56 protein-coding genes (1 of these 56 running past the window's edge) are annotated in these 57671 nt (G+C 56.2%); 39 read left to right on the top strand and 17 right to left on the bottom strand.

The annotated features are described in order from the left end of the window. Together ACR0J7_RS07195 and ACR0J7_RS07200 are read right to left on the bottom strand one after the other, a co-directional pair. On the bottom strand, positions 1-224 hold a 224-nt coding region (locus ACR0J7_RS07195), incomplete at its 3' end, for a hypothetical protein (RefSeq protein WP_480913684.1). A 54-nt stretch (positions 225-278) separates the two neighbouring features. Then, positions 279-992, bottom strand: coding sequence for a uroporphyrinogen-III synthase (locus tag ACR0J7_RS07200; protein ID WP_480773009.1), 714 nt, complete (start codon positions 990-992; stop codon positions 279-281). Between the two features lie 98 nt (positions 993-1090). On the opposite strand from ACR0J7_RS07200, the gene tsaD reads away from it, so the two are divergent. From tsaD to ACR0J7_RS07225, 5 genes are all read left to right on the top strand, one after another. Beyond that, positions 1091-2188: a tRNA (adenosine(37)-N6)-threonylcarbamoyltransferase complex transferase subunit TsaD gene (tsaD, locus tag ACR0J7_RS07205; protein ID WP_480913840.1), complete on the top strand. Its 1098-nt coding sequence runs from the start codon at positions 1091-1093 to the stop codon at positions 2186-2188. After that, a complete protein-coding gene (locus ACR0J7_RS07210) occupies positions 2185-3147 on the top strand; it encodes an NAD(P)H-dependent glycerol-3-phosphate dehydrogenase (RefSeq protein ID WP_480773010.1) in 963 nt (320 codons plus the stop codon). The genes tsaD and ACR0J7_RS07210 overlap by 4 nt, the downstream gene beginning before the upstream one ends. 1 nt (position 3148) lies before the next feature. Next, a complete protein-coding gene (locus ACR0J7_RS07215; protein WP_480773011.1) occupies positions 3149-3418 on the top strand; it encodes a YciI family protein in 270 nt (89 codons plus the stop codon). Further along, a complete protein-coding gene (locus ACR0J7_RS07220; RefSeq protein WP_480773012.1) occupies positions 3418-3840 on the top strand; it encodes an EVE domain-containing protein in 423 nt (140 codons plus the stop codon). The genes ACR0J7_RS07215 and ACR0J7_RS07220 overlap by 1 nt, the downstream gene beginning before the upstream one ends. 160 nt (positions 3841-4000) lie before the next feature. Then, positions 4001-5284: a hypothetical protein gene (locus ACR0J7_RS07225; RefSeq protein ID WP_480898737.1), complete on the top strand. Its 1284-nt coding sequence runs from the start codon at positions 4001-4003 to the stop codon at positions 5282-5284. 219 nt (positions 5285-5503) lie between these two features. On the opposite strand, the gene ACR0J7_RS07230 is transcribed toward ACR0J7_RS07225, so the two are convergent. The 4 genes from ACR0J7_RS07230 to ACR0J7_RS07245 all read right to left on the bottom strand — a co-directional run bounded on the left by ACR0J7_RS07230 (position 5504) and on the right by ACR0J7_RS07245 (position 8551). Continuing rightward, entirely contained in the window at positions 5504-5845 is a 342-nt protein-coding gene (locus ACR0J7_RS07230) for a DUF2853 family protein (RefSeq protein ID WP_480482609.1), read from the bottom strand. Between the two features lie 137 nt (positions 5846-5982). Further along, positions 5983-6732 (bottom strand): extensin-like domain-containing protein, encoded by a 750-nt coding sequence (locus tag ACR0J7_RS07235; RefSeq protein WP_480913686.1) that lies wholly within the window; start codon positions 6730-6732, stop codon positions 5983-5985. Between the two features lie 13 nt (positions 6733-6745). Beyond that, positions 6746-8134, bottom strand: coding sequence for an adenosylhomocysteinase (gene ahcY, locus ACR0J7_RS07240; RefSeq protein WP_480773112.1), 1389 nt, complete (start codon positions 8132-8134; stop codon positions 6746-6748). A 102-nt stretch (positions 8135-8236) separates the two neighbouring features. Then, on the bottom strand, positions 8237-8551 hold the full coding sequence (locus ACR0J7_RS07245; protein WP_480482605.1) for a hypothetical protein: 315 nt from the start codon (positions 8549-8551) through the stop codon (positions 8237-8239). A gap of 206 nt (positions 8552-8757) precedes the next feature. Here ACR0J7_RS07245 and ACR0J7_RS07250 point away from each other — a divergent pair, with 206 nt between their 5' ends. Then, positions 8758-9351 carry an HD domain-containing protein gene (locus ACR0J7_RS07250; protein WP_480482603.1) on the top strand — a complete coding sequence of 198 codons (594 nt, stop codon included), beginning with the start codon at positions 8758-8760 and terminating at the stop codon, positions 9349-9351. Between the two features lie 36 nt (positions 9352-9387). Beyond that, entirely contained in the window at positions 9388-10110 is a 723-nt protein-coding gene (locus ACR0J7_RS07255; RefSeq protein ID WP_480546093.1) for an SGNH/GDSL hydrolase family protein, read from the top strand. A 38-nt stretch (positions 10111-10148) separates the two neighbouring features. Here ACR0J7_RS07255 and ACR0J7_RS07260 read toward each other — a convergent pair whose 3' ends face one another. Together ACR0J7_RS07260 and ACR0J7_RS07265 are read right to left on the bottom strand one after the other, a co-directional pair. After that, entirely contained in the window at positions 10149-10703 is a 555-nt protein-coding gene (locus tag ACR0J7_RS07260; protein WP_050604676.1) for an ActR/PrrA/RegA family redox response regulator transcription factor, read from the bottom strand. An 81-nt stretch (positions 10704-10784) separates the two neighbouring features. Next, on the bottom strand, positions 10785-11411 hold the full coding sequence (locus tag ACR0J7_RS07265) for an SCO family protein (protein WP_267366429.1): 627 nt from the start codon (positions 11409-11411) through the stop codon (positions 10785-10787). A gap of 90 nt (positions 11412-11501) precedes the next feature. Between ACR0J7_RS07265 and regB the strand changes: the two genes are divergently transcribed. The 10 genes from regB (at position 11502) to ACR0J7_RS07315 (ending at position 24107) form a co-directional block, all read left to right on the top strand. Beyond that, positions 11502-12899 (top strand): sensor histidine kinase RegB, encoded by a 1398-nt coding sequence (gene regB, locus ACR0J7_RS07270; RefSeq protein ID WP_480496378.1) that lies wholly within the window; start codon positions 11502-11504, stop codon positions 12897-12899. A 65-nt stretch (positions 12900-12964) separates the two neighbouring features. Further along, positions 12965-14470 (top strand): PAS-domain containing protein, encoded by a 1506-nt coding sequence (locus ACR0J7_RS07275; RefSeq protein ID WP_480559138.1) that lies wholly within the window; start codon positions 12965-12967, stop codon positions 14468-14470. Positions 14471-14512: 42 nt separating this feature from the next. Next, the gene (tsaE, locus tag ACR0J7_RS07280) at positions 14513-14986 is read left to right on the top strand and encodes a tRNA (adenosine(37)-N6)-threonylcarbamoyltransferase complex ATPase subunit type 1 TsaE (protein WP_480546089.1); all 474 of its coding nucleotides are present in this window, start codon (positions 14513-14515) and stop codon (positions 14984-14986) included. Continuing rightward, complete coding sequence (locus ACR0J7_RS07285) at positions 14983-15987, top strand: aminoglycoside phosphotransferase family protein (RefSeq protein ID WP_480913688.1); 1005 nt, start codon at positions 14983-14985, stop codon at positions 15985-15987. The genes tsaE and ACR0J7_RS07285 overlap by 4 nt, the downstream gene beginning before the upstream one ends. Continuing rightward, the gene (locus ACR0J7_RS07290) at positions 15984-16670 is read left to right on the top strand and encodes a nucleotidyltransferase family protein (protein ID WP_480913690.1); all 687 of its coding nucleotides are present in this window, start codon (positions 15984-15986) and stop codon (positions 16668-16670) included. The genes ACR0J7_RS07285 and ACR0J7_RS07290 overlap by 4 nt, the downstream gene beginning before the upstream one ends. Beyond that, a complete protein-coding gene (gene addB / locus ACR0J7_RS07295) occupies positions 16663-19587 on the top strand; it encodes a double-strand break repair protein AddB (protein WP_480913692.1) in 2925 nt (974 codons plus the stop codon). Before ACR0J7_RS07290 ends, addB begins: the two co-directional genes overlap by 8 nt. After that, positions 19584-22943, top strand: coding sequence for a double-strand break repair helicase AddA (gene addA / locus ACR0J7_RS07300; protein WP_480898725.1), 3360 nt, complete (start codon positions 19584-19586; stop codon positions 22941-22943). The genes addB and addA overlap by 4 nt, the downstream gene beginning before the upstream one ends. Before the next feature lie 60 nt (positions 22944-23003). Next, the gene (gene trxA, locus ACR0J7_RS07305) at positions 23004-23324 is read left to right on the top strand and encodes a thioredoxin (protein ID WP_209505247.1); all 321 of its coding nucleotides are present in this window, start codon (positions 23004-23006) and stop codon (positions 23322-23324) included. Positions 23325-23397: 73 nt separating this feature from the next. Further along, positions 23398-23748 carry a Lin0512 family protein gene (locus ACR0J7_RS07310; protein ID WP_267366143.1) on the top strand — a complete coding sequence of 117 codons (351 nt, stop codon included), beginning with the start codon at positions 23398-23400 and terminating at the stop codon, positions 23746-23748. Further along, on the top strand, positions 23745-24107 hold the full coding sequence (locus tag ACR0J7_RS07315; RefSeq protein WP_480913694.1) for a Lin0512 family protein: 363 nt from the start codon (positions 23745-23747) through the stop codon (positions 24105-24107). Before ACR0J7_RS07310 ends, ACR0J7_RS07315 begins: the two co-directional genes overlap by 4 nt. 62 nt (positions 24108-24169) lie before the next feature. Here the strand turns inward: ACR0J7_RS07315 and ACR0J7_RS07320 are convergent, their stop codons facing one another. After that, positions 24170-24364: a DUF1127 domain-containing protein gene (locus ACR0J7_RS07320; protein WP_209505251.1), complete on the bottom strand. Its 195-nt coding sequence runs from the start codon at positions 24362-24364 to the stop codon at positions 24170-24172. Between the two features lie 197 nt (positions 24365-24561). Between ACR0J7_RS07320 and hslV the strand changes: the two genes are divergently transcribed. Next, entirely contained in the window at positions 24562-25119 is a 558-nt protein-coding gene (gene hslV / locus ACR0J7_RS07325) for an ATP-dependent protease subunit HslV (RefSeq protein ID WP_480474424.1), read from the top strand. Here hslV and ACR0J7_RS07330 read toward each other — a convergent pair. Beyond that, a complete protein-coding gene (locus tag ACR0J7_RS07330) occupies positions 25111-26352 on the bottom strand; it encodes an MFS transporter (RefSeq protein ID WP_480871276.1) in 1242 nt (413 codons plus the stop codon). The two genes, hslV and ACR0J7_RS07330, sit on opposite strands and share 9 nt — an antisense overlap. A 191-nt stretch (positions 26353-26543) precedes the next feature. Between ACR0J7_RS07330 and hslU the strand changes: the two genes are divergently transcribed. From hslU to ACR0J7_RS07390, 12 genes are all read left to right on the top strand, one after another. After that, a complete protein-coding gene (hslU, locus tag ACR0J7_RS07335) occupies positions 26544-27851 on the top strand; it encodes an ATP-dependent protease ATPase subunit HslU (protein ID WP_480913696.1) in 1308 nt (435 codons plus the stop codon). Positions 27852-28113: 262 nt separating this feature from the next. Then, positions 28114-29532, top strand: coding sequence for a mannose-1-phosphate guanylyltransferase/mannose-6-phosphate isomerase (locus ACR0J7_RS07340; RefSeq protein ID WP_480773023.1), 1419 nt, complete (start codon positions 28114-28116; stop codon positions 29530-29532). A gap of 53 nt (positions 29533-29585) precedes the next feature. Next, positions 29586-30866 (top strand): glycosyltransferase family 4 protein, encoded by a 1281-nt coding sequence (locus ACR0J7_RS07345; RefSeq protein ID WP_480913698.1) that lies wholly within the window; start codon positions 29586-29588, stop codon positions 30864-30866. 342 nt (positions 30867-31208) lie between these two features. After that, positions 31209-32696, top strand: a complete 1488-nt coding sequence (locus ACR0J7_RS07350; RefSeq protein WP_480486888.1) for a glycosyltransferase family 4 protein — start codon at positions 31209-31211, stop codon at positions 32694-32696. A gap of 240 nt (positions 32697-32936) precedes the next feature. After that, complete coding sequence (gmd, locus tag ACR0J7_RS07355; RefSeq protein WP_480913700.1) at positions 32937-33974, top strand: GDP-mannose 4,6-dehydratase; 1038 nt, start codon at positions 32937-32939, stop codon at positions 33972-33974. Continuing rightward, positions 33974-34867: an NAD-dependent epimerase/dehydratase family protein gene (locus ACR0J7_RS07360; protein WP_480913702.1), complete on the top strand. Its 894-nt coding sequence runs from the start codon at positions 33974-33976 to the stop codon at positions 34865-34867. Before gmd ends, ACR0J7_RS07360 begins: the two co-directional genes overlap by 1 nt. Before the next feature lie 384 nt (positions 34868-35251). After that, the gene (locus tag ACR0J7_RS07365; protein ID WP_480913704.1) at positions 35252-37267 is read left to right on the top strand and encodes an FkbM family methyltransferase; all 2016 of its coding nucleotides are present in this window, start codon (positions 35252-35254) and stop codon (positions 37265-37267) included. 34 nt (positions 37268-37301) lie between these two features. Next, positions 37302-38300 (top strand): hypothetical protein, encoded by a 999-nt coding sequence (locus ACR0J7_RS07370; protein ID WP_480538402.1) that lies wholly within the window; start codon positions 37302-37304, stop codon positions 38298-38300. 539 nt (positions 38301-38839) lie between these two features. Next, positions 38840-39637 (top strand): inositol monophosphatase family protein, encoded by a 798-nt coding sequence (locus tag ACR0J7_RS07375; protein WP_480913706.1) that lies wholly within the window; start codon positions 38840-38842, stop codon positions 39635-39637. 4 nt (positions 39638-39641) lie between these two features. Continuing rightward, on the top strand, positions 39642-41336 hold the full coding sequence (locus ACR0J7_RS07380) for a Na/Pi cotransporter family protein (RefSeq protein ID WP_480898707.1): 1695 nt from the start codon (positions 39642-39644) through the stop codon (positions 41334-41336). A 154-nt stretch (positions 41337-41490) separates the two neighbouring features. Then, positions 41491-42591 carry an alpha/beta hydrolase gene (locus tag ACR0J7_RS07385; protein WP_480913708.1) on the top strand — a complete coding sequence of 367 codons (1101 nt, stop codon included), beginning with the start codon at positions 41491-41493 and terminating at the stop codon, positions 42589-42591. Further along, positions 42588-43808, top strand: a complete 1221-nt coding sequence (locus ACR0J7_RS07390; RefSeq protein ID WP_480913710.1) for an MFS transporter — start codon at positions 42588-42590, stop codon at positions 43806-43808. Before ACR0J7_RS07385 ends, ACR0J7_RS07390 begins: the two co-directional genes overlap by 4 nt. Here the strand turns inward: ACR0J7_RS07390 and ACR0J7_RS07395 are convergent. The 3 genes from ACR0J7_RS07395 to ACR0J7_RS07405 are packed head-to-tail and all read right to left on the bottom strand — an operon-like array spanning position 43805 to position 46091. Then, on the bottom strand, positions 43805-44392 hold the full coding sequence (locus ACR0J7_RS07395) for a Smr/MutS family protein (protein WP_480913711.1): 588 nt from the start codon (positions 44390-44392) through the stop codon (positions 43805-43807). The two genes, ACR0J7_RS07390 and ACR0J7_RS07395, sit on opposite strands and share 4 nt — an antisense overlap. Continuing rightward, positions 44392-45432, bottom strand: a complete 1041-nt coding sequence (gene mltA / locus ACR0J7_RS07400) for a murein transglycosylase A (protein ID WP_480913712.1) — start codon at positions 45430-45432, stop codon at positions 44392-44394. The genes ACR0J7_RS07395 and mltA overlap by 1 nt, the downstream gene beginning before the upstream one ends. Next, positions 45429-46091 (bottom strand): Tim44/TimA family putative adaptor protein, encoded by a 663-nt coding sequence (locus tag ACR0J7_RS07405; protein ID WP_480559165.1) that lies wholly within the window; start codon positions 46089-46091, stop codon positions 45429-45431. The genes mltA and ACR0J7_RS07405 overlap by 4 nt, the downstream gene beginning before the upstream one ends. Positions 46092-46199: 108 nt before the next feature. Between ACR0J7_RS07405 and ACR0J7_RS07410 the strand changes: the two genes are divergently transcribed. Beyond that, entirely contained in the window at positions 46200-46700 is a 501-nt protein-coding gene (locus ACR0J7_RS07410) for an FxsA family protein (RefSeq protein WP_480518241.1), read from the top strand. Between the two features lie 54 nt (positions 46701-46754). After that, entirely contained in the window at positions 46755-47255 is a 501-nt protein-coding gene (gene secB / locus ACR0J7_RS07415; protein ID WP_209506872.1) for a protein-export chaperone SecB, read from the top strand. 24 nt (positions 47256-47279) lie between these two features. Here the strand turns inward: secB and dnaQ are convergent, their stop codons facing one another. Genes dnaQ through ACR0J7_RS07435 form a run of 4 tightly spaced genes read right to left on the bottom strand, consistent with a single transcriptional unit; the run spans position 47280 to position 50014 of the window. Continuing rightward, positions 47280-48002, bottom strand: a complete 723-nt coding sequence (gene dnaQ / locus ACR0J7_RS07420) for a DNA polymerase III subunit epsilon (RefSeq protein WP_480622682.1) — start codon at positions 48000-48002, stop codon at positions 47280-47282. Then, positions 47995-48588, bottom strand: a complete 594-nt coding sequence (gene coaE / locus ACR0J7_RS07425; protein ID WP_480624792.1) for a dephospho-CoA kinase — start codon at positions 48586-48588, stop codon at positions 47995-47997. The genes dnaQ and coaE overlap by 8 nt, the downstream gene beginning before the upstream one ends. Then, positions 48585-49418, bottom strand: a complete 834-nt coding sequence (locus ACR0J7_RS07430; protein ID WP_480913715.1) for a shikimate dehydrogenase — start codon at positions 49416-49418, stop codon at positions 48585-48587. The genes coaE and ACR0J7_RS07430 overlap by 4 nt, the downstream gene beginning before the upstream one ends. Then, positions 49415-50014 (bottom strand): Maf family protein, encoded by a 600-nt coding sequence (locus tag ACR0J7_RS07435; RefSeq protein ID WP_480506858.1) that lies wholly within the window; start codon positions 50012-50014, stop codon positions 49415-49417. The genes ACR0J7_RS07430 and ACR0J7_RS07435 overlap by 4 nt, the downstream gene beginning before the upstream one ends. A 404-nt stretch (positions 50015-50418) precedes the next feature. On the opposite strand from ACR0J7_RS07435, the gene ACR0J7_RS07440 reads away from it, so the two are divergent. The 7 genes from ACR0J7_RS07440 to ACR0J7_RS07470 all read left to right on the top strand — a co-directional run. Beyond that, positions 50419-50868 (top strand): CopD family protein, encoded by a 450-nt coding sequence (locus tag ACR0J7_RS07440; RefSeq protein ID WP_209506877.1) that lies wholly within the window; start codon positions 50419-50421, stop codon positions 50866-50868. A 122-nt stretch (positions 50869-50990) separates the two neighbouring features. After that, the gene (gene rho / locus ACR0J7_RS07445) at positions 50991-52262 is read left to right on the top strand and encodes a transcription termination factor Rho (protein WP_267364726.1); all 1272 of its coding nucleotides are present in this window, start codon (positions 50991-50993) and stop codon (positions 52260-52262) included. Between the two features lie 31 nt (positions 52263-52293). After that, positions 52294-53580 (top strand): tRNA uridine-5-carboxymethylaminomethyl(34) synthesis GTPase MnmE, encoded by a 1287-nt coding sequence (mnmE, locus tag ACR0J7_RS07450; protein ID WP_480506859.1) that lies wholly within the window; start codon positions 52294-52296, stop codon positions 53578-53580. Positions 53581-53592: 12 nt separating this feature from the next. Further along, positions 53593-55461, top strand: a complete 1869-nt coding sequence (gene mnmG, locus ACR0J7_RS07455; RefSeq protein ID WP_480909909.1) for a tRNA uridine-5-carboxymethylaminomethyl(34) synthesis enzyme MnmG — start codon at positions 53593-53595, stop codon at positions 55459-55461. After that, complete coding sequence (gene rsmG / locus ACR0J7_RS07460) at positions 55458-56078, top strand: 16S rRNA (guanine(527)-N(7))-methyltransferase RsmG (RefSeq protein WP_480913716.1); 621 nt, start codon at positions 55458-55460, stop codon at positions 56076-56078. The genes mnmG and rsmG overlap by 4 nt, the downstream gene beginning before the upstream one ends. Then, positions 56071-56874, top strand: coding sequence for a ParA family protein (locus ACR0J7_RS07465; RefSeq protein WP_209506882.1), 804 nt, complete (start codon positions 56071-56073; stop codon positions 56872-56874). Before rsmG ends, ACR0J7_RS07465 begins: the two co-directional genes overlap by 8 nt. Before the next feature lie 20 nt (positions 56875-56894). After that, on the top strand, positions 56895-57671 hold the 5' portion of the coding sequence (locus ACR0J7_RS07470; RefSeq protein ID WP_480913718.1) for a ParB/RepB/Spo0J family partition protein. It continues 120 nt past the right edge of the window; only the first 777 of its 897 coding nucleotides appear in the window; the start codon lies at positions 56895-56897; the stop codon falls past the right edge of the window.

Genomic DNA, 57671 nt, shown 5'->3' on the forward strand with positions numbered 1-57671 from the left:
GCTTCGGCTTCGGCTTCGGCTTCGGCTTCGGCTTCGGCTTCGGCTTCGGCTTCGGCTTCGGCTTCGGCTTCGGCTTCGGCTTCGGCTTCGGCTTCGGACAGGTCTTCTTCTACAGGTTCAGTCGGGTCAACAGGCGTATCGTCCTGCCGCAGATCAGTTTCAACTGCATCATCCGCTAGGAGGGGTTCCACCGGCTTTTGATCGGATTTCTTCTTACCAGCCACCGCAATATTCCCCTTATCGAATCCAAATTCAGATGAATAACAGCCCAGGTTAAGTTAATCGGGGACCTCGCCTCCCTCAACCCGCAACACATGTTTCGCAAGCTTTTTAACAGCTTTACGCATTTTCTTCGGTGTCGGATGTTTTGCGATCTTCAGGTGCTCATAGCCCAAGGAATAAAGGGGATCAGCCGTAGCCTGGCTGATCGCAACCAGCCAAAGGGGGGCTGATCCGGCCCAGATATCGGCAAAATGTCGCGCCGTACGCGGCGAGAAAAGCGGAGCAATAATAGGCTGATCTCCTCTGGCGGCCTCGGTTGCCTCGGGTGTTAGCGGCAACAATCGCTGCTGATAGACCGGCTGTTCCCGAACGGTCAGACCAGATTCGGTCAGGCTGCCAGCGACATTGCCCCGTGTATGCTCACCCCGCAGGTGCAAAAGGGGGCTTTTGGGCCGATGCTTGAGCAGATGCCCGACCAATTCTTCTGCCGTGGTTCCAACCATCTTGGCCTGCCACCCATACCCTTTCGCGGTACCGGTTGTTGCGGGTCCCACGCAATAGGCCGGCAGAGTGCGGTCAACACCTTTCGAGACCGCCGCATTCACCGCATTGGCCGATGTAAAGATCAGTCCCTTTACACCTTTGGTATCCACCGCAACTGGCAGAGGCCGGATTTCCATGATCGGCGAATAGAGGACCTGAACCCGGGATCTGACGCCGGTTGGCAGCTGCTCGACAAACCTTTCCGAGGCGGAGCGAGGGCGGGTCATCAACAAAAACAACGTGTGGCGCCTTGACCCTTCAGGATTGTTTGCATCCGCGCAGGGTGATACCCCGCCGTATATACATGATGCAACGGATCAGGGTGATGGTGCAAACACTTACCGTATTGGGTTTGGAAAGCAGCTGTGACGACACAGCCGCAGCGGTCGTGCGCCAGACCGAAGGTGCCAAAGCCGAAATCCTGTCTTCTGTGGTGCACGGTCAAACCGATCTGCACAGCGCCTTTGGCGGTGTCGTGCCCGAGATTGCGGCCCGTGCGCATGCCGAAAAGCTGGATGTCTGCGTCGTGCAGGCGCTGGAGGCCGCTGGTCTGTCACTTCGCGACCTGGACGCCATTGCCGTCACCGCCGGGCCCGGTCTGATCGGAGGGGTCATGTCCGGTGTCATGTGTGCCAAAGGGCTGAGCGCCGCCACGGGCCTGCCGCTGATTGGCGTCAATCATCTTGCCGGTCACGCCCTGACACCCCGCCTGACGGACGGCATCGCCTTCCCTTACCTCATGCTTCTGGTGTCGGGCGGCCATTGCCAATACCTGATCGCCCATACCCCCGAGCAGTTTACCCGCCTGGGCGGCACCATCGACGATGCGCCAGGGGAAGCCTTTGACAAGACCGCTCGCCTGCTGGGCCTGCCGCAACCCGGCGGCCCGTCTGTCGAGGCTGAGTCCCGTGATGGTAATCCCCAGCGGTTCCGCTTTCCCAGGCCACTGCTCGACCGGCCCGGCTGTGACCTGTCTTTTTCGGGGCTGAAAACAGCGTTGATGCGGATGCGCGACCAGATCGTGGCCGATAAGGGTGGGCTGACCCGTCAGGACCGTGCTGATCTGTGCGCAGGGTTCCAGCAGGCCATTGTGGACACATTAGCCGAGAAAACCCGCCGCGCGATTGATCTGTACCTTGATCACAACCCTGTTGATCCCGTTGTCGCGGTCGCAGGTGGGGTGGCGGCGAATTCGGCCATTCAGACAGCGTTAGAGTCTGTTTGTGCCCAGAAAGGTGCCCGGTTTACGGCACCTCCGCTGGCTTTGTGCACGGACAATGCCGCGATGATTGCCTATGCGGGTCTTGAACGCTTTCGCACCGGCGCGCGCGACGGTCTGGACCTGATTGCCCGCCCCCGCTGGCCGCTGGATCAACGCAGCCCGGCCATGCTGGGCAGCGGTAAGAAAGGGGCCAAGGCATGAACATATCTGTCCTGGGATCCGGCGCGTTTGGTACCGCTTTGGCGATCTCGCTATCAGGCAACGGGCCGGTAACGCTGTGGTCCAGAAACGCCGATCAGGCGCGGCAGATGCACGAGACGCGCGAAAACTCCACCCGGCTGCCTGGGGTTTCCTTACCCACGAACATCGCCGTAACCGCAAATATCGCTGAGGCGTCGAAGGCTGACATTCTGCTTTTGGCTGTTCCTATGCAGCAATTGCGCAGCGCCTTGCAGGATCACGCCCCGGTGCTGCGCGGCAAGACATTGGTCGCTTGCTGTAAGGGGATAGAGTTGGATTCTGGCCTCGGGCCCGTTGCGGTCATCAGGGATGTTGTCCCCGACGCCCCGATCGCTTTGCTGACAGGACCCAGTTTTGCTGATGACATAGCGCGCGGTTTGCCCACTGCGTTAACGCTGGCTTGCGGTGATACGAATCTTGGCAAAGCATTGCAGACCAAACTGGCCACTGCGAATCTGCGCCTCTATCGGACCACTGACACCATAGGTGCTGAACTTGGCGGGGCGCTGAAGAACATCATGGCCATCGGTTGCGGCGCAGCAATCGGCGCGGGGTTGGGGGACAGCGCCCGGGCCGCGTTGATGACTCGCGGTTTTGCGGAAATGCAGCGCTTTGCCACCCTGCGTGGCGCGCGTCCTGACACCCTGATGGGCTTGTCCGGGCTTGGGGATCTGGTGTTGACCTGCTCCTCAGAACTGTCCCGAAACTACCGTTTTGGCCTTAGTTTGGGTCTGAACCAACCATTTGACCAACATACTACCGTCGAAGGCGTCGCCACTGCGCGCGCCATGTCAGAGATTGCCGTCAGGGAAAGGCTGGACATGCCCATCAGTACAACTGTGGCGGATCTCAGCCATGGTGCCTACAGTGTAACCGAGGCCATCCAAAATCTGCTCAATCGCCCACTCAAGGAGGAATAACATGCAGATCGCACTCATCGCCCGTGACAAAGCCGGGGCACTGCAAACCCGGCTGGACAATCGCGCGGCCCATCTGGCCTATATCGAAGAAACGGGTGTTGTATCGCAGGCAGGGCCGCTGCTGGATGGCGACGCCATGATCGGTTCGCTGGTTGTGCTCGACGTCGAAGATCTGGCTGCTGCGCAAAACTGGGCAGATAATGACCCCTATGCAAAGGCAGGATTGTTCCAGTCGGTTGAGCTGATTCCCTGGAAAAAGGTGATCGGCTGATGGCGTATTGGCTTTTCAAGTCCGAACCTTCGACCTGGAGCTGGGACCAGCAAATGGCCAAGGGGGACACGGGCGAGGAATGGGACGGTGTGCGCAACTATCAGGCGCGCAATTTCATGCGTCAGATGGCCATTGGGGATTGGGGGTTCTTCTACCACTCTCAAAAGGACAAATCGGTTGTGGGTATTGTCGAGGTATGCGCCGAGGCACATCCCGACAGTTCCACCGATGATGAGCGCTGGGAATGCGTGGATATCAAGGCCATCCGACCATTTTCCAAGCCCGTGACACTGGACCAGATCAAGGCCGACGAACGGCTTTCCGACATGGTGCTGGTGAAAAACTCTCGTTTGTCGGTTCAGCCGGTAACAGACGATCAATGGAAAGTGGTCTGCGCCTTGGGTGAAACGCAGCCGGATTGACCTGCCGTTCTGTATCAGGTGCAAAACTTCTCAAACGTCCGGCAAGGTGTTATGTTTCCAAGGGCTACACCGGGTAGGGATCTGAAGGTTATGATTGCTCTGGCCGTAACCGCTTGGTGTTGTTCGGATAAATTCGATATGTTTTGAAAGTTTGAACCCCGTGTCTGACACTGAAAACGGCAACGGGACACTCGATAACACCGTTGCTGCGAAAAGCACGAAAACCTGGGAAGCGCGCCTGAAAGAGGCGCGGGAGAAGCGCGCGTCGGTGCTTGCGAAGGCGCAGGAAGAACCTGTTTCGACATCTGTCCAGACAGACAATCCTCCCCCTCCGGATGATACAGATACTGAGCAGATCGTTTCCGAGCGGGTCCGTTCGCTATATCTGGACAAACCGCGCGTCAGAAAAAAACGGAAAACTTGGGTCGCGTTAGTACTGCTTGCCCTTTTGTGTGGGGCCGCCTTGCAATGGGTCGTTGCAAATCTTTTTGATGACTGGCCATCCGCAGACGCAGAAGATCAGGCTGTTCTGAATGCGCTTTCTGAAACCTTTCTGGTCCCCGAAGAACCGCCTGAGGCTGCAACCACCAGCCTGCCGGACCCGAAAGACGCCCCTTCGCCAGAGGATCTTTTGGTTTCAGGGGCCTCCGAGCCTGAGCCTTTCTCAATCCCCGCCGACGTCAGCGAACCCTTGGACAAGCCAAATAGCGAGTCCGTCGATCCGGTAATTTTGGATCAATCCGATGCAACGCCCGCCCAGGAACCGGAAAACACTGTCATGCCGGAAAGCGAGTTTGCAACCGGCCCGAATCCTGAAGCGGCAACGGAGAAGCCGGAAGTTTCCTTAACGCCGCCCAAGATTTTCATTCCTGCCCAGATGGAACCCATGTTGGCCGTCGCAACTGCTTCAGACATTCAAGCCGCGATTCCAGCCCGGTTTGATCCACGATTTCGCAATCTCAATCCGCTGAACAAGGGCGGATTATCGCAGACATCACAGATAGCCCATGATCCCATTCCGCAAGAGATCGACACACCCGCCAATCGACCCTACACCGAGGTGAAACCGCTTCTTTTGGCGCCAGCCATTGGTCTGGAGGTCTCGCTTTTTGTACCGTCGAGAGTTTCGCAAGAGACCAGCAACCGGGCATTGGAACTGCTTGCCCGAGGTCAGGCAACGGTGGTGGCAACAGCTCGGGTGGGATACCGGGTCAGAGAAACTCAGGTCCGGTTTTACCATCCCGATGACGCCGAAAACGCCGCGATGGCCGCCGATGCACTTGGGGGTATCGCACGGGACTTCACAAGCTCGGGCAGCAAGACGCGCCCGGGGCGGATCGAGGTTTATCTGGAAGGCAGCGGCGGAAATGCGGACGACAATTCAACCGTTCAGCCTGACAGCGCAGAAAACCTTATCGCGCGTATCCTAAAAGAGTTCAGATAAGTAATGAGGGAAGGCCCTGACGATGCAGAACCTTCCCTACCCCCGCGTGCTCCCTACTCACCACACGCGTATGGAAATGCCTGGTTCTGACCGTCCTGGTCACGGTTTGACCTTAGCCCACCCGCGCCCAGCATTTCAAACGCCAAGTCCTTAAAAAACAACTCAAATACAAAACGCCCGCCGGGAAGGCGACAGGCGTTTCAGGAATGCGCGGAAAGATCAGCCGTAAACGGCTTCTTTTCCGAAATGCCTGGTCAGCATGTAATAGACCACGGCGCGGTATTTGTTGCGCTCGGACATGCCATAGGTTTCCATGGCTTTGTTGATCGCTGCCATCAGCTCGGGACCATCGGACAAGCCCAGTTTCTTGATCAGGAAGTTGTTTTTGACGGTTTCCAACTCGGACTCCTGGCTGGCTGCAACAGTTGCCGCATCTGCGTCATAAATCGCCGGGCCGCAACCGATTGTGACCTTGGTCAGCAGGTCCATATCGGGGTTCATCCCACATTTGTTTTTCAGATCTTCAGCGTATTTGGCGATCAGCTCGTCGCGCTTGCCCATGTCCTAATCTCCTTAATCCGTTAATCCGGCACCAATCACCGATAGCCGAGATTAGACGTGTCACAGGTCTGCCAAAAAGGATAAAAAACTGCGTTTCCTCCCCCTTAACGGGGGCTGGAAGGCACAGAATGCAAGACCTATCTGCAGTACCCCCAGCCAGAACCTTGCAGGTGGAAATGATCCGCGTGCAAGCGATTGAAGTCCGGGCCCAGAACCACACGAAACCAGTCGCACGCGCCCCGCCAGATCTGTCGCAGGAACGCGGGTTCGGCGCCAGAGCCGTGCCAGTCCTTTAACAGGGTCAGCACGCGGCCATCGCTCGTCTCTACACCGATGATATCGATCGAGTCCGCACGGGCATGGCTGCTCCATCCGTTGTTTTCACCCTTCAGGGTGCGCATGCGCCTGCAATTGTAACTTCCGACATGGCGCAATCGGGCAATACCGGTTCCAAGCAGTTCGTGCGCGACCGGCTGCACGACATGGTGTTCCCACATCGCCAGCCGCAATGTCGTGGCGCAACTGGTTTCAACGGCTTCGATATGCGAGGTGGCCAGTCGGGTCAGAAGGCCGCGTGCGGCAATGCCACAGTTCTGGTCAATGACCAGATCCTCCATCGCCTCGAAATGAACCCCCGCTTCGGCCAACGTAGCCCGACACTGGGTTTCGTCCGCCACGGCGCGGTTCAGTTGATACCTGGTGACCGGCGTGACCGGCGCGCTGACTTTCAGGTCGCGCAACGGGTTCCAGTGCGATGGCACCGGTGTCATTGGATGCGCCAACAGCACCCAGCCGCCGCCGCCCAGCACGATCACCACAACCAGAACCCTGAAAACAAAGAACGCCGCCGAGTAAAGAAACCGGCGGCGACCGTTGTTCTGCGTCATCGTCAGACGACAATCAGTAGCGGTAGTGTTCCGGCTTGTATGGACCTTCCGGTTTGACACCGATGTACGCCGCCTGATCCGCATCCATCTTCGTCAGCTTCACGCCGATGCGATCCAGATGCAGGCGGGCCACTTTTTCGTCCAGATGCTTGGGCAGGATGTAGACCTTGTTCTCGTACTGGTCACCTTTGGTGAACAGTTCGATCTGTGCCAGAACCTGGTTGGTGAACGAAGCCGACATCACGAAAGACGGGTGACCTGTGGCATTGCCAAGGTTCAGCAGACGGCCTTCAGACAGCAGGATCAGACGGTTGCCCGAAGGCATCTCGATCATGTCCACCTGCTCCTTGATGTTGGTCCACTTGTGGTTCTTCAGGCTAGCCACCTGAATCTCGTTGTCGAAGTGACCGATATTGCCAACGATGGCCATGTCCTTCATCTCGCGCATATGCTCGATGCGGATCACGTCCTTGTTGCCGGTGGTGGTGATGAAGATATCCGCGCTGGCAACTTCGTCTTCCAGCAAGGTCACTTCGAACCCATCCATCGCAGCCTGCAGCGCGCAAATCGGGTCAACTTCGGTCACCTTCACGCGCGCACCTGCACCGCGCAAGCTGGCGGCCGAGCCCTTGCCCACGTCGCCATAGCCGCAAACCACGGCAACCTTACCGGCCATCATGGTGTCGGTGGCGCGGCGAATACCGTCAACAAGCGATTCCTTGCATCCGTATTTATTGTCGAATTTCGACTTTGTGACCGAGTCATTCACGTTGATCGCCGGGAACGGCAGGTGGCCGTCTTTCACCAGCTGATACAGACGGTTCACGCCGGTGGTGGTTTCCTCGGACACACCCTGAATCTGGTCGCGCATCTTGGTGAACCAACCGGGGCTGGCCGCCATACGCTTGGCGATCTGCTTCTTGATCACCTCTTCCTCTTCCGAACCCGGAACAGGGATGACGTCTTCGCCTGCCTCAGCACGCGCGCCCAGCAGGATGTAAAGGGTCGCGTCGCCACCATCGTCGAGGATCATGTTCGGACCGTCTTCAAACAGGAAGGATTTATCCAGATAATCCCAATGCTCTTCCAGCGTCTGACCCTTGATGGCGAAGACGGGAATGCCCGCCTCGGCAATCGCGGCGGCGGCATGGTCCTGAGTCGAGAAGATGTTGCACGACGCCCAGCGCACATCCGCACCCAGCGCAACCAGCGTTTCAATCAGAACGCCGGTCTGGATGGTCATGTGCAGCGACCCAACGATACGCGCACCTGTCAGAGGCTTGCTGTCACCATATTCCGCACGCAGGGACATCAGCCCCGGCATCTCGGTTTCGGCAATGTCCAATTCCTTGCGGCCGAACCCGGCCAGCGAAATGTCTTTAACGATATAGTCCACGGCCATCAGGCGCTCCATTTTCGGTAAATCACAGTCCCGGCTGCCCCTAGCACTCCTTGGGGCAGGTGGCAACTTTGAAGACTGTTACCGGAAGCCTGCTGGCCGCTTTCAGCTTGGCGTGCCTTCGATTTTTATCTTTGGTATCGCTTCAAAAAAATCTGTGCCAACGGCAACAATACAACTGATTCCGTTCGCATTGGTTACCAAAACGGTATAACTGCCCGTTTCCTTCGAGGCCCAGACCTCCATCACAGATTGCGCGTCGCGCGTCTTTTGCAAACCGCCAAAGGCCAATTCTTCGGCGTAGTTTTCCTGCAATCTGGTGACAATATCGTCGCGATCTGCGCAACTTCGGGCAAAAGCTGGTGGGGCGGTCGCGGCCATTCCAAAGGTCAAGGCAATGGCGAATAAACGCTTGAACATGACAAACTCCTATCGTTTCGCGTTTCACGGTCGAGAGGAGCACACCGGGAGAAGCATGTGCCCCCCTCGGTTTTGATGTCGGGATCATGGCGCGCCGTTTCAAAGCACAAATGCTCAAGAAACTGTTGGCAGCAAGTGATCCAGACAGGTACATCATAACACAAAAATATGGCGCAATCGCGTCCGGTCAGGCGAGGCATAGCAAAATGGCAACACAACCCAGGGCATGGCAGCGCATGTTATCGGGGCGTCGGCTGGACCTGCTGGACCCGACCCCGGTGGATATCGAGATAGAAGATATCGCCCATGGGCTTGCTTTTGTGGCGCGCTGGAACGGGCAGACACGCGGCGATTTCGCCTATTCCGTGGCCGAACACTCCCTGTTGGTTGAGGAACTCTTCGGCAGAATTGCCCCCAAGACACCCGTCAAGTGGCGGTTGGCAGCCCTGTTACATGATGCGCCGGAATACGTGATCGGCGACATGATTTCGCCGGTCAAATCCGCTGTGGGCCCCGGTTACGGCGCCTTGGATGACCGTCTGGCGGCAGCAATTCACATCCGCTTCGGCCTGCCAGCCGCGGTGCCGAAAACGGTGAAGCGGCAGATCAAGAAAGCCGACAAGATCAGCGCCTGGATGGAGGCCACCCAGATCGCGGGCTTTTCCGAGGCTGAGGCGACGAAATTCTTTGGTCGCCCGGATAAAGCGGTGATGGAGGGATTGGAGATTACGTTGAGACCACCGGTCGAAGTAAGGAAAGCCTACACAGATCGGCACACAGTGCTTCTCGCGCTACTTTAGCGACTTGCAACCTGAACAGCTAAAGGAAATGGTGAAATGAGCGCGAAACGGCCGATTGGGAACCGGATCTTGCTTGCAACAAATTTGGTGCTGATCCTGGCGCTAGCAGCCGTGTTGATCAGAACTGGGTATCTGGCGAAGACAGTACGCAAGCTTACCGGAGCGCATACTCCCGTCACAGAAACTAAACACTATCAGACAATGGTGTGGCTGCACAAACGACCGATTTCCCAAGCTCTAGCGTCACCGAATATTCAAATCGCATTTATTGGTGATTCCATCATCGAGGGATGGCTAACCAGCAACATCGTTTCAAACGCATTGAATCTGGGAATCAGTCGGGACACAACCCAAGGCTTAATAGCAAGGGTACACCCGGAGCTCATCACTCATGTTCCGGTCTGGTACTTGGGTGTTGGGGTTAATGACGCCCTGAACGACACACCTCTGGAGGAGATTCCGAAATATGTTAAGCAGTTAGCGGATGTGTTCACCTCCGTAGACAGATTGATCTGGCGTGCCGTTCTGCCTGTCGCAAGCGAAACTTGGACTATCGAAAACGAAACGTTTCGAACCACCTACAACATTGCAGCACAACAAGCTTGCTTGGAGATGGGAAACTGCACGTTTCTCAACTCCCCTCCCGGGTATAGTGATAACATCGACAAGTGGACATCGGACGGCCTACACCCCAATCCAATCGGTTATCGTCACCTGACACAGCAGCTTTGCGCTGAAATAAAGTGTTCCCTTCAGTGACGCTGAGTGGGGTTTTTTGCGGTGATTAGGTTATAGTCTCAACGCGGGCTGCGTTTCGCTAGTATCCGCTGCAAGGTCCGGCGGTGCATGTTCAGCCGCCGTGCGGTCTCACTGACATTCCGGTCGCACAGCTCATAAACCCGCTGGATGTGCTCCCAACGCACGCGGTCCGCGCTCATCGGGTTTTCCGGCGGCGGGGGCAATTCGTCACCCTTGGCCAGCAGCGCATTGGTGATGTCGGTGGCGTCGGCGGGTTTCGACAGATAATCGGTTGCGCCGATTTTTACGGCAGCAACCGCAGTCGCAATCGCCCCGTACCCGGTCAGAACCACGACCCGGCTGTCAGGGCGCTTTTCGCGCAAAACCTCAACCACATCCAGACCGTTGCCATCCTCCAGTCGCAGGTCAACAACCGCGTAAGCCGGTGGGCGGGCGGTGGAAATTGCGCGGCCTGCGGCGACGGATCCTGCGGTTTCAACCTCGAACCCACGCTTTTCCATGGCCTTGGCCAAACGTCTCAGGAACGGCTCGTCATCATCCACCAAAAGCAAGGATTTGTCAGGGCCGATATCAAGCTGAGAACTGTCTGCCATATGTTAGGTCTTTCCGCTATTTCATGCCTTTGGCTTAAACATGAGTAATAGCAGCGCAGAAACAAAGGTCAAACAACCTTGTTAATGCGCTGCCTGGTCCAGAAAGCACCCGACCCTGTCCGCCATCTGTTCGGCCGTGTCATCGCGCTTGAAGAATTCAAGGAAACCATGTTCGGGCGTCACCAGATATGTGAAGGTGGAATGGTCAACAAGGTAGAATTCGTCGCTTTTATCCTGTGCCTTGTAATAGGTCTTGTAAGCCTTGCTCGCCGCCCTGACCTGTTCGGGTGAACCGGTCAAGGCAATCGTTTTGCCGCCTAAGTTAAAGGCATAATCATCCACAACCTCGGGCGTGTCCCGTTCGGGATCGATCGAGATGAACAGCGCAGTGGCCGACTGTCCGCGCTGGTTCAGGATATCCACGGCCTCAACATTGCGGGACATGTCAAACGGGCAGACATCGGGGCAGAATGTGTATCCGAAATAGACAAGTGTGGGTTCGGTGATCACGTCTTTGTCGGTCACCGTCTCACCTTTGCCATTCACCAGTTCAAACGGCCCGCCGATAGCAGCGGTCCCCCCGGCGATCTGCCCGGATCGGCACTGTGCAAACTGGTCGCCGGATCCGCCCCCACGCGTCAAAAGCCACATCGCACCTAGGCCAATAGCCAGAACGAGAGTTGCAAGAATTGCGTATAGGCGGGTCATTTCGGTTTTCCGGTCGCAAGGGGTTGTTGATCGTTCCGGCCGGGACACCTATCAAGATGACCAGCCTTTGCAACAGGACATAAGCGACCGATGGCAGATTCCAATCAGACTTTTTGGCGCGGCCAGGAACGCAGCAGCTGGATCCGCCTGCGCACCCTGATCCTGTTGCGATGGGTTGCCATTTTTGGTCAGATCACCGCCATCACCGTGGCCCAGCAATACTATCACGTGCAGCTGGAACTGGGCCTGTGCTATCTGGCCATCGGGATCTCGGTCATGGGTAACCTGACTGCCATTCTGTTGTTTCCACAGAACAAGCGGATGTCCGAGTTCGAAAACTTCCTGATGGTTCTGTTCGATCTGCTGCAACTGTCGATCTTGTTGTATCTGACGGGCGGTCTGAACAACCCCTTTGCCCTTCTGCTTTTGGGGCCGGTCACGATTTCCGCCAATGTGATGAGCACACGGTCGACCTTGATTGTCGGGGCTGTTGCGATTGTTCTGACCACTCTGCTGGCGGAATTCCACCTGCCGCTGCGGACCAACATCGGAGTGTTTCTGGACATTCCGGAAATCCTGCTGTTTGGCAACTGGGCGGCTATTATTATCGCCATCGTCTTTATCGGTGCTTATTCTCACCGCGTCAGTTCCGAGGTTCAATCCATGTCCGAAGCGCTGGCTGCCACCCATATGGCGCTGGCCCGCGAGCAAAAATTGACCGATCTGGGTGGCGTGGTCGCCGCTGCCGCGCACGAGTTGGGCACCCCCTTGGCCACGATCAAACTGACAAGTGCGGAACTGATCGAAGAGCTGGACGACCGCCCCGACCTCAAGGAAGACGCCGCCTTGATCCGCGAGCAGGCTGATCGGTGCCGCGACATTTTGCGCGATATGGGTCGTGCCGGAAAAGATGACCTGCATTTGCGGCAGGCTCCGCTTTCGACGGTGGTGAACGAAGCCGCCGAACCGCATGTTGACCGGGGCAAGGTCGTTCATTTTTCCGAAGGCCCGACGCAGGGCGGAGACGTGCTGCAACCCTCGATCCTGCGAAAGCCCGAGATCATTCACGGGCTCCGCAACCTGATCCAGAATGCCGTGGATTTCGCCCGCGCCAATGTCTGGGTCGAAGCCGAATGGACAGACAGCAGGATCACCGTCAGCATCATGGATGACGGGCGCGGCTACCCGTCGCACATGATTGGACGCATAGGTGATCCCTTCATGCGCCGCAGACGGGCCGAAGCCGACCTGCGAACCCGGCCGGAATACGAAGGCATGGGACTGGGACTGTTCATCGCAAAAACGTTGCTGGAACGCAGCGGTGCCGAGCTGAAATTCGCAAATGGCACGGATCCGTATCAGCATCTGACTGATCACAAGGACCGGACAGGCGCGATCGTCAAAGTCTCGTGGCCGCGCAACCTGATTGACGCGCAAAAGGGTGACACGCCGGTTCCATCCGGTTCCAACAAACGCATTCAGGTGTGAGTTAAGGAGCCGTTAACCTATCCTGCCCATAGTCAGCCGGGGTTTGTTCTACCTTGGGGATATTCATGGCCGATTGGATCATTCTGGCCGCGATCAGCCTGGTATCGGGATGCTTTGCCGTGCAGTGGTTATTGCCACGCCAGACGCGACGCGACGATGTCTTTGGTTTGTTTTCGACAACATCCCTGTTCGATGCGGTATTCCTGTTTGATGGTGATCACCTGATCAGCCACTCCGATATCGCGCTTGCCGGGTTCGAACATGTTGGAAGCTGGCAGGACTTGCGCCGCCTGCTGCAAAGGGATTTCCCCACCTTCCCCGAAACACCCGAAAAGGTTCGCGATCAAAATGTACTGGTAATCTCGGCCATTGATTGCACAGTCGAACGCGAAATCGTGTGTGAATGGATCGACGGGATTGTCCGCGTGCGTCTGCACGAACCGGCCAGAATTTCTCCGACTGGGTCAAGCACGCTGAGTGAACCGAGCCGTCTGGCCATGGAACAGGCCCCCTATCCGGTATGGTTGCTGGATCACTACAGCCAGGTGCAATGGTGCAATGCGACTTATGTCACGCTTGTTCGCCGGGCGCGTGGTCAGGATGCCGATCTGACTGCCCCGCTGTTTCCGGGCACCTCTGATGCGCCGTCGCTTGGAAAATCAAGGGTTTCGGTAGATGTGACTGGGTCCAACAGCAAGTTGTGGTTCGATCTGACGCAGATCGAACAGGAAGACGGGCGGTTATGTTACGCCACAGACATCAACGCCATTGTCGAAGCGGAAACCGCGCAACGCAAGTTCGTGCAGACCATGACCAAGACGTTTGCTCAACTTTCGATCGGCCTGGCCATTTTCGATCGCAACCGGCAACTGGCGCTGTTCAACCCGGCCCTGATTGATCTGACCACGTTGCCGCCGGATTTCCTCAGTTGCCGCCCGAATATCAGCAGTTTCTTCGACCGGCTAAGGGATCAGCACATGATGCCAGAGCCCAAGAACTACCGTACATGGCGGCGTCAGATGAACGACCTGCTCGAAGCGGCCGAGGGCGGCAATTACCACGAAACATGGTCGCTTCCCTCTGGCTCGGTTTATTCTGTAAGCGGCAGGCCGCACCCCGACGGGGCTGTTGCGTTTCTGTTCGAAGATATTACGGCAGAAATCACGTTGACGCGCCGCTTCCGGTCCGAGATGGATCTTATGCAATCCATATTGGACAAGCTGGCCGATGCAATCGCTGTATTTGCCGATGATGGCACCCTGGCCCTTACCAACTACGCCTACGAAAAACTTTGGGGCGACGCACAGGAAATCGGCTTTCAGAACGACACGGTCACCGATGTCACGCGGCGGTGGCAGGAGCATTGTGTTGCTACGCCGATTCTGGGAGAGATCCGGGATTTCGTCGAAATGCGGGATAACCGGGCGGAGTGGACGGCTGAAATCCGGATGCGGTCGGGCATCACTTTGGACTGCACGGTTTCACCGGTTCATAACGGTGCGACGATCGTGCGGTTTGCACCCGTGGATCTTCTGACAAAAACCGCCCCGTTGGAACAGATCAGCGCCTGAACCGGGGTTGCAGCCGATTGGGCAGAACGTCATTGTGGCGCCATGACGACGCCCCCCCAAACCCTGACCTTCAGATCGCCCGATGAAACCGCAGATTTTGCGACCCGTGTCGGGTATTCGCTCAGTGATGGGGATGTCCTGTTGCTTAGTGGTGCAATCGGCAGCGGCAAGACGCATTTCGCACGCAGCCTCATTCAATCACTTATGCCTGAACCGGAAGATGTGCCGTCACCCACATTCACTTTGGTTCAGACCTATGACACCCCTGCCGGTGAGATCTGGCACTGCGATCTTTATCGGCTGAACGCGTTAGAGGAAGTGGATGAACTGGGTTTGGTCGATGCCTTTGACACAGCAATCTGCCTTGTGGAATGGCCGGAAAAGCTGGGCGCACTAGCCCCTGCCGCTTCGTTAAAGCTGGCCTTCGAAACAGACCCTGACACAGAAGATACCCGCCACGTGTCCTTGTCATGGACCGATCCGAAATGGGTAAAAAAGCTGGAGAGTGCAGGATGACAAACAGGACAGTCCTGGCAGAGGCCCTTATTGCACAAACTCCTTGGGCCGGGGCAACGCGTGCACCACTGGCCGGCGACGCATCGAACCGCCGGTACGAACGTGTTACCGATCCGGTCAGTGGGCGAACGGCTGTCCTGATGGATGCGCCACCAGACAAGGGCGAAAGCGTCGAATCGTTTGTGCGTGTTGCTGAGTATCTGCGTTCGATTGGCCTGAGTGCGCCCGAGATTTACGCAGAAGACGCTGAATATGGATTTCTGCTGCTGGAAGATCTGGGTGATGATCTGTTTGCACGTGTTCTGAAAAAAGACCCGTCCAAAGAACGCTTTTTGTACGAGGCCGCAACAGACGTATTGCTTCACCTGCATCAGGCCCCATTATTGTCGCTACCGTCCTACGACCCGGCCCTGATGACGGATCTGGCGACGCTGGCGCTTACGAGATATGCTGCTGGAATTCAGGGCAATGTTGATCAGGACGTTCTGGACCGGTTCGAACTTCGGTTTGCCGATATTCTGCACCGAGAAACCTCTGGGGACAAAGTTGTCATTCAAAGGGACTATCACGCGGAAAACCTTCTTTGGCTGCCCGAGCGCGACGGCTTAAGGCGCGTCGGATTGCTGGATTTCCAATTGGCCATGCTGGGGCACCCCGCCTATGATCTGGTGTCCTTGCTTCAGGACATTCGCCGCGATGTTTCGGTCGGAACAGAAATGCAGATGATCAACCGCTATATTGCAGGGTCAGGTATGGATGATCACGAGTTTCGGACCGCGTACAGTGTATTGGGCGCGCAGCGAAATCTTCGCATCCTTGGCGGTTTTTCGCGACTGGCAACCGATTACGGCAAGCCGCAATATCTGGACATGATCCCGGCGGTCTGGTCGCACCTCATGCGGGATCTGGAACACCCTGCCCTTGTTTCCGTGGCCTCGCTACTGCACGACGCTCTGCCCCGACCAACACCTCAGAATTTGGCCAGGCTGAGGCCGCAATGACCGGATCACCCTTTGCCGTAATGTTGTTTGCCGCCGGATTTGGCACCCGTATGGGCGCGTTGACCAAGGACCGACCCAAACCGCTGATCGAAGTGTCCGGGCGCCCCCTGATCGACCATGCGCTGGATCTTGTCGACAACCTTGGCCCTGTTCGCACAGTTGCAAACGTGCATTACCACGCCGATCAGCTCGACGCGCATCTCGGGCCCAAAGGCATTCTGATATCGCGGGAGGAGCCGGAGATCCTGGAAACTGGTGGAGGATTGCGCGCAGCCCTGCCATTGCTGGGAACCGACCCAGTGTTCACGCTGAATACTGACGCAATCTGGTCCGGCCCAAATCCATTGAAACTGCTGCAAAACGCATGGGATCCGGCCCGCATGGATGCGCTTTTGATGTGTGTTCCAACTGCGCAGGCCATAGGTCACGACGGGCCCGGTGATTTTACCGCTGATCGGGCGGGGCGGATCACGCGTGGGCCCGGCTTGGTTTACGGGGGCGCGCAGATCCTCAAGACACAAGGGCTGCACGCCATCTCGCAGCCGGCGTTTTCGTTGAACCTGCTTTGGAACCAGATGCAGGATCAGGGGCGTTTGTTCGGCATTGAGTATCCCGGTCGCTGGTGTGATGTGGGTCACCCCGATGGGATCGCTCTGGCCGAGGATTTGCTGGCAGATGTTTGACCCCGGACCCCTGCCCCGCGTCTTCGCCGTCCCGCCCGGTACGGATTTCCCCAAGGCGTTGGTCGACGGCCTGAGGCGGCGTTGTTCAGGCCCGCCCGAAGCTATGGCGCGGGTGGAACTGGTGTTGAACACGCGGCGTATGGAACGGCGCGTACGTGACCTGTTCAATCAGGGGCCGCCTTGCCTGCTGCCCCGCATCTCTCTGGTTACCGATCTGGGGGACAGTGCTGGTCTGGCGCATATTCCACCTGCCATTCCGCCCCTTCGGCGGCGTCTGGAGTTGACACAGCTGGTCGCCAAATTGTTGGAACAACAACCGGATCTGGCCGCGCGGTCGTCGGTTTTTGACCTGTCCGACAGTCTGGCGGCGCTGATTGACGAAATGCAGGGTGAAGGTGTGTCGCCGGACACAATCCGGGGGCTGGATGTCAGCGACATGTCCGGCCATTGGGCGCGGGCTCAGACCTTTATTGGTATCGCAGATCATTTCATTGACACGGGCTCGCAGGTGATGGACGCGCAGGCCCGCCAACGCCGCGTGGTCGAAAACCTGATCGCCCGCTGGCAAACCGATCCCCCCCTGCATCCGGTTATACTGGCCGGGTCGACCGGTTCGCGCGGCACCACGCTGATGCTGATGGACGCCGTCGCGCGCTTGCCGCAAGGGGCGCTGGTACTGCCCGGATACGATTTCGACCAGCCGGATCACGTTTGGGAAGGGTTGGATGATGCGTTGACTTCGGAAGATCACCCGCAATACCGGTTTCGCAAGCTGATGCACGGGCTGGGCCTGTCACCCGGTCAGATCACCCCCTGGACAGACCTGAACGCCCCCTCGCCTGCCCGTAACCGTCTGGTTTCCCTGGCTTTGCGCCCGGCCCCGATCACCAATGCCTGGATGAGCGAAGGCCCGAAACTGGCTGATCTACTCGGCGCAACCAAAGACCTGACACTGGTCGAGGCGCAATCACCGCGGGACGAGGCTTTGGCCATTGCCCTGCGCCTGCGAAAGGCTGCTGAAACCGGTCAGACCGCCGCCCTGATCACGCCCGATCGCATGTTGACCCGTCAGGTCAGCGCCGCGCTGGATCGGTGGAACATTCTGGCGGATGACAGCGCCGGTTTGCCGCTGCAACTCTCTCCTCCGGGCCGGTTTCTGCGACATGTGGCTGGTCTGTTCACGCGCCGTCTGGAGGGCGAGGCGCTGCTTACCTTGCTAAAACACCCTTTGTGCCATGACGGCAGTGAACGCGGTAACCATTTGCTGCACACGCGTGATCTGGAACTGGACCTGCGCCGCAATGGCCCGCCATTTCCGGATGGCACCAGCCTCACCGCATTTGCAGTACGCAAAGAAGCCCCCGAGGCCTGGGTTCAATGGGTTGTTCACCACTTCTGCGATCAACAGATCGGTGGCGAGTTGGCGCTTTCCGACTGGGTAGATCGGGTCACAACACTGGCCGAGGCGATCTCGGCTGGCAGTGCAGGTGAAACCGGCACGTTGTGGGACAAGAACGCGGGTCAAAAGGCACTGGCAGTGCTGAATTCCCTCAGGGAAGAGGCGCAACATGGCGGGCCTATGATGGCCCATGATTTTGCCGATCTTCTGGGCGCAGTGCTAGCAGGGGAAGAGGTCCGCGACCGCGACGCGCCACATCCGCATATTATGATCTGGGGCACACTCGAAGCGCGGGTACAGGGTGCAGACCTGTTGATCCTTGGCGGATTGAACGAAGGCAGTTGGCCAGAAGCCCCGGCTCCTGACCCCTGGCTGAACCGGCAGATGCGTGACAAAGCGGGGTTGTTGCTGCCCGAACGGCGGATTGGCCTGTCGGCGCATGATTTTCAACAGGCCATCGGCGCGCCCGAGGTCTGGCTAACCCGCGCAACCCGCTCGGACGATGCGGAAACGGTGCCGTCCCGTTGGGTGAACCGGCTGACAAACCTGTTGCAAGGCCTGCCTGAGCAGGGTGGCCCCCAAGCGCTGGCCGAAATGCGCGCCCGTGGCCAAAACTGGCTGAATTGGTCCGACGCTCTGGAAGACGCGCCGCGCATTGACCCCGCGCAACGCCCATCCCCGCGCCCGCCAGTTGCCGCGCGTCCACGTCACCTGTCAGTAACGGAAATCAAGCGGCTAATTCGCGATCCTTATGCCATCTATGCCAAGCATGTGCTGCGTTTGAAACCTCTCGACCCGCTTGTCCAGGCACCCGACGCGTTGCTGCGGGGGATCGTAATCCACGAAATCCTCGAACATTTCGTCAAGGATAGCGTGCTCGACAACGCCTTGCTGACGCGTGAGAATTTCCTGAAGCGCGCGCACGCATTGCTGGAGCAGCATGTCGCCTGGCCCACGGCGCGGCACCTGTGGCTTGCGCGACTGGAACGGAACGCAGACGACTTTATCAGCGCCGAACTTTCGCGCCGGGGTGATGGCGGGCCAGTGGCCTTTGAAGCGGCGATGAAGCTGGTGCTGAACCCGCTGGATTTCACCATAACAGGGCGCGCCGACCGGATCGATCACAACAGCCGGGGGGCCTTGCGGATCATCGACTATAAAACCGGCGCGCCTCCGACAGAAAGCCAGCAGTCCAAATTCGACAAGCAATTGCTGATCGAGGCCGCAATGGCCGAGCAGGGCGGTATCGAAGGGCTTGACCCGATGGCGGTGGCAGAGGCGATCTTCATCGGGATGGGTGGTGCCTATAAAGAGGTGCCCGCGCCGCTGCTGAAAGAACCCGCCGACAAGGTTCTAGCCGAGCTGAAAGAGCTGATTTCGGCTTATTTAGAATCTGATCAGGGGTATTCGTCCCGCCGAATGCTACACAAGGATACGGATATCGGTGACTATGATCATCTGGCCAGGTTCGGCGAGTGGGACCGGACAGCCGAAACGCGCCCCGAGGATTTGACATGAGCGCGCGCAACGAAGCAACCGAACGGCAGGTGCAGGCCGCGCGACCAGATGCCTCGACCTGGCTGGCCGCCAATGCGGGGTCTGGAAAGACACGGGTTCTGACCGATCGGGTGGCGCGCCTGCTGCTGGGTGGCGTCCAACCGCAGCACATTCTTTGCCTGACCTATACCAAAGCCGCTGCCAGCGAGATGCAGAACCGGTTGTTTGACCGTCTTGGCAAATGGGCCATGCTGGAAGATGCCAGGCTGCAAAAGGACCTGGCCGAATTGGGCGTGACTGGCACCATCGATTCAGATCGATTGGCCCAAGCGCGCACCCTGTTTGCCCGCGCCATTGAGACGCCGGGTGGCTTGAAGATTCAGACAATTCACTCTTTCTGCGCCTCGTTGCTGCGTCGTTTCCCGCTCGAGGCCGGGGTCAGCCCGCAGTTTTCGGAAATGGAAGACCGTGCGGCAGCTTTGCTAAGGGAAGAAATTGTTGAAGATTTTGCAGAAGGCCCGCAGGCCGGGCTGATCGAAGACGTGGCCCGGTTTGTCACCGATACAGGCTTTGACAAGCTGACTGCGGCGATCACCCAGAAACGCAACCTGTTCGCGCGGCAACTGGATTGGTCTGATCTTCTGCAACGCTTCGAACTGCCCTCGCATTTCGACGATAATGCGTTGTTCCAAAGCGTTTTTCAGGGTGGTGAGGTCCAGCTGATCCAATCAATGCTGCCCGTATTGCTCGAAAGTGGAGGCAATAATGCCAAGGCTGCGGCAAGGCTGGCAGGGTTCACCGACGCACGATTGGCTCACTTGCCCATGCTGGAAGACGTGCTGCTGACCGGAAAAGGCGCAAAAGAACCGTTTACCGCCAAGATCAACGGCTTTCCCACCAAACCCCTTCGCGAAGGTGCGCTGGCGGACCGGATGCCTCAACTCGAAGCTCTCATGCTGCGGGTCGAGGCCGCGCGTGAACGCCGACTGGCGCTGGTTGCCGCCCAGAAAACCGCCGTTTTGCACCGCTTTGCCGCTGCATTTCTACCGGAATATGAACGCCGCAAGCAGTTGCGGGGGTGGCTGGATTTCGACGACCTGATCCTGCGCGCACGTCAGGTTCTGAATGACCCGGCGGTGGCCGAATGGGTGCTGTACCGTCTAGACGGGGGTATCGACCACATTCTTGTCGACGAAGCGCAAGACACCAGCCCCGATCAATGGGATGTGGTCGAAAAACTGGCTCAGGAATTCACCAGTGGGGAAGGGGCCCGATCAGGGGTCGAGCGCACGATTTTCGTGGTCGGCGATAAAAAGCAATCGATCTATTCCTTTCAGGGCGCCGACCCGCAAGCTTTTGACCGGATGCAGGAAGAGTTTGACCGAAAACTCGCTGAATCAGGCTCTAAACTGTGGGATTCGACGCTGGAATATTCATTCCGATCCTCCAGCGCGATCTTGTCTCTGGTCGACACGCTTTTTGAGAACCGCGCCGATGCGGGATTTCAGAAGGAAAGCCAGCACCGCGCCTTCAAATCCGATTTGCCCGGTCGGGTTGATCTTTGGCCCGTCGTCGAGAAAGTCGAAGACGCGGAAGAGGGGGATTGGACCGATCCGGTGGACCGGCCCGGATCGCGGCATCATACCGTTATTCTGGCCAAACGGGTGGCTGAGACGATCAAAGAAATGATCGATGGCGGCGAAACGATCCCTGAAGACGGGGACACGCAGGGCCAGTTTGTTCGACGCAAAGTGCAACCGGGTGATTTTCTGATCCTTGTGCAACGCCGGTCCGACTTGTTTGCCGAAATCATTCGCGCCTGCAAGGTTGCCGGGCTTCCCATCGCCGGGGCGGACAGGCTGAAAGTGGGTGCCGAACTTGCGGTCAAGGATCTGGCTGCGCTGCTTAGCTTTCTGGCCACGCCCGAAGACAGCCTGTCGCTGGCGACAGTTCTGAAATCCCCACTGTTCGGATGGTCCGAGCAGCAGCTTTTCGATCTGGCCCATCGGCGGGAGGAGCAATTCCTGTGGGCTGCTTTGCGCAGACGCGCCGACGATTTCCCCAAAACCCTGGCCGTGCTGAACGATCTGCGCAGTCAGATCGACTTTCTGCGCCCCTATGACCTGATCGAACGCATTCTGACCCGACATGACGGGCGGCGAAACCTGTTGGGCCGACTGGGACCCGAGGCAGAAGACGGTATCAATGCCCTGCTGTCGCAGGCGTTGGCCTACGAGCGGACGGATATCCCCAGCCTGACGGGATTTCTGGTCTGGATGCAGACCGACGATCTGGAAATCAAACGACAGATGAGCGGGGTCGGCAATATGATCCGGGTGATGACGGTGCACGGCTCGAAAGGTCTGGAGGCTCCGATCGTCATTCTGCCGGATACCGGCAAACGTCAGCCGCCACGCGACGCCGAAATCATGGTGGCAGACGGGACACCGCTGTGGAAGGTTTCGGCAGACCAATCGCCAAACCTGATCACTCACGCCCGGTCAGAGGCGCGCACCCGCGAGGAAAACGAACGGCTTCGCCTGCTATATGTGGCTCTAACACGGGCCGAAAAGTGGCTGATCGTGGCGGCGGCGGGTGATTTGGGTAAAGATGGCAACAGCTGGTACCAGATGGTAGAAGCGGCGATGGAAAAGGCCGGGGCAACGCAACTGCCTGGTTCAGATAAACGTCGGCTGTCCCATGGCGACTGGGATGGGTTGCCATTGGTCGAGCAGTCAGTTGCATTGGCCAAACATTCAGAACTGCCCGACATGTTCCTGCACCCCGCACCAGAACCAGTTGTACCGGCGGCCTCTATCAGCCCTTCGGATCTGGGTGGTGCCAAGGCGTTGCCGGGTGACGCTGGTCTGGATGAAGACGCTGCCAAACTGCGCGGAACCCGCGTGCACCTGCTGCTTGAGCATCTGCCCAAAGTCACGCAGAACCACTGGCCAGAGCTTTGTGCCCGCCTGCTGCCCGAGGTGAGGCAAGAGGATCAGGGCGCATTGCTGACCGAAGTCACAGGCGTACTGGCATCCGAAAGCCTGCGACACATTTTCACGCAGGACACATTGGCCGAAATACCTGTTACTGCCGACCTGAACGGGCAGCGAATGTATGGGATTATCGACCGCCTGATCGTGACAGACACCGAAGTCCATGTGATTGATTTCAAATCAAATGCCACCGTTCCGAACCGGGTCGAAGATTGCCCCGAAGGGTTGCTTCGCCAAATGGGCGCGTATGCGCAGGCCCTGTCGCAGATCTATCCAAACCATAAGATACGCACCGCAATCCTCTGGACAAGAACGGCAAATCTTATGTGGCTGCCACACGATCTTGTGACGGATGCCGTGGCCTGCACCCAGATATCTTGACCTTACCTACTGCCACCCCTACCTTCACAGCCCAAGCGCATATCATTCAGGAGACATAATATGTCGACCGTAGCCGTCACCGACGAAACCTTTGACGCCGAAGTCAAGAACTCGGACGTTCCAGTTGTAGTGGATTTCTGGGCCGAATGGTGCGGACCCTGTAAGCAGATTGGTCCGGCACTGGAAGAGCTGGCCGCCGAATATGGCGGCAAGGTCAAGATCGCCAAGGTGGACGTGGACAACAACCCGAACTCTGCCGCCGCCATGGGCGTGCGCGGCATCCCGGCGCTGTTCATCTTCAAGGACGGTCAAGTTGTATCGAATCGCGCAGGCGCTGCCCCCAAAGCCGCGCTGCAAAGCTGGATCGACGAATCCATCTGATCTGGCGATAACGGATTGTTCGAAAGGCGTCTCAGATCGGGGCGCCTTTTTTGTTGAATCGGCGGGGAAACCAATGGCGAAAACGCGCGTTCTTGTAGAATTCGGGATGGGCACATCCCTGCGCCGGATGGACTATACCGAAGCATCTCTGCGGGCGATCAGAGACGCGCTGTGGCACAACTCAGTCAATATGGCCGAGCTGTTTGGTTTCCCGAAAGAGGCGATGATCATCGATGCCGAGATCGGCGTGCAGCAGCCGGATCAAGTGGATACCGACGCCCTCAAAGCCGTTTTCCCTTATGGCCAGCCCAACATTACTGTCACAAAGGGTGGGCTGGACATCGAAAAACCGCATGGCGACGGCCACACGGTCATCGCCAACGCCGCACTGATCGTTTCTTTCGACATGGACCCGGCGCAATGAGTGAAAAGCGGATCATCCTGGAAATGGGCACTGGCAATGACCTTTATGGTCAGGATTATACCAAAGCAGCCCGCCGCGCGGTACAGGACGCGCTGCATCATTCATCCATCACGTTGTTTTCAAAGCTGGGGATCGATCACAACGAAATGCGCGTGCGCGTGACAATCGGCGTTCAGAATCCGGAACAGGTGAATTGCGAGCTGGTTGCTGCCGACTTGCCGCGAGGCCGGGCCGAGGTTCGCGCGGTTAAAGGTGGTATGGATATCGCCGATGAAGAAGCTGGCACTCTGCACGTCATTGCAACTGCCGCGGTCGAGGCCTTTTTACCCGATCTTGCCGGGAAATACGCCCAGGGCTGAGCAACGAAAAAGCCGCTCGGAAATCCGGGCGGCTGGTTCGGTTTGACGATCTGTCGGTTGGATCAGATTTTAGCGATATCCGCGCGGCTCAGACCGATATCGTCCAGCTGCGTGTCGCTGAGTTCCGACAGAAGGTTCCGTGTTTTACGGGCTTCATTCCATGCGACAACATTGTCGAATGCATTGATGAAAACGTCCGCCACGTGCAGGATGGTAGCTGCTCCGAGCGGCGCATGAATATTAGCTGTAGTTGCCATGTGCGCAGTCCTTATTGAAGAAACAGCCGACCCGTCGTCGGTTGTGAGCCTCATCTAGTACCGCTTGGCCGGACTCACAATTGCTGGTCCGGTAACCCCGAATTGCATTTTTTGCATATCTTTTGGGCAGTTTGGCAATGGGTTGCGCCAACAACCGGTCCGGCCCATATATACCGCCAGCAAAAGCGGAGACGATCATGGCAGATAACGACTTTCCCGGTTGGCACGGCACAACGATCATTGGCGTCAAGAAGGACGGTCATGTCGTCATTGCCGGCGACGGTCAGGTGAGTCTGGGTCAAACCGTGATCAAGGGCACTGCGCGCAAGGTGCGCCGCCTGTCTCCCGGAGGGTTCGAGGTCGTGGCAGGTTTTGCCGGATCGACAGCGGATGCCTTCACATTGCTGGAACGGCTCGAAGCCAAGCTTGAGGCTACGCCCGGTCAACTGGCCCGCGCCTCGGTTGAACTCGCCAAGGACTGGCGCACCGACAAGTATCTGCAAAAGCTTGAGGCGATGCTGATCGTGACAGACGGCAGAGATCTTCTTGTCATCACCGGGGCAGGGGACGTTCTGGAACCCGAACACAATGTGGCTGCCATCGGGTCGGGAGGCAATTTCGCTCTGGCCGCCGCGCGTGCCATGATGGACAGCGACAAATCCGCAGAAGACATCGCCCGGCAATCCATGGCCATCGCAGCAGATATCTGCGTCTACACCAATGGCAACCTGACGGTTGAGACGATCTCAGGCTAAAAGCGCCTTGATCTCTTTGCCTTTCCATCGACGGTGCATGCCGACCAGCCCCAGGACCGCCGCTACGATCACGATGTAATAGGGCACGCGGATATCGATGCTCATCAACCCGCCACCGATCAATGACATGATCCCCCCCGCAAGACAGAACACGGCGGTGGCCACGCCCATGGCCCAGCCCTGATCCGCCTCGCTCACGCTTGAGGAGAACAGGCCCAACAGCGTTGGATAGGCGATGCCGAACAGGAAATAGAAGAAAAACACGGGGACATAGCTGAATACACCGCTTGGGCTGAAGGCAAAGGCAAACCCGCAAATGACCATCACCACAAGCGACGTGTAAATGATCGCGTGTTTGCTGAACCTTTCCTGGGCAGGCTTCACCAGGAACGTACTGGAAAAGGCCAACGCCACACCGATGACAACCATCGCCACGCTGCCCCCGATGACCCCATACCCGAATGCGCTGGTCAGGAAATTGTCGACAAACACGTAGAATGTGACATTGGCGATCATGAAAAACGAATAGACCGGCAAGATTTTCAGAACCAAAGGGTGTTCGCCAACTGCGATCAGACTGTCGGTAATATCGCGGGGACGAAACACAAAGGGCTCGCGCCTGGTTCGGGTGTCCTTGAAAAACAGAAGCACCAGAAGAATCGCGATCAACACCAACACGAACGCGCCATAGAACGGGGTTTTCAGCGTGGCAAAGCCGCCAAACAGCGCCGAATCCGACAAAACCGCGCCGATGATCGGCCCGCCGACAAGGCCAAAGCTGACACCTGTCACGATGTAGCCCATGTTTCGGTCCCGGTCAGACGCGTCAGTGCTGCCATCGATCATCGCTGCCTGCGCGATGGGCTGATTGCCCGCAGTGAACCCGGTAATCGAACGGCCGACGATCAGCAGAAGCAGGTTATTGAGATAAAGCGCCACAATGGTCAGCGCATATCCGGCCAACGCCCCCCCAAGGCAGACCAGCAGCGCATTCTTTCGCCCGATCGAGTCAGACACTTTCGAGACATAAACAACACCCAGAAACCACGACAGGAAAAAGCATCCGATCACCAGACCATAGTAAAAATGCCTACGGCCCACTGGCGTGCTTTCCGGCAGAAAACCCGAGCTCGTTTCCATGATCAACGAATTGATGATGGGAAAGACCAGACCTTGCCCAATCAGATCCACAAACACCACAAACAACAGGGTAATCTTGGCAATCTTCGTCATTCTGTATGCTCCTGACGCTCGTAACCCTGATGCAACCGTAACAGAGGGTTCGTGTTTTCCCCAAGCAAAGGATTTGCAAACCGCATGAGGCATTGTTAACCAACGCGGCCAAGACCCGCGGTTTGCTTGTTTTCATCAAAGCCATGATTACCTAGACCGCATCACGCAAATACGACCGAGAGGATTGCCCTTTGACCGACCTGACCCCGCGCGAGATTGTCTCGGAACTGGATCGATTCATTATCGGGCAAAAGGATGCCAAGCGCGCTGTGGCCGTTGCCCTGCGCAACCGCTGGCGCCGCAAGCAGTTGCCGGACGATATTCGCGAAGAGGTGTATCCAAAAAATATCCTGATGATCGGCCCCACCGGTGTCGGCAAGACCGAGATCAGCCGCCGCCTGGCCAAGCTGGCGCGCGCACCCTTTATCAAGGTCGAAGCCACGAAGTTCACCGAGGTTGGCTATGTCGGCCGCGACGTGGAACAAATCATCCGCGATCTGGCCGATGCCGCCATTCTGCAAACACGGGAATTCATGCGCGAAGACGTCAAGGCCAAAGCCTATCAGGCCGCCGAAGACCGCGTGATTGACGCCATCGCTGGTACGGATGCCCGTGAAGGCACACGAGAGATGTTCCGCAAAAAGCTCAAGGCGGGTGAACTGGATGAAACGGTCATCGAACTGGACGTCGCGGACAGTTCAAACCCAATGCCGATGTTCGATATCCCAGGACAACCTGGCAGTCAGATGGGGATGATGAATCTGGGCGATATCTTTGGCAAGGCGTTTGCCGGGCGCACTGTCAGGAAACGTCTGACTGTCGCCGAAAGCTATGACGTGCTGATTGGAGAAGAGGCAGACAAGCTGCTGGACGATGAGACGGTCACCCGCACCGCATTGGAATCGGTGGAACAGAATGGCATCGTTTTTCTGGACGAGATTGACAAGGTCTGTGCCCGCACAGAAGCGCGTGGCGGTGATGTAAGTCGCGAAGGGGTGCAGCGCGACCTGCTGCCTCTGATCGAAGGCACAACCGTCTCGACAAAACACGGTCCGGTGAAAACCGACCACATCCTGTTCATCGCATCCGGTGCGTTCCATATCGCCAAACCGTCAGACCTCCTGCCCGAGTTGCAGGGCCGTCTGCCCATCCGGGTAGAGCTGCGCGCGCTGACCGAAGAAGATTTCGTGCGCATCCTGACCGAAACCGACAACGCACTGACCCGTCAGTATACGGCCCTTATGGCCACCGAAGAGGTCACTGTTGGGTTTACCGAAGACGGTATTGCCGCCTTGGCACGGATCGCAGCCGAGGTGAACCAGAGCATTGAAAACATTGGTGCGCGGCGACTTTATACCGTCATGGAGCGGGTCTTCGAAGAGCTGTCATTCACTGCACCAGACCAGGCCGGAACAGAAATAACTGTCGACGCACAATTCGTGGACGACAATCTGGGTGAATTGACCAAATCAGCAGACCTGAGCCGGTATGTCTTGTAGCAATTCGGATCCGATACTGCCGCTTTTCCCTTTTGCCAACTGGAAGCGTGGCGGTTTGTCTGAGGCACGCCACGTTGGAGGCACGTGGCGATCGAACCTCAACTGGGAAATTGAGGCCGAAATGCCTGGACAATGCGGTCTCAGGGGGCAGGTGTTTAGCGTTTTTTCGCCAAAACGTACCCAGTGGTAGTGGAACAACCTTGAAATTGCGCCCTTAAGTTGACACTAGGCACTTGCATTTATTGGCAAAGGTTATCTGATCGTGTCCATCACTCCTGTTCTTCTTTGCGGTGGTTCTGGCACCCGTCTTTGGCCGCTGTCCCGGAAATCCTATCCCAAGCAGTTTACAGCGATCACCGGGGACGAGACCCTGTTTCAATCCTCGGCCCGGCGCGTGTCAGGGTCGGACTATGATGCACCAGTAGTGGTGACCGGATCTGATTTCCGGTTTATCGTGACTGAACAATTGCAGGCGGCTGGCATTGATCCAGGCACGATTCTGATTGAACCTGAGGGGCGCAACACCGCGCCGGCGGTTCTGGCGGCAGCCCTCCATGTGGCAAAGTCCGACCCCGAAGCCCTATTGCTGGTTCAGCCCTCCGACCATGTTGTACCTGATGCTGACGCCTTTCGTGCAGCCGTGGCTGCAGGTGTTCCAGCAGCCCAAGCCGGGCAGTTGGTAACCTTTGGGATAACACCGGATAGGCCCGAGACCGGCTATGGCTATCTTAAACTGGCTGGAGCACCGGAGGGCACCGCTCCTGTCAAACTCGACAGCTTTGTCGAGAAACCAGATGTTGAAACCGCCTCTGCGATGCTGGCCGACGGCAAGCATCTGTGGAATGGTGGCATTTTCCTTTTCAGGGCCTGTGACGTCATCGCCGCTTTTGAAACCCACGCCCCGACACTGATGGCTCCGGTCCGGGCCGCTTGCGAAGCTGCCAAAACGGATTTGGGTTTTCTACGGCTGGACCCAGAGGCCTGGAAGCAGGCCGAAGATATCTCGATCGACTATGCGGTGATGGAAAAGGCCGACAACCTGAGCGTTGTTCCATTTTCTGCTGGCTGGTCTGACCTGGGTGACTGGGGTTCGGTTTGGCGTGAGGCAGGACCGGATGACAACGGAGTTGTGGCCACAGGTAATGCGACCTCAATAGACTGTAATGACACGCTTTTGCGTTCTGAGGCGGGTAATTTGGAAGTGGTCGGCATCGGCCTGAAGGACATAATCGCTGTGGCTACATCCGACGCGGTTTTGGTGGCGGACAAATCCCGTGCGCAAGACGTGAAGAAGGCTGTCGAGGCGCTCAAAGTCAAGGGCGCAAGCCAGGCCACCATTTTTCCCAAGGATTTCCGCCCGTGGGGTTGGTTTGAAAGCCTGGTGGTTGGCGGGCGTTTTCAGGTCAAGCGTATTCATGTACACCCCGGCGCAGCACTATCGCTACAAAGCCATCACCACCGGTCCGAACACTGGATTGTTGTTGAGGGAACCGCGAAGGTGACCGTCGATGACGACGTCAAGCTGGTCACTGAAAACCAGTCCGTATACATTCCGCTTGGCGCTGTGCATCGCATGGAAAACCCAGGCAAGGTTCCAATGGTGCTGATCGAAGTGCAAACCGGAAGCTATCTGGGCGAAGATGACATCATCCGCTATGAGGACGTCTATTCCAGGGTCTAGGACACGGTTGGATAACCGCTTTAGACTGACCGGGTGGCTGAAGGAAAACGGAAATGGAAAACGATCTCAACGCAGCCAAGAAGCGGAAGGTTGTCTATGACCTGACCGAGGTGCTTTTAGCCTCGACCGGTAAGCTGCGTTATTACGGGATCGCTAGGGTCGTTGCCGAGATTGGCGCTGAGCTCAGAAAACAGGACGCGTCCGTCAGATTCGCCGTTTTCTCGCAGGGTCATAATGAGCTTCTAGAAGTATTCCCAACCATACGAGCAGATGGTGGCGTAGACCTGAACGTTCCAATCGGTATCCGGCAATTGCGCGTGCGCAGTCACCACTACACCAAGTCAATTATGAGGGATCTGGTGCTGGCGGCCGTTAGACCGCTGGTCGGGCGCAGAAACCGCAAAGCCTGGGAGGCGATAGCCCCAGACATGACGCCCATCGACATGTCTGGAAAGACGTTGGTGAGTTGTGGGCGGCCCAAGTTGATCGTTGAAATCCTGTGCACTCTGGATCGTAAAGGGGTGTCTTGCGATATCATTCCATTGCTGCATGACATGATCCCCATGCACGATTTTGAACACCAGCTGGCAAGTTTCCCGCGCAACTTCATAGGGGATAACCAACTGCTGGTTTCCCGCGCCAAGGCGCTGTTAACAAACTCCGAATTTACGCGACAGGAAGTTCTGGACTTCTCCGAAAAAGGTGTTCTGCCGGAAGCGCCAGAGGTCTACGCAGTCCCCTTGGTTCATGAATGCCCCGAGGGAACCGAGCAATCCGAGCAAGATATTCCGGATAATCCATATATCATGACAGTTGGATCGATGCTGGGCCGCAAGAACCTGGATGTCGTATTCGAAGCATTGCGCATTCTGAAACGTGACGGGAAAGACGTACCTACTTTGGTTCTGGCAGGGGCGTTGCGTCACAAAACAAGCACTTATCTGCAATCAGACGAATGCACATCAATCCGTGAGCACGTGGTCTTCCGCGAGAACCCCAATCAGACAGACCTTGTAAACCTGTACAAGAATGCTTTGGCACTTGTCATGCCTAGCCGAATGGAGGGCTGGGGTTTACCCGCCGGTGAAGCCTTGTGGTTCGGTACACCAGCGCTTTGCTCTACTGCGGCGGTTCTGAAAGAAGTGTGCGGAGATCTTGGTGTCTATTTCGATCCAGATCGGCCTGATCAACTTGCAAACCATATCACAAGGCTGCTGACAGATCCGGAGTTCGCTCAGAACCTTCGCGCACGCATTGCTGCGCATAAACCGCAGCTTCGCACTTGGTCGAACGTTGCAGCGGACGTGCGAGCGGTATTGCAAAGACTGGACTAGCGGGACCGTTACCCATCCCGGCAATAGAGCCCGTAAACTTCGAAAGGACTGTCATGCCTGGCAATTCCCCTCTAAAATGTCACGTGGTTTTGGTCCAATCGACCTCGGCGCTGCGCGCAGGTCTCAGCATTACTCGGCATTCTGTCAGGCAGACGCCACACTCGCCGTCAAGAGTCAGCCCTTCTGTTGTGTGAACCTCAATTTTCCAGATAAGCGCGATTACTTGCTCATGAAGTCGAGTTAGTCGCAAAAGCCCTTAAAATCAGTACACTTCGGTATTACTGCGAAACAATCCAAAAAGATGAGACCACTTCATCTGGCAGACTGCATGGAGAGTAAGCTATGAACGCCCCTACGTTTAACCAAGATGGCAAAAAAGTATTCTTCGATATCTCAGGACTAATCGACTATATCAAAAAAGTTGATCGCTACTCGGGCATTCAGCGTGTTGTTGTTGAGTTGATCTCAGAGTTTTCTAAACTAAGCGATCCAAAGCTTGTTTACCTTTGTTGGTGCGATGCAAACTCCGGTGTTCAGCGCTGTTTGCTTCTGGAGGAAATGGGTCGAGAAACCCTTACGTCGCCAGCTAAGCTGCGGCAGATTTTCTATCCTTGGAAATCCGCGCGCTCAAATCTTCCAATGTTGGACGGGTACCGGAACCGCCCTGCAAAGTATTTCTTCCACCGCACCAAATTGGATGTGATGAGCTTTCTCAGAAGAGAGTCCGTATTTCGAAAAAAGGACATGTCATCAGAGATGTGGCGCGCGGCCCGGCGGAAGAAAGCACCAGTCGAAACCTCGGGGTCTCGCCGAACCGAGCAACCTTTGTTCGATGTGGCAATAGAAGGTGACCATCTTGTGCTTCTGGACAGCAGTTGGCTGGCGCGCCACACTCAGGCGTTCAAAAAGGCGAAAGCGAATGGGATGGAAGTACATTCGCTGGTGTACGATCTGATCCCTATCGTGGCACCACAGTTTACAGCTGGAAGCATGCCTTATGTATTTTATGACTGGCTTTTAGACAGTCGGGAGTACACAAGCCGCTACATGACAATCTCTGAGGCGACCCGGCAGGATCTTTTACGCTTTTTTCAAGCACACGATATCCAGAGAAATGCGACCGCTGTTCCCTTGGCGCAGGCGGGGTTGTCCAAGATTGGGCTCGAAGACGAGAATGCCCAGAAACAAGGGCCCGTGTCTTCGCGGATTTCGTTCGACGCTTTCCCCCATCTTGAAGACGCCAGCCAGCTAAGTGTCCACCTGCGGAAAATTATTGGTGAGCCTTATGCGCTTTGTGTTGGTACGGTCGAACCACGCAAGAATATCTGGCGCACCGCGATGGCGTGGAAGTACCTTGTTGATCAGGGCCATGTTGATCTGCCTAAGCTTGTGTTTGCCGGCCGCAAAGGCTGGCTTACAGACGAGTTCGATAACCTATTAGAGGGGACAGGCGATATATACGGCTATGTAAGCATGGTTGACGGACCAACAGATGAGGAGCTTGGCGTCCTTTACAAGAACTGCCAGTTCGTGCTGATGCCGAGTGTTTACGAGGGATGGGGCCTGCCCGTGGGCGAGGCGTTGGCCTACGGAAAAACGGCCGTAGTCGCCCAGAATAGCTCGCTCGTCGAAGTAGGAATGGATCTTGTTGAATATTGTGATGCAATGAGCGTCCAAAGCATCGGCGAGGCCGTCTTAAGGCTCAATAACGCTGCCCACCGTTCAGAACTGGAAGAAAAAATCAAAACCGCGCCACTGCGCAGTTGGTCAGATGTGGCTCGGGATATGGGGCGGGCAATGTACGCACCCAAAAAAACCGATGCATATTGACGTCTTTCACGACTTATCGCAGGCCCAATCTTTCATCAGAAAGTCCGCGCTCTTGGTTCTAAGCTTGGGTTCGCAGGTTTCAATTCCAATACAGAGCTTTGAATTGGCCAGTTTTGTAGCCCTTGCGCGTGAAATAATACTAAAGCGGTCTTGCACACACTACTAAGTTGACAAAAAAGCACTGCTCATGTCGGCCAGGATTTTCCGACAGGCAAAAGACAAAACAGAAAGGGATTAAGAGTGACAAAAACTGCTATCGTCACAGGTATCACAGGACAGGATGGTGCCTATCTCGCTCAGCTGTTGCTGAACAAGGGTTATAACGTCGTGGGGACCTTCCGTCGGGTTGTTTCCACGAATTTCTGGCGCATTGAAGAGCTTGGTATTCGTAACCATCCCAATCTGGATCTGTCGGAACTCGACCTGACTGACATGGGGACAATGATCCGGCTTATTCAGAAGGTGGAACCGGATGAGATCTATAACTTGGCGGCTCAAAGCTTTGTGGGCGTCTCGTTTGAACAACCGCACACAACCGCACAGATCACCGGCGTTGGCGCACTTTATTTGCTGGAAGCTATCAGAATAGTGAACCCCAAAATCCGGTTCTACCAGGCTTCCACTTCCGAAATGTTCGGCAAGGTTCAGGAAGTACCGCAGCGCGAGACGACTCCGTTCTGGCCGCGCAGCCCCTACGGTGTTGCCAAACTATACGCGCATTGGATGACCATCAATTATCGAGAAAGCTACGATATATTCGGCAGCTCAGGCATTCTGTTCAACCACGAAAGCCCTTTGCGAGGGTTGGAGTTCGTAACACGCAAAATCACTGACGCGGTTGCCAAAATCAAACTGGGTCAACTTGATTGCCTTGAGCTGGGCAATCTTGACGCAAAGCGCGATTGGGGGTTTGCCCGGGACTACGTGGATGGCATGTGGCGTATGCTGCAAGCTGATGAACCCGATACATTTGTACTGGCGACCGGTCGCACCGAGACAGTGCGGGATTTTGTCGCCATGGCTTTCAAGAGCGCGGGTATCGAGCTGCGTTTTGAAGGTGAAGGTGAGAAAGAAGTGGCGGTGGACGCCGAGGGCAACCGTGTTCTTGTGAGGATTAGCCCCAAATTCTATCGCCCTGCTGAAGTGGATTTGCTGATTGGCGACGCGAGCAAGGCAAAACAAGAGCTTGGTTGGGAGGCGACAACATCTTTGGAGGAACTCTGCCAGATGATGGTTGAGGCGGATCTTGCACGTAACGAAAAGGGTGTGTCCTTTTGATGCCGGCACCCCGAGTTCTGATTACCGGACGCTATGGCTTTACCGGACACTATGCTGCAATAGAGCTTGCAGAAGCAGGGTGGGACGTTTGGGGCATCGGAACAAATCCGGCCCCCATGCCTGATTCCCAATATCTGGAAGCAGATTTGACAGATTCATCGGGTCTAGAGCAGGTTATTACCCATGTCGCTCCGGACGCGGTGCTGCATTTGGCAGGGGTCGCATTTGTGGCACACGGAACCGCCGAGAGCTTTTATCAAGTCAATCTGATGGGGACGCGGTGCTTACTAGAAGCGCTTTCCAACACCGGACATGGCCGCAAAGCCGTCGTTCTGGCCAGTAGCGCGAATATCTATGGTAACGCCGCCGTGCCATCCATAGGGGAATCTACCCCCCCGGCACCTGTTAACGATTACGCGGTTTCAAAACTTGCAATGGAGCACATGGCCCGGCTGTATAACGACCGTCTTCCTGTCGTTATTGCCCGACCATTCAATTATACCGGTCTTGGCCAGGACCCCAAGTTTCTTGTTCCCAAGATCGTTTCTCATTTCCGGCGTAAGCAGCCACAGATAGAATTGGGAAACCTGGATGTCGCGCGGGACTTTTCCGATGTACGCGATGTTGCGCGAGTGTACAGGTTGCTTCTGGAAAACGCACCCGAAGGTGAAACCGTGAACATCTGCTCCGGTAAAGCAACCGCGCTGGCGGAGATTCTGGACATGTGTCGAACCATAACCGGCCATGAGATCGAGGTGGTGTCTAATCCTGCCTTTATGCGCGCACAAGAAATCAAGGTTCTGATGGGCGATCCCTCACATCTGGAAAACCTGATCCCGGTCGGCATCCGTCACTCACTGGAAAATACTCTGAAATGGATGCTGAAGGGATGACCTGAAGCATCTCGATTGCCGCCGCCAGAGGTTCTTGGCAGAACAATCGGCCGTAGCATCCGGATACCATCGCCAACGGGATCGTATATGAACTGCAGGAAAAGGTGCTTGGATCTCTGATTCACATCACCGTTTATGGCCGTCTATTTTCTGATCCAGAACGGCTTGGGGTCAGAGTGATATCAGATTAAGGGTGTTTTGATCCTTCGCCGATCACACCTAAGCTGGCAGATCCTCTGACCTAATACGTAACGCGAAGGAACGCGTGATTTCCGAGCCAGAAACGGGATGACCTCCGTCCTGACTTGTACTAACAATCAGATAAATATCCGAGAAAAGCGCGATCATCTCGGACAAAACCATGCAAATGTGAAAGTACGGAGTATGACTGACACCTTCTATCGCGATTTCGAGGCACGATTTCGTGGCGATCCTTCTCTTATTCGGGAGCGTTTGCGAGTATACCAGCCCTTCCTGTCGCCACTCGCCGCTCAGAAAGGGGACGCACAGGCGCTTGATCTGGGATGCGGTCGAGGTGAATGGTTGGAAATTCTTGAAGAGGCTGGCCTGAGTGCACGCGGCGTCGATATCGACAAGGGGATGCTTGATATCGCTCACCAAAAAGGTCTGGCGGTTGAACAGATGGAGGCTCTGCCGGCGTTGAAAGCGCTGCCAGACAACGCGCTTGCCCTAGTGTCCGCATTTCATTTGATCGAGCATCTGCCTTTTGACGATATTCGCGAACTGGTAACAGAGGCGCACCGTGTTTTGCGCCCTGGTGGGCTTTTGATTTTGGAAACACCCAATCCGGAAAATCCACTTGTTAGCTTGGTCAATTTTCATCTTGACCCTACGCACTTGCGACCGCTGCCTCCGGGGTTAACCAGTTTTCTCACCGAGCATGTCGGGTTCGAGCGCAACGTGATTCTTCGTTTGCAGGGCAGTGAGCCAAGAGAGGAAACAGCTGCTCATTTGATCAGTCTTTTCACAGATGTTTCGCTTGATTATGCAGTGGTAGCACAGGTTGATGGACCAGAGATCGGTGCTCTGGATGAGGCGTTTTCGCTTCGAATTGGGATGGAACTGATCCAAGGTGTCTACCGGTTTGACAGAGCATTATCAGAGATTCACCGGGCGCTGGGCAACGTTCCACCTCTCGCCACGGAAGTGTCGAGCCTTCGCGATGATATCATGCAACTGCAAAGAACGCACACAATGACCCAAGTTCAACCCAAGCGCGGAGCGCTTGAAAAAAAGCTGTTCCGCACAACGAACGGGCGTCCAGTCCGGACATTGCGGAGGCTGCTCTTCCACGCGAGCGGTAAGCCGCGCGGGATATTTCGTAGGTGGGTATTGAATCACGACGGATCTCCTCGGCGCCAATTCCAGCAATGGATGGCAAGCCCGGAATATCTGGCGCTACACTGGCCGACGAGCCAACGCTTGAACGCAGCACCTAAATCCTCAGAAGACGATGGCAACGGGGCAACTTTCCTTTCAGGGGAGGCTGAAATCTCGACAACAAAATGGGCTTCACCCGAACCCTTCGTGCAAAACTCGGAACTCGTCATGTCGCGCGGTGCCGAAGGAGGGCACTGGATAACCCACCGAAATGATTCCGTGATTGGCGGGTCTCTTCGTCAGACTGGCCAGTTCCAGGAGCGCGCCATTGATGATGTAATGCAGATTCTTGCCCAAAATGGGCATGAAATCGCGACGTCATGTTTCGTGGATATCGGAGCGAATATCGGCTCCCATTCGATCCATGCGGCACGGCGTGGTTTTGACCGCGTTATCGCTTTTGAACCAGACCCGCAAAACTTTCGACTTTTGCGCGCTAACACATTCCTGCACGAGGTAGATCACAAGGTGTCCTGCCACCAAATGGCAGTATCGGACAGAAACGGCACGATGCAGATGGAGCTCTCGCCTTCCAATTTCGGAGACCATCGCCTTCGCGTCTCAGGCGACATCGCGAATAATCTACATGATGAGGGCGATTGGATCCTTCAGGATGTGCCGGTTCGGACCTTTGACAGTTTAGTCGAGGATGGCCTGCTGCCTGAAGACGGGCCCGATTTGATTTGGATCGATACGCAAGGGCATGAAGGTCACGTGCTGGCCTGTGCAAAAAGAATGGCCACAATGCGTTGCCCGGTTGTGCTTGAGTTTTGGCCCTATGGTCTTGAGCGTTCCGGGGGTTACAAAATGTTACGCGACGCAATCGCATCACGCGACGATATCCGGGTCATTGATCTTGGCACATCTAACCCGAATAGCCTAAACCAGCTATCTCTTGATGCGCTTGATCAGATGTACGAGGCATTGCGGCAAGGCGAGTCCAAGGCCGGTTCTCCGCATACTGATCTTTTGCTGATGCCAAATCTTACAGGCTCTTGATACCATTGTTACAATTCAACTACGGAAACCTATCGTGAAACTGCGTCGGGTCTTATCGCGCTTCTTGCATTCTTCCGAAACGCTGCCTTTGTCTGCGCCGGCCCCGCAGATGACTGCAGCTCATCTCGCTGAAATTGCGGAGCGCCAGGAACGGTTACTGCTGGCCACTGGGCAGGTTGCTGCCCGGCAGGTTCAGGCGATGGAAAGGCTTGAATGTATCGCCGACGCAGAATTCCGCATCCATTCTCAATTCGGGGAAGATGGCATTATCGAATGGTTGGTCTCGCAACTGCCAAGCATACCACGCGTCTTTGTTGAGTTTGGAGTTGAAAACTATACCGAAGCGAATACGCGCTTTTTGGTGCGCCACAGGGGGTGGCGCGGTCTGATCATGGATGGGTCAGCCGCGAATATTGCGTATGTTCGGGCAGATCCAATCCACGTCTTCAATGACATAACGCCCGTTGAAGCCTTTATTACTGCGGAAAATATCGACACTCTGCTGATCGAACACGATCTGTCGGGCGAAATTGGCATTCTTAGTGTCGATATTGACGGCAACGATTATTGGGTGCTGGATGCGATTAGCTCCGTATCTCCGGCGATACTGATTGTTGAATACAACGCGATCTTTGGTGATTTGCATAACCTGACTGTCCCTTACGATCCGGGCTTCGAGCGTTTCTCGGCACATTATTCAGGCCAGTATTATGGTGCATCTCTGGGTGCGTTCAAAATGCTGGCCGCTGCGAAAGGGTATCAATTTGTCGGAACAAACTCGGCCGGCGTGAACGCATTTTTTGTACGTGATGACCTCTCCTCACATATCACATCAAAACTTGATACATATCGCGCATGGCCATCCCGGCATCGGGACTCGCGGGATGAGAATATGGCAATGTCCTTTTTTCGCGGGCTCGATCGTGCAGAACTTATTTTGGATAAGCCTGTTATCGATCTGTCGTCGGGCAAGACGCTGACCCTCCGAGACCTGGGCCCGCTTTACAGTGATCACTGGATAAGCGAAATGTAGAGACCTTAGCCAACCCTGGAACCGCTGACCTTAATTCAGATAGCTGGATCGCGTTACCTAAAAGTGTATTCCATGACAATTCATTAGGTAGATTTCAGTGTATTTACTGTTTGGAGTCGGTCTTCGGAATCACGGCTTTCGGCGGTCGCGGTTTTGCTCAGCTCCGAAATGCTGCTAAAGGCGGCACGATGCCCGGAAACTTGTTTACTGGATAAGTTAAATCTTTGTCTTCAAGTGTGTAGGGGCCGGGACGTCCACAGGGGCTCACTCTTGTTTTCGTCACAACCCTCTGGCCTTTGGGTGCGCCTGTTTGCGTGTAGCCAGCCTTTGCCTGCATGTTCTGAGAATCGAATCATGTTTCAAAATCCACATACTTTTGTGAAAGCGTGGATATTTGGGTTTTTTTGTTTGAATATTTGTTAATCTGTAGGATTATTGTGGGATGTGTTGAGATGAGATCGAGACGAGACCGCCAAATGGTCGTTCCTGATTTGTAACCGCTCCGGGATCGCAATCATCGTTAAACAGGATAGAAACAAATGCTGAATCCAAAGACGTCACAGACCGATGAAAGCACCGACCTGCTGTCTCATGCGGTAAAGATCGCCGACTTGGCCAGCGAAGCGGCGCGGGGGTATTTTCGTGGCGCACTGGGGGTTGAGTTCAAATCGGATGAAAGCCCGGTGACACAGGCCGACAAGGGTGTTGAAGCGCAGGTTCGCGCCTATCTTGGACAGCATTTCCCCGATCACGGCATCTTTGGCGAAGAACATGGGTTCGAGGGTCAGGATTGTCGCGAGGTTTGGATCATCGACCCGATCGATGGAACCCGGTCATTCCTGTCCGGGCATCCGCTGTTTGGATTTCTGTTGGGGCATCTGGTTGACGGTAAACCGGATATCGGCGTGATCGGCATGCCAGCGATAAATGAAATTTTCACCGGCGTTGTTGGCCGGGGCGCCACGTTGAATGGCCGTGAGATCACGACTTCGGCCCAAACGCGGCTGGATCAGTCCATTCTTTTTGTAAACGAAGGGGACAAGATCTATCGCGATCATCCGGCGTTATTCGACAGGCTGATGCAGTCTGGACAGACCAGACGGTTCGCCTATGATTGCTACCCCCATGCCCTTCTGGCGGCGGGCCATGTGGATGCTGTGATCGACTATGACCTTCAGCCCTATGACTACCTGCCAGTGATGGCCGTGGTTGAAGCTGCGGGTGGGGTGATGACAGATTGGGAGGGTCGGCCGCTTGACCTGAACTCCGACGGCCGGGTGATTTCAGCGGCAACACCCGAACTGCACGGGGAAATGCTGGATTTGGTGAACGGGTAGGATCATGGCGATAGTAAGCTTTCTCATCAGCCTAGCCGGAGCCACGATGCTGCTGCTTTATGCGGTGCGGATGGTCCGCACAGGGATCGAGCGCAGCTATGGGGCTTCGTTCCAGCGCCTCATGACGGGCCAAAGCCATTACGCGCAGGCGTCAATGGTCGGCATTGTAATGGCGGTGGTTCTGCAAAGCTCCGCGGCGGTTGCCCTTTTGACATCGGGGTTTGCCGCCGGGGGGTTCCTGACCTTTCCCACCGGTCTTGCAATCGTGCTGGGCGCTGATCTCGGTTCGGCGCTGATCATTCAGGTTTTGTCGTTCCAGCTGGGTTGGCTGATACCGTTGCTTCTGGCGGTTGGTGGGTATCTGTTTGTCAAAACCGAGGCCAAGAAGCCCCGGCAATTGGGGCGCATCCTGATGGGGATTGCGTTCATTCTTATCTCATTGCGCTTTTTGCGCGAAGCCATGGACCCGATCCGGGACAGTGCCTTTCTGCCTGCTGTCGCCGAGTATCTGGCGCGCGACTATATTACAGCGTTTCTGGTCGGCGGCGCGCTGGCCTTTGTTATGCATTCCTCTGTCGCGGCGATCCTGATGTGTGTGACGCTGGTCCAGATCGGCGCAATCCCGTTTGCCGCCGGGCTGTCGCTGGTATTGGGGGCCAATTTCGGTTCAGCTTTCATACCTGTTTGGCTGAGCAGGGGGATGGAAATGCCCGCCAGGCGCATACCCTTTGCCAACCTGGCCTTGCGCGGCAGCTGGGCGATTGTCACCCTTTTCGCAGCGACTGCGGCACTGCGTGCCGGTGTTCTGGGGGATTTGCAGGGCGGTCAGATGCTGGTCAATGCGCATCTGGCATTCAATGCCTCGTTGCTGTTGCTGGCGCTGCCGTTCTGCGGGCGTTTGCGCGCGCCGTTCGAGCAGTTTTTTCCGGACCCGAAATCTGCGAACGCGCTGGCCCAGGCAGGTCGCCCGGCCAGCGCGCTGGATGTGCGCACCGCCGGCAGCCCCTCGCAGGCGCTGTCCAGCCTCAAGCGTGAACTGCTGCGGATGAGCGATCTGGTCGAGTCGATGTTCCGCCCGTCACTGGAATTGTACCGCAGCGGCGACAAGGACCAGATACGCGCCGTAAGGGACATGGACGAAGATGTGAACGACTGCCTGTCGGGTATTCGAAAATTCGTGGCCGCCATTCCCGAGGAGACATTCGGAAAGCAGAACGCAAAAGTGGCGCGCGACCTGATGGAATACGCAATCCGGCTGGAAACCGCGGGCGACGTTGTTGCCAAGCGGCTGACTGTTCTGGCGGGCGACATGCGGAAGAAAGGCGCTTCATTTTCGAAAGAGGGCTGGTCGGAACTGGTTGAGATGCACGAAGGCATCCTGGCCAACCTCAAACTGGCCTCAAACGTTCTGATCTCGGACGATCTGGAAAGCGCCCGTCTGCTGAGCCTTGAGAAAACCGAAATCAAACGGGCCGAGCGTGACAGCCGCAAACGCCACCTCAAACGCCTGCAGCACGGCAGTACGGAAAGCTTTGAGACCAGCGATATCCACCTGGAAACCCTGCGCGCGTTTCGGGAATTCAACAGCCACATCGCCGCAGTGGCCTATCCGATCCTGTATCGGAACGGGCAATTGCTGGAAACCCGCCTGATCGAAGAAATGCCGCACAAGGAACAGGACGAGGATACGGAGGTCTAGGTCCAACAGCACCGGCAGAGATCGGTTCCGTACGAATACGGTCTGTTACAGATTGTAACCGCTCGGGCCAGTTTCTGCCGCTTTTTCGCGTCGCCGTGCTGGACGCGGGATTAGAATAAGATAGCGTGTCGGCAATTGGTTCCGGGGGCTGTCCGTGCTGCGTTTTTTAATCTTCATTCTGTGTCCGGTCGTGCTGGCGGCATGTGTTGACCGGACTGTATCCGAAACGCTTCCATCAGCATTGGAAATCGGAACTCCCGAAACGGTTTTTGCGGCCACGACGCGTGCGCGCGAGCCCGATGGCACGTATGGATTCCGCCGCGCAGAACGCCTGCAATTTCTGGAAACCACCGTGTCGATACCACCGGGGCGTTCACCGGGAAGCCTTAAATTCTCCTATGCAAACCCTGACCCTAGAAAACAGTTCGTGCTGGCAGAGGTAGATCAGCTAAGCGGGCCGCAACAGCTGAAAGACAGGCTGAGTGGGGCCGAGGAAGTTACGATTTTTGTGCACGGCTATAACTCCACTCAGACAGAGACATTGTTCCGGGCCGCTCAGCTGTCGCATGATATCGGCATTCCCGGTCAAATCCTTGTCTATTCATGGCCCAGCCGCGCGACAGGCTATGGTTATGCCTATGATCTGGACAGTATGTTGTTTGCCCGTGATGGGCTGGAAGAAACCATTCGTCTACTCAAATCCATGGGAGTCAAGCGAGTAGCCCTTGTGGCGCATTCAATGGGCGGCGCGCTGGCTATGGAGATGATACGGCAAACCGAACTGAAACAGCCGGGCTGGGCAAAGCGAAATCTGGAAGGCCTTATTCTGATATCACCCGATCTGGATGTGGATGTTTTTCGGTCGCAGATGAACAGTATCAAAATTCCTCCTGATCCTTTTGTCCTGATGGTGTCCAAGAAAGACAAGGTCCTGAACGTCTCCGGCCGGTTGAGGGGAACCGCCGATGGTGAAAGGCTGGGCAATATCGGATCGGCCGAGAAGCTGTCCGATTATCCGATTGAAATCCTGGATACGACTGCCTTCAACAGCGATGCGGAATCCTCCCATTTTGTGGCTGCTACTTCTCCGGCCTTATTGACTATCCTCCGCTCTGTGCGCCGGGTCAGCGAAACATTTGGGCGCGATGACCGGCGCGGGATCGACATTCTCGTGCCGCCAAGCCAGCGCAATCCTGCTGGCGCCACAGAAATCGTGCTGACTGAAACCGGCCAGGCCCAGGTAAGCAATCCGTGACGCGGGTTTCCCTGCACCGGTTTCTTGTGGACAACGCGACCTGGCTTGCGACCGGCGTTTTGCTGACATTTCTGTCCAGCTTCGGGCAAACCTTTTTCATCTCGGTCTTTGCTGGTGAAATCCGCTCTGAATTCGGCCTCAGCCACGGCGCATGGGGCGGGCTGTACACGTTGGGCACGACCCTGTCTGCAATCGTGATGATCTGGGCCGGAGGGTTGACGGATATCTTCCGCGTACGGGTTTTGGGCCCAATGGTGCTGGCGGGACTGGCGTTGGCCGCGGTTGCAATGGCGCTGAACACCTGGCTGCTGCTGTTGCCATTTGTGATCTTTTTGTTGCGGTTATTTGGGCAGGGGATGAGCACGCATCTTGCCGTGGTCGCAATGGCCCGCTGGTTCACGGTTACGCGGGGCAAAGCGCTTTCCATAGCGTCCACCGGCTATGCGCTTGGCGAGGCGTTGCTGCCGCTGATCTTTGTTGGCGCCATGGATTATCTGGATTGGCGTTGGCTGTGGATTGCCGCGGCGGGCATCACGGCGTTGGGTATTCCGATCCTGATGCGGCTGCTGCGAGAAGAGAGAACTCCACAAAGCCTCGCCAACGCGTTTTCAGCATCGGGAATGCAGGGAAAACACTGGACCCGCCGGGACGCTCTGTTCCATCCCCTGTTCTGGTTCATGGTGCCATCAGTGCTTGGGCCATCCGCATTTATCACCGCGTTTTTCTTTCATCAGGTTTATCTGGCTGATGTGAAGGGGTGGCAGCATATCCGGCTGGTGGCGCTATTTCCGATCTTTACCGGAATATCCCTGCTGTCCATGTTTGCATCTGGCTGGGCGCTGGATAAATGGGGAACCGCCCGGATCATGCCCTACTATCAGCTTCCGATCGCACTTGGGTTCGTCATTCTGGGCACAACCAATTCAATCGGCGGCGCAACCCTTGGGCTGGTTTTCCTGGCTTTGACCGTTGGGGCAAACAGCACGTTGCCCAGCGCATTCTGGGCCGAATTCTACGGAACCCGACATATCGGTGCGATCAAGGCGATGGCCGCGGCTGTCATGGTTCTGGGATCGGCCATCGGCCCCGGCCTGACCGGCGTTCTGATTGACCTTGGTATTTCGCTGAACACTCAGTTCATCTGGGTTGGGGTGTTTTTCGTGCTGGTTTGCGTTCTGGTCCGAACCGGAATTTCCCGCGCCCGTCGGGACTTTTAGCGCATTCGCCTGAGATAGACGTAATAAGCACCGTCGCCGCCATGGCTGATATGCGCTGGCGTGATCTGCATCACCGCCTGCGCCAACGGCGGTATGGACAGCCAATGTGGCACCTGATTGCGCAGAACGCCGCGCGGGGTGGGGATCGGGCCGGGTTCGTCGCGGTCCTTGCCTTTGCCGGTTACCACCAGAACCAGTCGCTTACCTTGTGCCTGTGCGTTCAGGATAAAACGGATCAACGCAGGATGGGCCGTATCAACCCGCATACCGTGAAGGTCCAGCTTGCCTTCGGGCTTTAGCTTACCGCGCTTCATCCGGCCAAAAGCCTTGATATCCATCTGAACAGGCGCGGCGCGCAGCGCATCCGTCACCGATGGCTTCAGATCGTTTGGATTTGGTTTCGGCTGAAGGTTCTGACCAAGCTCAAACACCTCAAACCGGGGTTTTGGTGTTTTTCTGGGCCTGGGTTTCGGCAGGGTGGTCGGATGGACGGTCTGCGGACTGTCCGGATGCAGCCGCTCGGCCTGTTTGGTGACCTTGCGCCAAAGCTCGATCTCATCGGTTGTCAGTTTGCGCCGGGTCATCAGAATTCATCCGGCAACAAGGCATAGGCGCGTTGAATGGGCAGCAACAGAACCATCCGACCCGGATCTTTCAGTTTGCCCGCAGCCTGCCCGGCCTCTTCACCGGTTCCGAAAAAGATGTCGGCCCGTTGCGCGCCTTTGATGGCCGCGCCTGTGTCCTGCGCGATCATTAGCCGTCGCAACGGGTTTTCACCGTCCTTTTCCACCCAGACAGGTGCGCCCAATGGTGTATAGGCGGGGTCCGCCGCAATCGAGCGCATTGTCGTGATCGACCGGTTCATCGCCCCCAAAGGTCCAAATTCGGGGGCAACGCGTGAAACTTCGCGAAAAAACACGTATGACGGGTTGTGAAACAGCAACTCGGCACCGGCCTCGGGGTTTTTGCGCACCCAGGCGCGGATCATCTGGGCGCTGACCTCATGCGCACCCAGAACCCCGCGTCGCACCAGCTCAACACCAATCGACCGATAGGGGTGACCATTCGCACCACCATATCCAACCCGCAGCGCACCACCATCCGACAATCGAATGCGCCCCGAGCCCTGAATTTGCAGAAAGAACAGCTCGACAGGGTCGTCAACCCAGGCGATCTCTAGCCCGCGGCCCTGCATCACATCACCGGTTAGGATGTCACGACGGCTCAGCCATGGTCCTTCGGCACGGGCTTCGGGCGGCATCTTGTAGATCGGGTATTTGAAACGGTCTGTCCGGGTGCGCGCGCCGTCAAGCTCGGGTTCAAAATAGCCGGTAAACAGGCCCTCTTTGTCATCCTCGACCAGAACAGGGCGGAAGAATAACTCGAAAAAGGCGCGGGCGGCATCCGGTTCATATGTTCTGGCCACACCACACAAGGCGCGCCAATCCGGGTCATCCAGATCACCGCACGTGTTCAGAAATACGGAAAGGGCCGCGCCGTGGTCGTCCTCGGCCCAGCCCTGCAGATCGTCAAACGACAGTATGGATCGCGTTGCCTCGGCTTCGGCAGCGCTGGCGATGGTCATTGCACCCACCAGTAAAAGCGACCGAAGCGTTGCAATCATGCGTCCGTGGCGACAAGCAGCCAGTTTGGATCGTCCTTGCCCATGACGCGGGCAAAGGTCCAGCTGTCCTTCTGGCGCTTCACAGTATTCGGGTTGCCTTCGACGATATCGCCTCCGCGATCCCTAACGACCGAGGTCAGCTCCCCCACGAACTTCATCGTGATTTCGGCCTGGTTCGTATCCTTGTCGAATTTCACATCCGTCAGGGTGGTTTCCCGCACACCGATGAATTCGGCCTCAATGGTCAGGCCCTGATCTTCGCGCGCTGCCACGACCGAAACGAAAGTCTCGAACACCTCTTCCGACAGGAAAGGCTGGATTTCATCCAGATTGCCCCTTTCAAACCCCATCACGATCATCTCATACGCACCGCGCGCACCCTGAACGAACTCGCCGACCGAGAAGCCGGGCTCGACACGTTTCATTGCAGCCAGGGTTTGCGCCTGTTCGCTGTCTTCGGCGACATGGTCGGTAATGTCATGATCCGGGCCGCCATCGATCACCTCGAAACCGCGGCGCGATTTATGCGCTTCGGGCTGTTGCTGCACAGGCGGTTTTTCAAAGCCTTCACGCGTGCCCAGTACGCTTTTGAGGCGCAGGATCAGGAAAATGGCAATTCCGGCCAGGACCAGGAGCTGGATCATAGGGTTGTCGCTCATTTCATTCTCTTTTCAACGCCGCGACTTTGTATACACGGCCTCATGCCACTATGTAGGTGACAGTGAGTGGCAAGTCCACAGCCCGGCCTAAGGGAAAGGATAACGCAAATGTATCTGTTCTTGGCATTTTTGTTGGTGCCCATAATCGAAATCGCGCTGTTTATTCAGGTTGGTGGTTTGATTGGGTTGTGGCCGACACTTGCCATCGTAGTGCTGACCGCGGTTCTGGGCACGGTTTTGGTGCGGACACAAGGTCGCATGGCGCTTGGACGGCTGCAACGGTCCTTTGCCGAACTGGACGATCCGACCGAACCCCTGGCCCATGGGGCAATGATCCTGTTGTCGGGCGCTTTGTTGCTGACACCGGGCTTTTTCACTGATGCCGTTGGTTTTGCGTTGTTAGTTCCCGGTATCCGCGTCGCCGTTTTCCGGTACCTGAAATCCAAGGTTACAGTAACCCAGTTCCAGATGGGGCCGGGCCCCGGATATCAAACCCGGGGGAACCCTTTCGATCAGGGCGATATCATCGATGGGGAATTCACCGAAGTTCGGCCAAAAAAAGACCCCTCGAAGCCTTCGAAATGGGTGGAAGGCCCCCACCAGCATTGAGGTGCCGCGCCCAACTTGCTAAGCAGTGGCGAATTTCATTTTTGGAGTAGATCCATGGCCGAAGAAAACGCTGCAGAAAACACTGCGGCCCAAGCCGCCCCGCAGGTTCAGATGCGTGTTCTGGGGCAGTTCATCCGTGATATGTCCTTTGAAAACGTGATGGCGCAAAAGGGCGTTTCCGGAGACGTACAACCGGAAATCGCCGTTCAGGTGAATCTGGATGCCAAAAAACGCGCGGCGGACCATCAGTTCGAAGTTTCGATCAAGCTGAACCTGACATCCAAAGCCAAAGGCATGGATGACATCTTGTTCCTGTGTGAACTGGACTATTGCGGAATGTTCCACGTGGAAGGTGTGCCGGAAGATCAGCTGCACCCGTTCCTGATGATCGAGTGCCCGCGCATGTTGTTCCCGTTCCTGCGCCGCATCGTCAGCGATATCACCCGCGATGGCGGCTTCCCGCCGGTCAACCTGGACAATATCGATTTCGTTGCGCTCTATCGCAATGAGTTGATGCGCCGTCAGGCCGAACAGGCCCAAAAAGCAGACGCGTAAGGTTTTGACCCGCGCCTGTCCGGATCAGGCGCGGGTCCACAAGGCGTTCTCGCCCAGTTTTTCCACGAAAGCTTCATGTGCTGCGCGTTCATCCTCGGTGATCCGGGATGGCAATGGTGTGCTGCGCGGTGTAGCTCGCCAATCATCGCTGCCACCGTCCGCAGAAGATGTGGATGTCGACAGACCAAAATCCGGCTGCCGCCCACCGATCAATTCCAGGTAAACCTCGGCCAGAATTTCCGAGTCGAGCAACGCGCCGTGCAACACACGGTTCGAGTTGTCGATATTGAAGCGACGGCACAGCGCATCCAGTGACGCTGGCGAACCGGGGAACCGTTTTCGGGCAATTGCCAGTGTATCTAACGCCTGCTCCATGGGGATAAGCGGGGCACCCATCCATTTCAGCTCGGCATTCAGGAACTTCATGTCGAATGAGGCGTTGTGGATCACCAACCGCGCATCGCCAACAAATTCGCGAAATCCATGGCCAACCTTTGCAAAGACCGGCTTGTCTTTCAGAGTCACTTCGCCCTTTTCAGGCGGGCGCGGGGTTTCCAGCAGATCGGGACCTATACCATGCACGCCAAACGCCTCTTCCGGCATCGAGCGTTCGGGGTTGATATAGACGTGATAGGTTTCACCGGTTGCAACGTGGTTCCACAGCTCAACGGCGCCGATTTCCACGATCCGATCCCCGCTGTCGGGGTCAAACCCGGTGGTTTCGGTATCCAGTACAATCTCACGCATGTGCCATCCCCGCCCGTATCTGCTTGACCACATCCTGCACCTGCGCGCGGGCGTGGTCCAGAGTATCGGTCACGATCACAAAATCCGACCGCGCGCATTTTTCATCATTCGGGATCTGCTTGGCGCGGATTTGCTCGAACTGCGCCTCGGTCATTGTTCCGCGTTCCATCACGCGCCGTTTTTGGTCTTCGGCCGGGATAGAAACACAGGCCACGGCATCCATTGCTGCATCCCCGCCCGTTTCAAACAAAAGTGGAATATCGAACACCAAAATGTCGCTTGTTGCGCTTTCGCGAAATTCTGCGCGGTCAGCAGCGACAAGTGGATGCACAATCGCCTCAATCGTTTTCAACGTGGCCGGGTCATCCGCGATGATCCGTTTCAACGCGTCACGGCTGACCACCCCATCACGTATCGCATCGGGAAAGGCTGCCCGCATTGGTTCAACCGCTGCTCCACCAATGGCATACAGCCGATGCACCGCCGCATCCGCATCCCACAATGCGCACCCTTCTTCAACGAACATCTGCGCTGTGGTGCTTTTCCCCATACCGATTGAGCCTGTCAGGCCAAGCGCAAAACTCATGCCAAAGCCGCCGCGCGCGTATCTGCGTCTACCTCAGGGCGGACACCAAACCAGCGTTCAAATCCGGGAACGGCCTGATGCAGCAACATCCCAAGACCATCGACTGTGGTGCATCCGGCCTCCTCGGCAGTTTGCAGCAGGCGGGTTTTCAACGGGGTATAGACCAGGTCCGTTACCACGGCACCGGGCTGCAACCCGTCCAACGGCACGCGCAGCTCTGGCTGGCCCTGCATCCCCAGTGAAGTCGTATTGACCACCAGTTCGGCGTTTTCAATGACATTTCCCGCCTGAACCCAATCGACCACGCGAATGCGTTGGCCGAACTCTTCCTTCAGATGATCCGCGCGGGCGCGCGTCCGGTTGGTCAGCAGGATTTCCGGCACCCCGGCATCAGACAAAGCCTGCAAAACGGCACGTGCAGCGCCCCCGGCACCAAACACCACCGCCGGGCCATCTTTCGCATTCCAGTCAGGTGCGCCATTGCGCAGGTTCTCCATAAACCCGTACCCGTCGGTGTTATCTGCGTGGATCGAACCATCAGTTCGGAACACCAGCGTATTTGCGGCACCAATGACCGTTGCGCGGTCGGAAACGTGATCTGCGATCTTCAGCACAGCTTCTTTGTGCGGAACGGTCACGTTGGCCCCGACAAAGCCCGCTTTGGGCAGGGTTCGCAGCACAGTCTCCAGATCAGCAGAGGCGACGTCCATCGGGATATAATGCCCGACAAGCCCATAGGTCTTTAACCAATGCCCGTGCAGCTTGGGTGAACGCGAATGCCCGATGGGGTGCCCGATCACTCCGGCTAAAGGAACCCGATTGTCCGTCATTGCTCGATCATCCCTTTGACAGCCAGAAAATTGAGAAGCTCTAACAGGGGCATACCCAAAACGTTAAAATAGTCGCCGTCAATGGTGGCGAACAGGCGGACACCTTCTTCTTCCAGCTTGTAGGCTCCGACGGCATGGCGAATGCTGTCCCAGTTCCGTGCAACATAGTCTTTCAGATAGGCATCGGAACTGGCCCGCATCCGCAGACGCACTTGCCCTACATGCCTCCAGATCGGCTCACCGTCCTGATAGATCACAGCTGCGGACAAAAGCATGTGCCGCTTGCCGCGCATGGCTTTCAGTTGGGCCAGCGCCTGTTCCGGGGTTTCGGGCTTTGACAGCAGCTGCCCTTCGAAATCCAGCACCTGATCACACCCGATCACCATGGCGCCGGGGTTCTTGTCGCTGACCTTACGCGCTTTGATCTCGGCCAGCGTGTCGGCAATATCGCGTGGTGCGGCATCCTCTGCCAGCAACGCCCTTTTGACCGCCTCTTCATCCACGCGCGCCGTTTGAACCACAAACGGCACACCTGCGTTCCTGAGCAACTGCGCGCGAATAACGGATCCCGAAGCCAGAAGAATGGGGACAGACATGTGGAAAACCCCGTGTGCAAATCGATGAGAGTTCTGGGGTGTTTTGTATGGTTTTCCGGTTGACACGCAACCCCGGGAATTTTGTGGCAAAGATCCCCGAGTCGCTCAAATCTCATCCTGTTGGGACAAGGATAACTCCAACTCTTGGGATAACAGATCTATCCAGCGATACCCATCGGGTTATCCACAGATCAAGTATGGTAGAACCATTGTAAATATTTGATCTTTATATTAATTTCCCACTATTAACAGAATCACTGGCGATCTCAGATATTCTGTCCCCTTGGGGAAAACGCTAGGGTAAAAAAGTAATCCACGGATTTTTGGCACCCTACAAAACCATCATCCTTTTTCTTTTCATATTTTTTTATTAGGGAGAGTTCCGAACAACGTTCGGAGCCGGCATGACAGACCTTCTTTTCACGATTTACCCGTGGGTGAAGTCATTACATATCATGGCCGTAATCTCATGGATGGCGGGCTTGTTCTATTTACCACGGCTGTTTGTTTATCACGTCGAAAAAGCGCAGGCCGTAGAGGGCGCGCAAGACATCTTCTTTGAAATGGAAGACAAGCTGCTGCGGGTGATCATGCGCCCCGCGATGGTTGTAACCTGGGTATGCGGGCTGATCATGGTGTTCACACCGGGGATCGTCGGATGGGATTTTGCATGGCCCTGGGTCAAAGGTGCGGGCGTGATCGCGATGACCTGGTTCCACCATTGGCTTATGGCCCGAAGGAAGGATTTCCTGGCAGGCCAGAATAAGCTCACTGGGCGGCAGTATCGCATGATGAACGAGGTTCCGACCATTCTGATGGTTGCCATCGTTCTGGCGGTCATTCTGAAGTTCTGAACGCCTGTTTGACTCCGAACGTCGCTGCGCTTATGTAGATCACAACACGCCCGTCCGGGCGGCGTATTTTCCGTACTGAAATTCCACTTCAAGCCGCGTTCTCAGCGGTGAAGGTATGTATCATGTCCAATGAATCCCTGAATCTGGCCGACCTGAAAGCCAAAAGCCCCAAAGACCTTCTGGCCATGGCCGAAGAGCTGGAGATCGAAAACGCCTCGACTATGCGTAAGGGCGAAATGATGTTCCAGATTCTGCGCGAACGTGCCGATGATGGCTGGACCGTCGGCGGTGATGGCGTACTGGAAGTGCTACAGGACGGGTTCGGCTTTCTGCGCTCGCCCGAGGCGAACTATCTGCCGGGCCCTGATGATATCTATGTCTCGCCCGATATGATCCGTCTGCACTCATTGCGGACCGGGGACACGGTCGAAGGCGAGATCAAGGCGCCGGATGAGAATGAGCGTTATTTCGCGCTAACCAAAGTCACCATGATCAACTTTGAAGATCCCGAAAAGGCCAAGCACAAGATCCTGTTCGACAACCTGACGCCTCTGTACCCGGATGAGCGTCTGAAGATGGAAATCGAAGACCCCACCATCAAGGATAAGTCAGCGCGCGTGATCGATCTGGTTGCGCCGATCGGTAAAGGTCAGCGTTCATTGATCGTGGCACCGCCGCGGACCGGTAAAACCGTGATCCTGCAGAACATCGCGCATTCGATCGAACAGAACCACCCGGAGTGTTATCTGATCGTCCTGCTGATCGACGAACGCCCGGAAGAAGTGACCGACATGCAGCGCTCGGTTAAGGGTGAGGTTGTGTCGTCAACCTTCGATGAGCCCGCAACGCGTCACGTGGCCGTGTCGGAGATGGTCATTGAAAAGGCCAAGCGTTTGGTCGAACATAAACGAGATGTTGTTATTCTTCTCGACTCGATCACAAGACTTGGTAGGGCGTTTAACACCGTTGTTCCGTCCTCGGGTAAAGTTCTGACCGGTGGTGTGGATGCGAATGCGTTGCAGCGGCCCAAGCGTTTCTTCGGTGCGGCCCGGAATATTGAAGAGGGCGGATCGCTGACCATTATCGCCACCGCGCTGATCGATACCGGCAGCCGGATGGACGAGGTGATCTTTGAAGAATTCAAAGGTACTGGTAACTCGGAAATCGTTCTGGACCGCAAGATTGCAGACAAACGCGTGTTCCCGGCGATCGACATCCTTAAATCCGGTACTCGGAAAGAGGACCTGCTGGTCGACAAGGGCGATCTGGCCAAGACCTTCGTTCTGCGCCGTATCCTCAATCCGATGGGCACCACCGACGCAATCGAGTTCTTGTTGTCGAAGTTGAAACAGACGAAGACAAACGGCGAGTTCTTCGATTCGATGAACACCTGACACAGGTCTTAGACCCCAGCGAGGCCTTCGAATGGATACGATATTCGCCTTGGCCAGCGCGCAAGGCAAAGCAGGGGTGGCGGTCATTCGCCTCTCTGGCCCCGAAGCGCATTCCGCAGCCGCATATCTGTGCGGCGCGGAACTGCCCAAGCGGGGAATGGTCTTGCGCACCCTGCGGGATCAGGATGGATCACATCTAGATGATGGTCTGGTTCTGACATTTCAGGCACCGGCAAGTTTCACCGGTGAAGACGTGGCAGAACTTCAGATCCACGGCAGCACGGCCTCGGTCAATGCGGTTCTGCGTTGTTTGTCGAACACCGATGGGCTGCGACTGGCGGACCCGGGTGAGTTTACACGCCGGGCCCTTGAAAATGGCAAGATGGATCTGACACAGGTCGAAGGCCTGGCAGATCTGATTGACGCGGAAACCGAGGCACAGCGTAAGCAGGCCCAAACCATTCTGGCCGGTGAGCTTGGCACGCTGGCCGAGCGCTGGCGGCGCGATTTGATCCGCGCGGCATCGTTGCTGGAAGCGGTCATAGATTTCGCTGATGAAGACGTCCCCACTGACGTCACGCCGGAAGTCCGTAGTTTGACAAGCGGAGTTCTGGCAGATCTTCGTCGAGAAGCTGATGGGGTAAAGATCGCCGAGCGTATTCGTACCGGATTTGAAGTGGCTATTGTCGGTCTTCCCAATGCAGGAAAATCAACCCTGCTGAACGCGCTTGCGGGGCGCGAGGCTGCGATTACTTCGGAATACGCAGGCACGACCCGGGACGTGATCGAGGTTCGAATGGATCTGGCTGGTTTGCCGGTGACATTGCTGGATACGGCCGGGTTGCGGGATACCGAAGATCATGTCGAAAATCTTGGGATCGAGCTGGCTCGAAAACGGGCAGATGCGGCGGACCTGCGCGTTTTCCTGGCTGAAGCACCGGAAGATCTGGGTGTGGCCATGCAGGATGGCGATATCCACGTTCTACCCAAAGCGGACTTGCGAGAGGGCGCTGCTGAAGGTGTTTCAGGAAAGACAGGACAGGGGATTGACGCGCTTGTAGACCAGATTTCGTGGGTCTTGAGTGATAGAACCACAACACATGGTATTGCCACGCGTGAGCGCCACCGCGCTGCGATGAATAAGGCATCGGATTCACTTGCTGCTGCGATCACGGTTCTGGAATCAGGCCCGGACCTGTATGATATCGCTGCGGAGGAGTTAAGAACCGCCATACGGGGACTTGAATCTCTGGTTGGCAGAATAGATGTCGAAACACTGTTGGATGAAATCTTCTCCAGCTTTTGTTTGGGAAAATAAGGATTGTTTCACGTGAAACATTCAAACATTGATGTCATCGTGGTTGGGGCTGGTCATGCCGGTACGGAGGCTGCGCACGCCGCTGCCAGGATGGGTGCGAAAACCGCTTTGGTGACATTATCCGCGACCGATATCGGGGTCATGTCCTGCAACCCGGCCATCGGCGGGTTGGGGAAGGGACATCTGGTACGAGAGATTGACGCGCTAGATGGTGTAATGGGCCGTGTCGCTGACCAGGCTGGTATTCAGTTTCGACTGTTAAACCGGCGAAAAGGTCCGGCTGTTCAGGGTCCCAGAACGCAGGCTGATCGCGCCTTGTACCGGGCGGCGATGCAAAACGAAATCAGCAATCAGGAAAACCTGTCCGTTATCGTTGGGGAGGTTGTAGATTTTCTGATGGATGGACACCGTGTCGCCGGTGTCGTGCTCGGAGATGGGTCGGAAATTTACGCCAAAGCCGTTGTTCTGACCTCCGGAACCTTCCTGCGCGGCGTCATCCATATCGGCGACGTGTCACGGGCTGGTGGGCGAATGGGAGATCGCCCGTCAATAAAACTGGCCGAGAGGTTGGATAGCTATAACCTTCCGCTGGGGCGCTTGAAAACCGGCACACCGCCGCGTCTGGATGGGCGTACGATCAACTGGTCGGGTTTGGAAAAACAAGACGGGGATGAGGACCCGACCTTGTTTTCTTTCCTGTCAACATCGGTTGTCGCGCCTCAGATTTCCTGCGGTATTACACACACCAATGCAAAGACGCATGAGATCATCGAAGCAAACCTCTCAAAATCGGCGATGTATGGTGGCCATATCGACGGCATAGGTCCAAGATATTGCCCTTCGATCGAAGACAAGATTGTGCGCTTTGCAGATAAGGATTCGCATCAGGTTTTTCTTGAACCCGAAGGCGTTAATGACCACACGATTTATCCCAACGGTATTTCAACGTCACTGCCTCAGGACGTGCAGTTGGAATATGTTCGGTCGATCAAAGGGCTTGAAAAGGCGGATATTCTGCAACCCGGCTATGCGATTGAATATGATTATGTGGACCCTCGTATCTTAACTGCGTCCTTGTCGCTACCCGACGTTCCGGGACTATATCTGGCAGGGCAGATCAACGGGACCACAGGATATGAGGAGGCAGCGGCACAAGGGATGGTTGCTGGTCTCAACGCGGCGCTGGACGTACAGGGCCGCGAACCGGTCTTTTTCACAAGATCAGACAGCTATATCGGCGTGATGATAGACGACCTGACGACCCGTGGTGTGGCTGAGCCCTATCGAATGTTTACCTCCAGGGCTGAATTCCGACTGTCTTTGCGGGCAGACAATGCCGATCAACGGTTGACACCGATTGGTTTGGAACTTGGTTGTGTCGGAGAGAAGCGACAGGCACATTTTAAAAAGAAAATGAACCAGCTTGATGCGGCGAAATCCAAGCTGACCGCACGCACATACACACCCAAGGAAGTTCTTTCGGCTGGGATCAACGTCAACCAGGATGGAAACCGCCGAGATGGAATGGAAATTCTGGCATTTCCGGATACATCCTTCGAGGACTTGTTCCCTCTGATACCTGATCTACAAGATGTAGACGTGGCGATCCGGCTTCAAATCGAACGCGACGCGCTTTACGCAAACTATATCGATCGGCAAAAGCGCGATGTTGAGGCCATGAAGCGGGATGAATCCTATGTTATCCCACGTGAGTTTGACTATTTTGGCTTGGACGGGCTGTCTTCTGAGATGAAGCAAAAACTGTCGCAGGCCAAGCCGTCGAACATAGCGCAAGCAAGCCGTGTCGAAGGTGTTACTCCGGCTGCCCTGACCCTTGTTCTGGCGAAATTGCGCCGGGATCAACGAGCACGTCAGGCATGACGGTCGATTATTCCAAGTTTGATGGCTTGAATGTTTCACGTGAAACATTTGAGCGTCTGAAAATCTATGTTGATCTGGTGAACCACTGGAACCCCAGGATAAATCTTGTTTCGCGCAATAGCCTGGAATTCATTTGGGATCGGCATATTCTGGATTCTGTCCAGGTTTTTCGATGCGCTGAAACGTTTGACACCTGGGTGGACCTTGGCAGTGGCGGCGGGTTCCCCGGGATGGTGTGCGCCATTATTGCGGCCGAGGAAGTTCCGGCCGCCAGTTTCTCTCTTGTGGAAAGCGACCAGCGAAAATCGGCATTTCTGCGTAACGTTGCCCGTGAATGTGGCGTGTCGTGTAAAGTGATTTCCAAGCGGATTGAGGTGGTTGAACCCCTCGGCGCAAACATCGTTTCGGCGCGCGCGCTGGCGGATTTGCGTACATTGTTATCATTTTGTGACATACATTTAGGTGAAAACGGGACCGCGCTGTTGCCCAAAGGTGCAAACTGGAAAAAAGAGCTGGATGAGGCGCGTGAGGAATGGAATTTCGATGCTGAGGCCATTACAAGTTTAACTGAACCTCAGGCCGTTATCCTTAAGATCAAAGGAGTATCACGTGGTTGATCTGTCTCGACCGTCCGGACCCCGGATAATAGCGGTTGCCAATCAGAAGGGCGGAGTAGGGAAAACAACCACAGCGATCAACCTGGCGGCCGGACTGGCCGAAGCTGGTTGCAGGGTATTGGTGGTTGACCTCGATCCACAAGGGAACGCATCCACCGGATTAGGGGTCGAAGATCGGGATTGGACCACTTATGACCTCATTCTGGACGACGCGCCTTTGGAGGCAGTGGTTCAAGAGACGGAGATCGAGAACCTTTTGGTTGTCCCTGCAACGGTTGACCTGAGCTCGGCGGATATCGAGCTGATTTCCAACGAAAAACGCAGCTATCTTTTGCATGATGCGCTGCGTCAGACGGCGGTGGACGCGTTTGAGCTGGATTTCATCCTGATTGATTGCCCGCCGTCACTGAACCTCTTGACGGTAAACGCGATGGTTGCCGCCCATTCTGTCCTAGTGCCGCTGCAAAGTGAGTTCTTTGCGCTGGAGGGTCTTTCGCAATTGATGCTGACAATTCGGGAGGTCCGGCAAACCGCGAATCCAGACCTGAGAATCGAAGGTGTTGTGTTGACCATGTATGACAACCGCAACAACTTGTCCCGTCAGGTCGAAAAGGATGCGCGTGACAATTTGGGCGAGATGGTTTTTAAGACGAAGATACCCAGGAATGTGCGGGTCAGCGAGGCGCCATCCTATGCGCTGCCGGTATTGCAGTATGACTCGGGATCACTTGGTGCGATGGCGTATCGGCATCTGGCCCGTGAGATTATGCATAAGAACAACAAGACCGCAGCATGAGCGGTGGTGAGGAGGCCGACATGAGCACCAGGAAAGCGAAATCCAGAGGGTTGGGCCGGGGATTATCCGCACTCATGGCGGACGTTAATCCAGAGGCGGGCAACCGGGTATCATCTGACGCCCGCAGACCTGACCTTAAAGTTCCGATTGAAAAGCTGAAGGCAAACCCAAATCAGCCGCGACGTACGTTCCAGCCCGAACAATTGGATGAGCTTGCCGCGTCGGTTCGGGAAAAAGGTATCATCCAACCCTTGATCGTACGTCCAACAGGGGCTGGGGAATACGAGATCGTCGCTGGTGAACGCCGGTGGCGGGCGGCTCAGATGGCGCAGCTGCACGAGATCCCTGTGATTGTGCGCGAATTCGATGATACCGAGGTACTGGAAGTTGCGATCATCGAAAACATCCAGCGCGCTGATCTGAACGCAGTGGAAGAGGCCGCCGGATACAGGCAGTTGATGGATCGCTTTGGCCACACGCAGGAAAAGCTTGCTGAGGCTTTGGGGAAAAGCCGCAGCCATATTGCGAACCTGTTGCGGCTTTTGTCTCTGCCAATTGACGTGCAAACTCTTGTAATTGAAGGGAAATTATCGGCTGGTCATGCGCGGGCGCTGATTACGGCGGAAAATCCCTCGGAATTGGCAAAACTGATCGTCAAGGATGGTTTGTCTGTGCGCGCGACCGAAGCGCTGGTCAAGAAACAGCAGCAGGGCGACACTGCACGACCTGCTCCCAGATCCAGAAATCTGGATGCCGGAAAAGATGCTGATACGCGCGCGCTGGAAAAAGACCTGTCC

The organism is Ruegeria sp. O4 (assembly GCF_056535125.1).

Coding starts and splice junctions, on each gene's coding strand:
- ACR0J7_RS07200 (WP_480773009.1), bottom strand. CDS start 992: ATGACCCGCCCTCGCTCCGCCTCGGAAAGGTTTGTCGAGCAGCTGCCA.
- tsaD (WP_480913840.1), top strand. CDS start 1,091: ATGGTGCAAACACTTACCGTATTGGGTTTGGAAAGCAGCTGTGACGAC.
- ACR0J7_RS07210 (WP_480773010.1), top strand. CDS start 2,185: ATGAACATATCTGTCCTGGGATCCGGCGCGTTTGGTACCGCTTTGGCG.
- ACR0J7_RS07215 (WP_480773011.1), top strand. CDS start 3,149: ATGCAGATCGCACTCATCGCCCGTGACAAAGCCGGGGCACTGCAAACC.
- ACR0J7_RS07220 (WP_480773012.1), top strand. CDS start 3,418: ATGGCGTATTGGCTTTTCAAGTCCGAACCTTCGACCTGGAGCTGGGAC.
- ACR0J7_RS07230 (WP_480482609.1), bottom strand. CDS start 5,845: ATGGGCAAGCGCGACGAGCTGATCGCCAAATACGCTGAAGATCTGAAA.
- ACR0J7_RS07235 (WP_480913686.1), bottom strand. CDS start 6,732: ATGACGCAGAACAACGGTCGCCGCCGGTTTCTTTACTCGGCGGCGTTC.
- ahcY (WP_480773112.1), bottom strand. CDS start 8,134: ATGGCCGTGGACTATATCGTTAAAGACATTTCGCTGGCCGGGTTCGGC.
- ACR0J7_RS07245 (WP_480482605.1), bottom strand. CDS start 8,551: ATGTTCAAGCGTTTATTCGCCATTGCCTTGACCTTTGGAATGGCCGCG.
- ACR0J7_RS07250 (WP_480482603.1), top strand. CDS start 8,758: ATGGCAACACAACCCAGGGCATGGCAGCGCATGTTATCGGGGCGTCGG.
- ACR0J7_RS07255 (WP_480546093.1), top strand. CDS start 9,388: ATGAGCGCGAAACGGCCGATTGGGAACCGGATCTTGCTTGCAACAAAT.
- ACR0J7_RS07260 (WP_050604676.1), bottom strand. CDS start 10,703: ATGGCAGACAGTTCTCAGCTTGATATCGGCCCTGACAAATCCTTGCTT.
- ACR0J7_RS07265 (WP_267366429.1), bottom strand. CDS start 11,411: ATGACCCGCCTATACGCAATTCTTGCAACTCTCGTTCTGGCTATTGGC.
- regB (WP_480496378.1), top strand. CDS start 11,502: ATGGCAGATTCCAATCAGACTTTTTGGCGCGGCCAGGAACGCAGCAGC.
- ACR0J7_RS07275 (WP_480559138.1), top strand. CDS start 12,965: ATGGCCGATTGGATCATTCTGGCCGCGATCAGCCTGGTATCGGGATGC.
- tsaE (WP_480546089.1), top strand. CDS start 14,513: ATGACGACGCCCCCCCAAACCCTGACCTTCAGATCGCCCGATGAAACC.
- ACR0J7_RS07285 (WP_480913688.1), top strand. CDS start 14,983: ATGACAAACAGGACAGTCCTGGCAGAGGCCCTTATTGCACAAACTCCT.
- ACR0J7_RS07290 (WP_480913690.1), top strand. CDS start 15,984: ATGACCGGATCACCCTTTGCCGTAATGTTGTTTGCCGCCGGATTTGGC.
- addB (WP_480913692.1), top strand. CDS start 16,663: ATGTTTGACCCCGGACCCCTGCCCCGCGTCTTCGCCGTCCCGCCCGGT.
- addA (WP_480898725.1), top strand. CDS start 19,584: ATGAGCGCGCGCAACGAAGCAACCGAACGGCAGGTGCAGGCCGCGCGA.
- trxA (WP_209505247.1), top strand. CDS start 23,004: ATGTCGACCGTAGCCGTCACCGACGAAACCTTTGACGCCGAAGTCAAG.
- ACR0J7_RS07310 (WP_267366143.1), top strand. CDS start 23,398: ATGGCGAAAACGCGCGTTCTTGTAGAATTCGGGATGGGCACATCCCTG.
- ACR0J7_RS07315 (WP_480913694.1), top strand. CDS start 23,745: ATGAGTGAAAAGCGGATCATCCTGGAAATGGGCACTGGCAATGACCTT.
- ACR0J7_RS07320 (WP_209505251.1), bottom strand. CDS start 24,364: ATGGCAACTACAGCTAATATTCATGCGCCGCTCGGAGCAGCTACCATC.
- hslV (WP_480474424.1), top strand. CDS start 24,562: ATGGCAGATAACGACTTTCCCGGTTGGCACGGCACAACGATCATTGGC.
- ACR0J7_RS07330 (WP_480871276.1), bottom strand. CDS start 26,352: ATGACGAAGATTGCCAAGATTACCCTGTTGTTTGTGGTGTTTGTGGAT.
- ACR0J7_RS07345 (WP_480913698.1), top strand. CDS start 29,586: ATGGAAAACGATCTCAACGCAGCCAAGAAGCGGAAGGTTGTCTATGAC.
- ACR0J7_RS07350 (WP_480486888.1), top strand. CDS start 31,209: ATGAACGCCCCTACGTTTAACCAAGATGGCAAAAAAGTATTCTTCGAT.
- ACR0J7_RS07360 (WP_480913702.1), top strand. CDS start 33,974: ATGCCGGCACCCCGAGTTCTGATTACCGGACGCTATGGCTTTACCGGA.
- ACR0J7_RS07365 (WP_480913704.1), top strand. CDS start 35,252: ATGACTGACACCTTCTATCGCGATTTCGAGGCACGATTTCGTGGCGAT.
- ACR0J7_RS07375 (WP_480913706.1), top strand. CDS start 38,840: ATGCTGAATCCAAAGACGTCACAGACCGATGAAAGCACCGACCTGCTG.
- ACR0J7_RS07380 (WP_480898707.1), top strand. CDS start 39,642: ATGGCGATAGTAAGCTTTCTCATCAGCCTAGCCGGAGCCACGATGCTG.
- ACR0J7_RS07395 (WP_480913711.1), bottom strand. CDS start 44,392: ATGACCCGGCGCAAACTGACAACCGATGAGATCGAGCTTTGGCGCAAG.
- mltA (WP_480913712.1), bottom strand. CDS start 45,432: ATGATTGCAACGCTTCGGTCGCTTTTACTGGTGGGTGCAATGACCATC.
- ACR0J7_RS07405 (WP_480559165.1), bottom strand. CDS start 46,091: ATGAGCGACAACCCTATGATCCAGCTCCTGGTCCTGGCCGGAATTGCC.
- ACR0J7_RS07410 (WP_480518241.1), top strand. CDS start 46,200: ATGTATCTGTTCTTGGCATTTTTGTTGGTGCCCATAATCGAAATCGCG.
- secB (WP_209506872.1), top strand. CDS start 46,755: ATGGCCGAAGAAAACGCTGCAGAAAACACTGCGGCCCAAGCCGCCCCG.
- dnaQ (WP_480622682.1), bottom strand. CDS start 48,002: ATGCGTGAGATTGTACTGGATACCGAAACCACCGGGTTTGACCCCGAC.
- coaE (WP_480624792.1), bottom strand. CDS start 48,588: ATGAGTTTTGCGCTTGGCCTGACAGGCTCAATCGGTATGGGGAAAAGC.
- ACR0J7_RS07430 (WP_480913715.1), bottom strand. CDS start 49,418: ATGACGGACAATCGGGTTCCTTTAGCCGGAGTGATCGGGCACCCCATC.
- ACR0J7_RS07435 (WP_480506858.1), bottom strand. CDS start 50,014: ATGTCTGTCCCCATTCTTCTGGCTTCGGGATCCGTTATTCGCGCGCAG.
- ACR0J7_RS07440 (WP_209506877.1), top strand. CDS start 50,419: ATGACAGACCTTCTTTTCACGATTTACCCGTGGGTGAAGTCATTACAT.
- rho (WP_267364726.1), top strand. CDS start 50,991: ATGTCCAATGAATCCCTGAATCTGGCCGACCTGAAAGCCAAAAGCCCC.
- mnmE (WP_480506859.1), top strand. CDS start 52,294: ATGGATACGATATTCGCCTTGGCCAGCGCGCAAGGCAAAGCAGGGGTG.
- rsmG (WP_480913716.1), top strand. CDS start 55,458: ATGACGGTCGATTATTCCAAGTTTGATGGCTTGAATGTTTCACGTGAA.